The sequence below is a fragment of the Spirillospora sp. NPDC048823 genome (assembly GCF_043198445.1).
Taxonomy (GTDB): Bacteria; Actinomycetota; Actinomycetes; order Streptosporangiales; family Streptosporangiaceae; genus Spirillospora.
In genome coordinates, this window is the sequence record NZ_JBICUT010000007.1 from 352,471 (window position 1) to 403,064 (window position 50,594).

Sequence of the window (50,594 nt, forward strand, 5' to 3'; positions counted from 1 at the left end):
GCCAAGGATCGGCCGGAACCGGGATCGTCCCGTAGCCGGGATCGTCCAGCGGCCGCCCATCGCGGGGGCCGTCCTGCGCCCGGCCCGTAGTGCGGCTCAGCGAGAGGCGAGGAGTCCGCGGAGCAGGTCGATCTGCAGGTGCGCGAGCCGCTGCCCCTCCGCGATATCGGTCTCCTCGAGATGCCGGAGCGCCCACGCGTTGATCGTCCACAGCGTCGCGAGGGTCAGTTCGCCCTGCAGGGACGGGGGCAGGTCGTCGCGGACGGCGCCGGCCGCGCGCCCGGCGGCGAGCGCCCGGCCTAGCCAGTCGTCGATCCCGCGCTTGACCCGGGCGAGGGAGCCGTCGTCGCCGGCCGGCGCGTCCGGGACGTAGAACAGCCGCCAGAAGTCGATGAGCCGGCAGTCCACCGCGGCGGCGCCCATCAGGTCGTCCGACATCCGCGTGACCTCGGCCCAGAAGCCGGGGACGGCGAGCGAGTCCGGATCGGGCACCTTCACGGCGTCGCGCAGTTCGCCCGTGAGGCCGTTCACGACCGCGTCGAACAGCGCTTCTTTCGACTCGTAGTAGTGGTAGAAGGAGCTTTTGCTCATTCCGCAGGATCGAATGATGCGGTTCAGCGACGCGTGGCCGAACCCGTGGCGCACGAACTCCTCCATTGCGAAACCGAGCAGTTCACGGCGCCGTTCGGGCGGCAGCACGGCTTTGGATTTCACGCAGAGGAGCATAGCCCGGGTGACGGAACATCACGCGGCGACGGGTGTGGGTGATCTTGCTAGTTCCGCCGCACCATCGTGCCGACCCACCTAGTCTGTCGGGATGGGTGCTGCTTCGGGTGTTTCCACCTCTGTGTCCCGACTTGGGTGGCTTGATGCACTTCGCGGAGGGGCGGCCCTGGCGGTGGCGCTGCACCACGCGAGCTATGTGTACCTGCCCTCACTGCGGACCCGACTCGCCGACTGGTTCGACCCCGGCACGTACGGGGTACTCGTGTTCTTCCTGGTCAGCGGGTATATCGTGCCGGCGTCGCTGGAGCGTCGGGGAAGCGTGCGAGGTTTCTGGATCGGGCGGTTCTTCCGCATCTACCCGCTGCTGGCCGTCGCCTGCTTCCTGGCGGTGCTCCCGTTCCTGCTGGGCGTGCTCGGGCTGCGGGCCGGCCTGGAGCGCTACTCCCCCGCGACCGCCGTCCTGGCGCACATGACGATGCTGCAGGACCTCCTGAACGTCCCCAACGCGATGAACGTGCTGTGGACGCTGTCGTACGAGATGGCGTTCTACCTGCTGATCGTCGCGCTGTTCGTGGTGGGCGGGCACCGCCGGTCGGCACCGGTCGCCACCGTCCTCACGGTGGTCGCGCTGGTCGCGGTCGCACTGACGGCGAGCGGGCTGCTGACGGGCGTGTACGCGCCGTCCGCCCTGCTGTCGCGGACGGCGGGGACCGGCGCCGTGGTCGCGGTGACCGCGGCGGCCCTGATCGTCGCGATCGCTGCGGCCATGTCGAAGCGTCAAGCGCCGCGCCTGGCCGGCGGGCTCCTCGGCGGGCTGCTCGCCCTCGTGCTGGTGACGGTGAACGGCCGCGTCGGCGCGTGGGAGGGCGCGATCATGCTGGCGATCATGTTCATGGGCACGGCCGTCCACCGCGCCGAGCACGGCCAGATCACCCGGCGCGCGTGCGCCGTGACCGCGGTCGTCGTCCTGGTGGGGGCGGTCGCCGCCGGGACCTGGCATGCCGCGCCCCACGGACGGCCCGCGCAGCTCGTCTGGTGCGGGGCGGTGGTGCTGGCGGCGGCCACGTTCGCGGCGGCGTGGCGGCTCCGGGACCGGCGGTTCCCCCGCTGGGCGACCGGCCTCGGGACGATCAGCTTCTCGGTGTACCTGCTGCATCCGCTGCTGCTGATGGTGGCGGCGCAGTTCCTCGACATCTCCGGGCGCGAGGACGTGGTGGGCCTGGCGTTCTTCCTCCTGGTGCTGCTGGCGGTGAGCTGGGCGTCGCACCGCTGGATCGAGGAGCCCGCGCAACGTCTGGGACGCCGATTCACGCGTCCCGCCCGGCCGGCCACGCGAGCGCAGCCACAAGTGCTCACCCCGTAACCATGCGGGTTTGCTCGATCTGCTCGTGATCATGCCGAATTAACCGTGTGCGTGGGTTCGGGGTGCGCTGCCACCATGGCGCAGTGAACATCTGGCTTGCGGAACTGATCGTCCGGCACACGCACCGCATCCCCGCGCCCGAGGGACCCCTCGGGGACGGGGCGGCGGCGGCGCGGCGTTTCGACGCGGCGCTGATGTCGGCCGGGTTCAAGCTGTCGCGGGACGTCATGGCGGCGCTGTCGGGCCTGTCGGAGGAGACCGTTCTCAAGGTCGCGGGACGGACGCTGCCGGTCGTCCGGGAGATGGCGGGCGACCATGTCCGGCACAACGTGTACTTCCGGGACTTCCCGCGCAACGTGCCCGACACCATGGACTTCTGGGTGGGCCTCCTGCGTGAGACGCTCCTCGACCCGGCGGCCGCGCCCGCGGCGATGGCGTCGCTGCAGGGCGGCACCCTGAACCTGCTCACGCTCGTCGGCTACGGCACCTACCGGCACGACTACGAGGAGATGCTCGAAGCGCACGACGAGCTGATCGCCGGCGCCGGCGACCGGGTGACGGTGCTGCACCTGGGACGCGGCCTCGCCGAGGAGGGCGAGCGGCTGTATCTGCGGCTCGCCGGCAGCGTCACGCCGCTCGACGAGGACGACCTCGGTGCACTGGGCAGGCTGGCCGAGCACTACGCGGACGGCCCGCCCCCGGAGCGGATCCCGGTCCGGGAGAACCGGGCGGTCATCAACCAGGTGCGCCTGGCGGTCGGCGCGGATCTCCTCGTCGACACGATCACCGACGTCCTGCGCCTGGCGTGCGCGCTGTCGGACGGCGACGTGACCCTTCAGGAGCCGACGCGGTTCGTGTCGATGCCGCGTCCGATGCGGCGGTCGCTGCTCGCCGCCCTCGACGCCGTGGTGGGCGCCGACCCCGGCAAGCTCGGGGACGTCGCCGCCCGGCGCGAGGCGTGGAAGCGGCTCGGTGAGCGGCTCCACCCGCACGAGTACCCGAGGTGGGCGCGGGCGGCGGACGTGTTCGCGGTCGCGCGCGGCGAGAAGAACGCGCCGTCGTTCGCGGCGCGGATCGAGGCGCGGCTCGCGTCCGGGGACGTGGCCGGCGCCGCGAACGTGGCGAAGGGCGCGCCCGGGATGCTGTTCCGGTCGCTGGACCGGCTGCTGCGCATGGCGCCGGACGCGCAGGACGCCGTCCTGGATGCGGCGGAATCGGTTGCGGGACGAGTGTCCGGCCGGGTTCTGCTGTCGGTGCGGGAGCATCTGCTCAACCGCGCCGCCACGACCGAGCGGACGCGGGTGCGCCTGTTCGCCAACCGTCTCGGCCGCGGCACGACGGCACCCGACACGCGGGCGCCCCTCGACCCGGAGACCGTGGCGCGGCTCTCGGCGTTCCTGGACGAGGAGATCCGCGGGCGACTCCCGTCCGCCGGGCATCTGGTCGTCGACCCCGACGCGCTCGACGTCGCGCTGCCGCTCAGCGGGAAGGGGGCCGGAAACGGCCTCGGTGTCCTTCCCCGCGGTTCGGTGTCGCCCATCAGCGGTGAGCTGCTGCGGTTCTTCGTGTATTGGCGGCAGCGTAAGCGCAGGACCGACTTCGACCTTTCGGTGCTCCTGCTCGACGAAGACTATGGCGACCCGGAATGGCTGGCGTTCACGAACCTCAAGACCGACGGCGGAGAGCATTCCGGCGACATCACCGATGCCCCGGAGGGCGCATCGGAATTCATCAACCTCTCCCTGGGGCGCATCACCTCGCGGTTCGTCGTTCCGCAGGTGGACATCTATTCCGGTGAGGGGTTCGACGAGGTCGAGGAGTCGTTCTTCGGGTTCATGCTGCGCGACGGCGAGCAGAAGGGCCGTCCGTTCGAGGCACGCACCGTCCGGATGAAGTCCGAGCTGCGCGGGCCCGGCCGGGTCGCGCTGCCGATGGTGTTCATGCGCGGGGACGACGGCCGGTGGCGCGCCAAGTGGCTGCACCTGCACCTCAAGGGCGTGCTGGAGTTCAACCAGGTGGAGGGCAACCATTTGACGACCTCGAACCTGGTGCGCGGCATCGTGGAGCGCCGGTTCATCACCATCGGTCATCTGAAGGACCTCATCGACGCCGAGAAGACGAGCCTCTGGGACGGGAACGCCCCGGACGGTCCCGTCACCTACATCGGCCTGGAGCGTCCCGAGGGCCTCCACGAGGACTCGCGGGTCTTCACTCTGGAAAATCTCGGTGACCTGATCCCGGCCTAGCTGCTACCGTTGTTCCCGCGAGGCCATGAGGGGGCTTCCTTCTCATCATTTTCAGATATCCAGCCCTTTCGCTCTCCTCGCACTTCGCATGACGGGCGCGCCCATCCGGGTGGCGCCCGTTCTGCTGTTGCTCCACTTATTCCTCGGACAGGACCCGGTATCCCGCGACCTCGTTCGGCAGCCGCGGTTCCCGGGCCTGAATCGAGGCGATCATGCCTCTCTGCATCCGTTCATCGCCTCGGGGAAGGCGCTCGCGTCGTCGCCGAGCGCCGGGTCCGCCATGGACGTCTGGACGTTCTCCGGACGCTCTCCGGCCGCTCTCCGGACGCTCTCCGGACGCTCTCCGGACGCTCTCCGGCCGGTCTCCGGACGGTCGCGGGTCGCCACGCCCGCCGCCCTAGCCCGCGGCGCCGCCGCACACCCACCCCAATGCGGGTCACGAGCGGATGTGAACGGGCGGGTTGAAAAACTGCCGTCCTTTCAGTGCGGGCGGGAGAGCGGTAGAAGGTTCGCAGGTGGCGCCCGCTCTCCGCATGGAAAGTCTTCTATTGCGGCGGCGCACCCGGTGTCCGGCAATGGCGATTTTGGCAGTTCTGGTCAATAGTCGGTGGAGCCTCGTGAAAGGACCCCCGCTCATGAAGAAACGCAGACTGCTGGTCGCGATACCGGCCGCCTTCGTGGCGCTGTCCGGTACGTCGATCGCCTACGCCGATCCCACCCCGCCGCCCACCCCGAAGATCGTGGGCGGCGTGCCCGCGTCGCAGGTCTACTCGTTCATGGCGTCGCTGCAGAGCTCGTCCGGACGGCACAGCTGCGGCGGTTCGCTCGTCGGCGCGAGCTGGGTCGTGACCGCCTCGCACTGCGGCACGCCCTACCAGGTCAGGATCGGCACCACCCGGTACAACTCCGGTGGTGAGGTCCGCCGGGTCACGAGCCGGCAGGTGATCGGCGGCGATGTCGCCCTGCTCCGGCTGGCCTCCCCCGCGTCGTCCGCGCCGGTGCCCATCGCCACCAGCGCGCCGGTCGGCTCGTCGACCCGGCTGCTCGGCTGGGGGCAGACCTGCCCGCAGCGGGGTTGCGGCCCCGCGCCCGTCGGCCTGCGCCAGCTCGACACCCGGATCCTCTCGGACTCGCAGTGCTGGGGCATCGAAAGCGCGGAGCTGTGCATCGAGGGCGGCGGCGGCCGTGGCGCCTGCTACGGCGACTCCGGCGGCCCCGCGATCGTCGGCTCTTCGGGCAGGTGGCAGCTGGTCGGCGCGACCAGCCGCGGCACCGCGTCGCAGTGCGCCGTCTCCCCCGCCATCTACGGCGACGTCACCGCCTACCGCTCCCGCATCCTGCAGATCATCGGCGGCGGCGTGCGCGCCTGACCGGCCTGTGGACCGGCCCCGTTGAACGTGCCCTCCGCCGGAGCGCGGTGCCCGGCGGAGGGTGCCCCCACCCCGCTCCCACCACCACGAGGAATCCCATGGTCATCAGAAACCTGCTGAGGGTCTGCGCCGCTCTGCTGCTCGGCCTGGCCTTCCTGGCCGGGACGGGCGCGCCCGCCTCGGCCACGCCCGCCTCCGACGCGTCCAGCGCCGTCCGCACCGTCCGGTACGACGCCAGCCGCGCCGCGGAGTTCCGGGCGGCGGTCGACGAAGGCGCGCGGATATGGAACGAGCGCGTCAGCAATGTCCAGCTCGTCCCCGGGTCCCCGGCCGACGTGATCGTCCTCGCCGACGACGGCTGGCCCCGCGCCCGGGTCACGGGCCTTGGCCGCGGCACCATCTGGATGGGCCGCCAGGCCGTCTGGGACGGCCACTACACGGTCCGGATCGCGTCCCACGAACTGGGCCACATCCTCGGCCTGCCCGACCGGCGCACCGGCCGCTGCACGGACCTGATGTCCGGGGCCAGCGCCGGGACGTCCTGCCGCAACCCCAACCCGAACGCGGCCGAGATCGCCGAGGTCGAGGACAACTTCCGGTACGGCCGCACGCGCGTCGCACCCGGAATCACCCTCACCGAGGCCCCCGCCCCCGCCGCTCGCTGACCCGCCACGCCCCGGGCGCCCGCTCTCTCCGGCGGGCGCCCGGTCGGCGTTTCGCCGGTGCCCGGCCGGGTGGGCACCCGGTTCCTCAGGCCCGGCGTCGCGGCAGGAACGGGACGAGCGCCGTCCCCGCGGCGGTGATGAGCGCGGCGACGAGGAAGGCCGTCGCGTAGCCGTCCACCGGTTCCGGCCCGGACGCGGCCGCCGCCGCGCCGAGGACGGTCAGCCCGATCGCGCCGCCGATCGTGCGGGACGTGTTGACAACGCCCGCCACCGCACCCGCCTCGTCTTTGGACGCACCCGCGGTGGACGCCTCCACCAGCGGCGTCATCAGCAGCCCGAAGCCGAGCGCCATGGTCACGCCCGGCCCGAGAACGGAGCCGAGGAACGTGCCGCCCGCGTCCAGCACGACGCTCTGCCACGCGAACCCGGCCGCCGCCAGCAGCCCGCCGGCGCCCGCCAGGAGCCGCGCGTCCATGCGCTCCATGAGCGTCGGGGCGAGCCTCGACCCGAGGATGATGCCCAGCGTGTGCGGCAGGAACGACAACCCGGTGCGCACCGCGCTGTACTGCAGGACGTTCTGCATGTAAAGCGACAGGAAGTACCAGAGCGCGAACCCGCCCATCATGATGACCAGGGTGGTGAGGTTGCCGACCGCGACGCTGCGCAGCTGGAACAGCCGCAGCCGGACGAGCGGATGCGGCGCCCGCGCCTCGACGGCGACGAACGCCGCCAGCAGCACGAGCCCGCCGGCCAGCGGAACCAGCGACGTCCACCCGTCGGCCTCGATCCGCCCGATGCCGAACGCCAGCAGCCCCACCCCGCCGGTGACGAGCACGGCCCCCGGCAGGTCGAGGCGGGCACGCCGGTCGCCGTCGCGCTCGTCTCGCAGCCACCGCGCCGCGATCACCGCCACGACCGCGCCGACCGGCACGTTGATCAGGAAGACCCAGCGCCAGCTCAGATAATCGGTCAGCAGCCCGCCGACCAGCCCGCCCGTGGCGCCCCCGGCGGTACCGACGGCCGTCCACATGGCGATCGCCTTCGTCCGCGCCGGCCCGGCGGGGAAGGTGGCGGTGACCAGCGAAAGCGTGACGGGCGCGAGGATCGCCGCCCCCAAGCCCTGCACGGCCCGCGCACCGATCAGCATGCTCCCGCCCTGCGCGAACCCACCGGCGAGGCTGGCCACGGTGAACAGGCCGAGCCCTACAAGGAAGACGCGCTTGCGTCCGAACAGATCGGCGGCTCGTCCGCCCAGCAGCAGAAAGCCGGCGAACGTCAGCGAATAGGCGTTGACGACCCATTGCAGGCCGGTGGCGCCGAACCCGAGACCGGTCCGCAGTTCGGGCAATGCGACGTTGACAACCGAAATGTCCAGGACGACAAGGAACTGCCCCACGGACGCCGCCAGCAGCGCGGCCCAGCCGGGGGTGGACGAACGCGCCGGCGCCTTCCCGGCGGCTTTGGGCTCATAGGTCGCTGTCATGATCTCCATACTGGCCCGCACACCCGCTCCCCCACGTCGGCCCCCGGTCCCGATGCCCCAGGTCCGATCGACCTAGGACCATCGGTCATTCGGGCACCCGGTCCTGAACCGTGTGGTGATGGTTTACCGTGAGCACCTGGCTTCGGGTGGTCACCAGCCTCGCCCGAGCATGCGGACCGCAGGAGGAAGGGCCATGAAGCACACCCTGCTGTGGGCTGTCCCCCTGGGCATTCTGCTGGTCGTGCTCGCAGAGTGGGCTTTGCTGGCGAACCCTGGAGGACGGCTCGTCGGGCTGGTCCTGCTTTCTGTACTGCTGGGATTCATCGGCGTGTTCGCGCTGGCGCCGGTCACCCTCGCGGCCGGCGCTACGAGCCGTGCCGCGATCTCTTGCCGTCGGGGCACGGAGGAGGACGACGCCGACCGGCGACGCAGAATCGCCGCGACGATGCGCGCCTACGAAGCCGCCCTGGAGAAGCACGCGAGCACCTGATCCGCCCTCCGGGCTCGACCACGGCGACCTCATAGACACCGCCGACCCGGCGCACCGGCGAAAACCGCCCGCATCCGCCGCCCGCAGACGGAGAGCCCCGCCAAATCACATGGATGACCGGCGACCGAACCTCTGCGCCGCGTTGCTCTGCGGTGGCGGGTCTTCGGAGAAGGGCTCGACCGACAAGAACCACTCATGGTCCTTCTCGGACGCCTCAAGGATCAGGTATCCCGGCCGTGGCAGCCGCATCGCGCGCCGTCCGTCATGTGTGCCCCAACCATCCCCGGATCCCTCCGGCATGCCGGCAGGCCAGCGAGGCGTGCGGCAGCGGCAGTCCCCGCCCCGAAGGCACCCGCACTCGAACTCCACGCTCCAGGCCCCTTCCGATCTGGCCTGCACGGTCAACAACGCCGGGCCGCCGTCGTAGAACAGCACCTCGTCACCGCCCCCGCCGCGCCACTCCGAGCCGAGAAGCGGCGCAGCGGACATCGGCCTGATGCGCACCGACCAGCGCTGCGCCTCTTCGACGCATTCGATCCGCAAATGGGTCGGTTTGGGCCCCAGAATGACACGGCCGTGGTAGGCGCCCTCATAGTTGATCACCAGTTCGGACCCGGTGTCGGTCTCGTCCTCGGTACGGACGACGGGACTGACACACAGGTCACCCCCGCAGGTCACCTCGACGATGGCCGGGCGGCCGGGTTCCGGGCGGTCGATGAGTACTTCGACGGTGCCCCCGCCGGCGCCGAGAGTCAGGAACCGCTCTCCGGTCGCGTTCTCCGGCACACCGGGAGGCTCCGAGCGACTACGGTCGGCCTCCAGCGGCGGGAGCGCATCGATCGGCACCGGACGTTCGGCCCGCCGGGCGGCCAACCTGATCAGTGCCGCGCGACCGTCGCGCAGCGCCACCAGCGCGACCTGCTCGTGCTCCGCGGCCGCAGCGCGGTCATAGGCGAGCAAGGCGGTGCTGTAGTCCTCCGTTGCCCCAGGATCAGCCTCAATCTCCTCCGGGGTGACGGTCAGGGTCTGCAGCTCTTCCCCGAACGCCGTGACCGATTCCTGCAGCGGAGCGGGGAGCACCGCGCGAGCGGTGGCAGCCGGGGGCCTTCGACGCCTGACGAGCCCGAACGCGGCGACACCGCAGCCCGCGACGAAGGCGACCACGGCCACCAGCACATTATTCAACATGATCGACATCGTCACAGATGAACCGGTCCACACCAACACGAGCCTTCTGTGGCTGCACCATCGCGGATGCCGTTATCCAGGTTGCCGTGTCCTGGCCCTGGCCCACCGCTATCTGGCACGACCAACGCACCGGCCGACCGCTCCGCAGTGATGCGGCAGGACGCCGGACCGAGGGTGAGGGTGAGGCCGGACGGGACGGTCAGCGGGTCGAGTGCCGCCTGACCTGCTCGATCAAACCCGCGAACTGCGCAACGGACAAGGTGAGGTGCCCCCCGTCCGGGTCCTTGCTGTCCCGCACCCCAATCCCGGCCCCTGGCGCAAGTCGTCCCAGCTCAACGCAGTGCTCGTCGTCCGCTCCGCCGCTGTGCGTGCTCTTGCGCCATTGCACGATCATTCGTAGCTCTCCAAGTACCGCTTGATGATCTCGCGAGAAGCCTCCAAGGAGGCCGCCTTCGCGCCGATACGATCGAACTTAACCGACAATTCGCGTACCTCGCCAGGCGTTTCGATCAAGCGGCCACCGTTCTGGGCACCCGAATAGGCGATGTCGCGGCTCTCCAGGCTGAGGATCTGGAGCGACCCGTCAACGCCCAAGTGAGCGCCCGATTTGAACGGGACGATACGTAGGCTGACCTGCGGGAGGTCAGCCATGGCGAGCAGGTGCTCCAACTGCTCCTTGTGCACCTCCGGGCGGCCGACCTCACGCGCCAGCACGCTCTCATCGAGCGTTGCCCACATCTCGACCTCAGTTCCCCGCTCGAAGAAGGACTTCTTCCGAGCAACACGCCTCTCCATCGCAGCCTCGAAATCCTTTGGGGTACCGGACTGGACGTAGGACCAGGTGTATTCGTCGGTCTGGAGGGCGAGCGGGATGACCTGACCGTGGTAGGTCTTGATCAGGGTTGCCTCCCGCTCGTACTTGACGAGCTGCTTTCCCCAGTTGGGGTCGTGCGCCATCCGGGCAAACCAGAGCAAGAGCTGAAATAGCAGACCCGTCTCGAAGTGTCGGTCGAGCGCCCGAACATGGTCGTCCTGCAGGCGCCGCCGTCCCGCTTCGAAGTTGGATACAGTCCCCCGTGTTACTCCCATGATCTCCCCGCACTGGGTCAGCGATAGACCCATCTTCTCCCGCCAAAACCGCAGGTAGAAGGCCAAGAAGTACCACATAGAGATCTTGGGGTCGAGTGGATCCCGGACGATCGGCATTCGCGTCCTCCCTGTATTCATCTTCGGCGGCTACAGGCAAAACATAGAACGTTCAGGTGATCCTTGCCGCAGGAAATCGGAATCTCGGGCAAGGACAGGACGATGACGATGACGGCGACCGAAGAGTCGACCATGTCCCTTATGGGCACGCCTGCCGCAGTAGGACTCGCACGCACTTATGTGGATACGCGAATCCGCAAATGGGACTATTTCCACATTCTCGACAGCGCGCTTCTCGTCGTCTCAGAACTCGTGACCAACGCGGCCCGCCAGACGCCGCGCGAGGAGATCCGGCTCCAGCTCAGCCGGGACGCCTACGGGATCATCATCGCCGTCTGGGACAAGGACCACGAGTTGCCCAAGGCCAAGCCGCTGACCGAACTCACCCTCGAAGACCTCGACCTCTCCGAGGAGGCGTTCGACGACAACGGCGGCTGGGGTCTCCATATCGTCCAAGCCCTGTCCGCCAAGTGCGGAGTCACCGCTGACCCGGCCGGCGGCAAGTGGATCTGGGCGCGAATACACCCGTAGCGGCCTTCGCGCCCGCTGCCACGAGCCGAGGTCAGCGGAGTTGCTCGTAGGCGGCGTAGGCGGCGGCGCCGTAGACCAGGTGCGGGACGATGTCGGAGACCCAGCTTGAGGCGGACCACTCGCGTGGATCCGTGATGCCCAACGCGGTCATCGGGACGTTCGACCCGAGCAGGGCGAGCGTCCCGAGGGCGAGGACGCCGACCGGCCAGGAGGTGCGGCGGCGGGTCGCCGCCCCGTAGCAGAGGGCCGCCGCGATGCCCGTCCCGTAGCCCATCAGGGCGCCCAGGCCCTGCCTGCGGTTCTCCGCCTGCTCTTCCTCGCCAAGGCTGATGTGCGCTTCGTCCGCCAGCTTCTGGATGGTGTCCTCCGGTGTGCTGCTGCCCCCGCGCGCCCGGACGGCCATGTCGAGATAGGTGGTCGCGTTGAGCGCGGTGGTCCCCGCGGCTCCGGCGATCAGTCCCTTGATGAGAGTGCCCATGTGGCCACCGCTACCCCGATTCGGGGTCACCACCTCTCGGGGCACGCATGTTCATGAGGCGGCCGTGCAGTCGGTGCCGTTCAGGGTGAAGGCGGTCGGTTCGCCGGTATTGCCGGTGTGGGTGGCTTGCAGGCCGATCCCGACGGAGCCGCCGGCCGGGATGGAGGCGTTGTAGGACACGTTGGTCGCCTCGACCGTCCCGCTGGTGGGCCGGTAGGTCGCGCCCCAGCCCGAGGTGATCGTCTGGCCGGCGGGCAGGGTGAAGGCGAGCGTCCAGCCGTTGACCGGGGTGGTGCCCGCGTTGGTGATGGTGATGCTCGCGACCAGGCCCGTGTTCCAGGCGTTGACCGTGTAGGCGACGCGGCAGGGCGAATCGCCGGGCGTCGGGGTCGTGCCGCCTTCATCGAGTCCGAAGAACTCGATGGTGTGCTGCGCCATGCCCGTCGTCATGAGGTTGTGGCCGACGCCCTGGAGGGAATACGCCTCGACCTTGTCGCCGTAGCGGGTGCGGGTCCAGCCCTGCTGCGGCTGGTCGGTGGAGGTCGGTGTCGTGGACAGGCCGTGGACGTTGGTCCACTGGTCGATCTCTTCCCCGAAGTTCGGGTAGCGCAGGGTGTCGTCCGCGGTGCCGTGCCACAACTGCACCCGTGGCCGGGGGCCGGTGTAACCGGGGTAGGCGGAGCGGGCGATGTCGCCCCACTCCTGCGGCGTCTTCAGGACGGTGCCGTTGGCGCAGGCGCTGTTCCATCCGGAGCCGTCGGTGGTGGCGAAGCAACCGTCGGGAACACCCGCGAACGCGGCGCCGGCGGCGAACACGTCGGGGTAGTCGGCGAGCATCACGTTGGTCATCATCGCGCCGGACGAGACACCGGTGACGAACACCTTGGACGTGTCGCCGCCGTACCGCTGGAGGACGTGGTCGACCATCGACTTCAGACCGACCGGATCGCTGCCGCCCCCGCGCCTGAGCGCCTGCGGGGAGGAGACGTCGAAGCAGTTGCCGCTGCGGGTGGCGGACGGGTAGATCACGATGAACCCGTGCCGGTCGGCGAGCCGCGCGAACTCCGTCCCCGAGTACATCGCCGGCCCCGATCCCGTGCACCAGTGCACCGCCAGCAGAACCGGCGGCGTCTCCTGGACCTGGTCGGGGACGTACAGGTGCATCCGGAGACCGCTCGGGTTGTCACCGAAATCGGTGACCTCGGTCAGCGCCGCCGCGGACGCCCCGGGGCCGACCAGCACGGCGAGCATTGTGACGGCGGCGGCCACCAGTGCACCCAGCGTCCTCACGAGATCACACCCTCCTCGTTGCGAGCCGCGCTCACCCGTGCGAGTCGCCGCAGCTGTGAAGATCACTCTGCGGTGGATCGCGCACGCCGGACAAGGAGCCTTTCACCCGTTTCACACACCCGTGGGCGGCCGGGCCGGGCGGGGGCCGAGGTCAGCGGTGGCCCAGCACGTTGACCACCCGGCCGTTGGGGTCGCGGACGAAGAACCGGCGCACTCCCCACTCCTCGTCCTGCAGGGGATGCACGATCTCCGCACCGCTGTCCCGGATGGCCGCATGGGCCGCGTCCACATCGTCCACCTCGACGCTCATGTCGGGGACGACCGGTGCGGTCATGTCGTCGGTGAAGAAGCTGACCTGCGCCGTCGGGTTGGACGGGGAAGCGAGCGTCATGACCCAGCCGAGGTTCATGACCTCCTCGAAGCCCAGCAGCTCATAGAATTCCCGGCTCTCCTGCACGGCCTTCGACTGGACGTTGGGCACGACACGACGAACGGTCATCGACGACTCCAATGGAAATAGACGTGTCGGTGAGCCTCGCTCACCTCAGCGGCCCAGCATCGTCCAGGGCCGCGTCCACGTCTTGTACGGATGGGAACTCCGCGCGGCGTTGCGTCGCGGCGAGGTCACTCAGAGGGCCAGGTGGTCGGCTATCGCCCGGGCTCGCTCGGCCAGTTGGGAGTTCGGGATGTCGCGGGACAGGGCGGCGATTCCGGCGACGGTCTCTTCGCCCAGGCGGGCGTGGAGGATCTTCTCCAGGGCGGCGTACCGGGCGACGTCGGTTCCCGCGGCCGGTGGGGCGGTGTCCGCCGCGTCGGCACCGGTCAGGAGCAGGGCCGCCTCGTGCGGGCGGTCGCGGGCCGCGAGGAGCTCGGCGAAGATGCGCATGGTCGTCCACAGCTGGGGCCATGCGCCGGCGCGGCGTGTGCCGTCCAGCAGCGGGGCGACGAGTTCGAGCGCCTCGCCGTGGCGGCCCCTTCGCACCAGGGCGGCCAGCCGCGCGACCCGGGCCACCTGGCCGACGTGGGCCGCGCCGACCAGGTCGGCCTTCCCGGCCGCGGCGGCGAGCAACTCGGTCTTGCGGTCGCCCGTCTCGGCCTCGCCGAGTGCGTACAGCGCGAACGCGTGGACGGCCGTGGACCCGGCGGTCTCGGCACCCAGCACCCCTAGTTCCGCCTCCCGGCGCGCCTCCGGGAGGTCACCGCGGTAGCAGGCCGTGAGGGACAGCGAGGCGTGCGCCGACGCCCTGTATGCGGGGGCGATGTCGACCATGTCCGTGATCGTCCGCCACCAGCGGGCGGACTCGTCGTGGTCCCCGCGGTACATGGCGGCGATGCCCAGTGCGAGGTGGGCGAGATAGCGCTCGCGGGGGGTCGTCGCCCATGTGAGCGCCGTCGTCGCCAGTTCCCGTCCGCGGACGGTATCGCCCGCGTTGGTCACTGCGCAGGCGCCCGCCGCGACGCCCAGTGCCGAATCCGGGCCCGGGTCCGCTGCGCACCGCTCCGCCAGCTCGGCCGTCAGGTCGACGGTCTCCGTGCCGGGCTGCCAGTGCTGGCACAGTTGGACGGCCGCGGCGAGCCGCGCCGCGTCGGGCGTCTCCCCCGACTCGACGGCCCAGCGCAGTGCCTGCTCGATGTCGGCGCGGCGGCGCCGGAGCCGGGCGAACGCCTCGACGCTGCCCGGCCCGGCGCAGTCGGCGGCCGCCTGTTCCGTCCACCGGCACACCCAGCGCAGGTAGGCGCGCCTGGCGGCCGCCTCCTCGCCGGTGTCGCGGAGCCGGGCGGCGGCGAACGCGCGGACGACGGCGAGCATCCGGTAGTGCACGGCCTGCCCCGCCGGGTGGGTGGCGAGCAGGGAGGACTCGACGAGCGCGCTAAGGGGCCCGGCCACCGGCCGGTCCCGGGGCCACCTCGGGCAGGCGGCGGTGAGGCCCTCGACCGCCTCGGGGTCGAAGTCGGCGGGGAAGACCGCCAGGAGCGCGAGCAGTTCGCGCTGGGCCGGCGGGAGCAGGCGGTAGGACCAGTCGATCACGGCGTGCAGGTTTCCGGGACCGTGGTCGTCGAGGAGGGTGAGGTCCTCGGCGAGGCGGTCCCGGACCGGTTCGAGACCGAGGACGGCGATGCGGGACGCGGCGAGTTCCAGCGCGAGCGGCAACCCGTCCAGGCGGCGGCAGATCTCGGCGACCACGGCCACGTTGTCGCCCGTCACGCCGAAGGACGACCGCAGCCGCCTGATCCGGTCGGTGAGGACGCGGACGCTCGCCGCCAGGTCCATGCGGTCCGGGCCGGTGCGGGCGTCGGGGGTCGGCAGCGGTTCGAGGGCCAGCAGCCGTTCGGACGGCGTGCCCAGCCGGTGCCGGCTCGTCGCCAGCACCCGCGCGGACGGGCACCGCGTCACCACGGCCCCCGCCAGCGCCGCCGCCTCGGCCAGAACGTGCTCGCAGTTGTCGAGGACGAGCACGCCGGGCGAGACGCGCAGATGCTCGACGATGGCCGCGCGGGCCGATCCGGCGGGACGGTCCAGCCCCAGCGCCTCCGCCGCCGCGGCATCGACCCTGTCACCGGGCAGGGGGGCGAGCTGGACGACGGTGACCGGTGTCCCGAGGCGCTCGGCGAGGGCCGGTAGGGCCTCGGCGACCGTCCTGGTCTTGCCGACCCCGCCGGCGCCCGTGACGGTGACCAGGCGGCAGGCCGCGACGGCGTCCACCAGCTCCGCCATCGTGGCGTCCCTGCCCACGAACGCCGTCGAGGTGTCCACCCACGCGGGCGTGTCCGGGGCCGCCGCGTGCCGCCGGGACGGGCGGGCGAGGTCGTGGGCGAGGATCCGCGACTCCAGCTCGCGCAACGCCGGGGACGGGTCGAGGCCCAGCTCACCGGTCAGCCGGGCCCGGTACTCGCGGAACCGGGCGAGCGCGCCGGTGTGGTCGCCCATGTCGTAGAGCGCGGTGAGCAGCAGCTCCACGGCCTGCTCCCGGAACGGCTGCTCGGCGAGGAGGCTTTCGAGGCGGGTGGCGGCGGCGCGCGGATCGCCACCGGCCAGGGCGGCGGACGCCCTCGCCTCCATCGCGTCCCAGCGCATCCGGTCGAGGGACTGCGCCTCGAACTCGGCGAAACCGCGGTCCGCGAACTCCGCGTAGGCGGGGCCGCGCCAGAGCGCGAGCGCATCGTCCAAGAGGCGGGCCGCGTCCTGCGGGGTCTGCTCGGCGTGGCGCGACAGGGACTCGAACCGGTGGGCGTCGACCGCCGCCGGCGGGACGGCGAGGGTGTACCCGGCCGCGCCGGCGCGGATCACGCCCTCCCCGAGGACGGTGCGCAGCCGCGACAGGACGGTGCGCAGCGCGGACCTGGGGTCGGCGGGCAGCTCGTCCGCCCAGGCGGCCTCCACCAGCGCGTCGGCGGCGACCGGCCGTCCCACCTGGACCAGGAGGCGGGCCAGGACCGCACGGCGGCGCCCGGACGGCACGTCCACCGGCGTGCCGTCCCGCCGGACCTCCAGCGGCCCGAGGACGCCGAAGCGCAGGTCGACCATGTGATCCATCTTCGTTGAAGCGGTCGTGAATGTCCCGTGAAACGGGCGGCTGTGACGGTCGGAGACACGAACCCACGAGAAGGAGGGTCAAGATGACCATCGGCACCGAACTCGACATGAACACGGTCGGCGCGTTCGCCGAGAAGATCGCCGGGTTGCTGACCGGCGGCGCCACCGCGGCCCTGATGGTGGTTGGCGACCGGCTCGGCCTCTACCGGACGCTCGCGGAAGCGGGCCCGGTGACCCCGGCCCGGCTCGCCCACCTGACCGGCACGTCCGACCGGTACATCCGGGAATGGCTGGCCCAGCAGGCCGCCGTCGGCATCGTGACGCACGATGCGGCGGACGGCACGTTCACCCTGCCCGCCGAGCACGCCGCCGTCATCGCCACCGACGACTCACCGGCGTCCATGATCGGAGCCGCACCGATGATCACCGGGCTGCACCGGCGCGTCGACGAGATGGCGGACGCGTTCCGCACCGGGCAGGGCATCGCCTGGGCCGCCCAGGACCCGATGATCTTCGAGTCGACCGAGCGGTTCTTCCGGGTCGGCTACCGCAACAGCCTGGTCGGCGAGTGGATCACCGCGCTGGACGGCGTCCGCGAACGGCTGGAGGCCGGCGCGCGCGTCGCCGACATCGGGTGCGGGCACGGGGCGCCGCTCCTGCTGCTGGCGGACGCCTTCCCGAACTCCCGGTTCGTCGGGTTCGACGCCCACGAGCCGTCCATCGAGACCGCGCGGGCCCGCGCCGCCGAGGCCGGGGTGTCCGACCGGGTCACCTTCGAGGTGCACCACTGCCACGGCTACCCGCAGGACGGGTACGACCTGGTGACCTTCTTCGACTCCTTCCACGACCTCGGCGACCCCGTCGGCGCTGCCGCCTACGCCCGCGCCGCGCTGGCTCCGGGCGGGACGCTGATGCTGGTGGAGCCCGTTGCGGGCGACGACCTGGCCTCGACCCTGGCCCGGGTGCCGACCGCCGGCCTCAACTACGCCGCCTCGACGTTCCTGTGCACGGCCAACTCGCTGTCGCAGCCGGTCGGGTTGGCCCTGGGCGCGCTCGCCGGCGAGGCGCGGCTGCGGCAGGTCCTCCACGAGGCCGGCTACGGGTCCGTCCGGCGCGCGGCGGAGAACATGTTCAACATGGTGCTGGAGGCCAAACCCGGAGAGTGACATCAGAGGGGTCCGGCCGGGCGGCGGCCGGGCCCCGACGTGTGCCGCACGTCCTGTGTGGCCTCTAGTAGTGCCTGGTCGGGTTGAGCTTGGCGGCGATCGCGTAATCGATGTGGACGTCGCGGTAGGTGACGTTCTCGCGCACCTCGTCCGGGAGATTGGTCCGGTCGCTGCCGGACGCGGACTCGTCCGCGGCGTCTCCGGTGAATTTCACCGAACTTTCGGGTGCGACCTCGAAGCGCAGTTCGTCGGCCTTCACCGTGGCCGTGAAGAGAATGTCCGCCGTCCGCCGGGCTTCGGTTCCTGGGCGCTGGTCATCGCGACTCACGGTCACTCGTCTCCACGGTCGGGCGAACGCGGCTGGGCGGACACCATCCGGAACAGCGCCCGGCCCAGTTCGCGCACGGACTGCTCTGTCTCGTGAAGCGCGGACTGGAGCGCGGTGATCTCCTGTTCGCCGTTGGTCGGCTCCGCACCGTTGGTGGGCTCTGCGTCGTTGGTGGGCTCTGCGTCGTTGGTCGGCTCTTCGCCGCTGGTCGGCTCTGCGCCGTCGTCGGTCTCGTGATCGGGTTTCCGGTCGGTCTCCGGCTTGGTCTCGGGCTCGTCCTTCCGGCCGTTCCCGTTCCCGTTCTCGGCGGAGTCGTCGGGCTCCTTCGGCTCCGTGCCGATGGCGCCTTCGGTGGCCTTACCGGCTTCTTCGGTGACGCCCGCAACGCCCTCGGCGGCCCGGCCGGCGCCCTCGCCGACGCCCTCCACCGCGCCACCCGCGCCCTTGCCGACGTCACGGACGCCCTCGCCCACGCCCTTGACGGCTCCTCCGGCGCCTTCGCCCACATCCTCGACCACGGCACCGGCACCCCGGCCAACGTCCTTAACGGCTCCACCGGCGCCTTCGCCCACATCCTCGACCGCGGCACCGGCGCCCCGGCCCACGTCCTGTACCGCGCCTCCGGCCCCCCGGCCCACGTCTTCCACGGCTCCCCTGGCGCCCTTGCCGACCTCGCCCACCGCGGTACCGGTTCCGGCGCCGATGTCGCGGGCCGCCGCCTCCACGCCGCGTCCGATGTGCTGGAGGATCTCCGGGTTGCGGTCGAGCGTGGTCAGCACGCGGTCGACGATGATGGCCACGTTGTCGAGCCGGACGTCCAGTTGCGCCTGGGCCTCGACGCCCTTGATCTCCAACTTGACCCTGCCGAGGAAGACGTCCGCGCCGACGTTCAGCCGGAGCAGATCGAGGACCTGGGCGACGAGCGAGACGTGCGCCTCCAGGTTCTCCACCTCAAGGGATATCTCGTCCACCTTGAGCAGCGGTACGTCGAGATACACGTCCGGGCCCTCGCCCGAGCGCAGCCGCCTGTCCGGCGTGATGGCCTCGTCGCCGGCGCCCTCAGGCTCACCGCCGGAACCGTTTCGGCCCCGGCCGGGCTCTGGTCGGCCGGGCTCTGGTCTGTCAGACGCGGTGTTGCTCATCGCTCCCCCTCGCGGCCCGCTACCCCGGCTCGACCAGCGAAAACATGCGGGCGCAGTGAGTGTCAGGCGGAGCTTCCGGCCTTCTCCTTGGGGCGTTCCCCGGACTCCGCCTTCTCCCCGCCTTCCTCACGCTCCTCGGCGCGCTCCCCGGTTTCCTCGCCCTCCTGGTCCTCCTGGTCCTTGGGCTCGGCTTCCTGGTCCTTGGGCTCGCGCTCCTGGTCGTCCTTGGACTCGGCGTCGTCCTTGGACTCGGCGGCCTCCTGCTCCTCCTTGAGCGCGTCCTCGTGGGACTTGACCACCTCGCCGTCGCGGATCTCGCCGCGCCAGCCCTCGACCTCGTCCTGTTCCAGGAGCGTGTGCATCATCATGTGGCGTTTGATGTGCTTGAAGTCCAGGCGGAGGCGGCGTCCCTGCGCCCGCCAGAGGTTCGCGGTCTTCTCGAAGAAGCCGTCCGGGTGGTACTCGGCCACCAGCATGATCCGCGTCATGGTCGGCGCCAGTTCGTGGAAGGTCACGGCGCCGTCGACGAACCCCTTGGAGCCCTTGGACTTCCAGACGATCCGCTCGTCGGGCACCTGCTCGATGATCGTGGACTCCCAGGTCCGGTGGGACAGGAAGATCTGGGCCCGCCAGTTGAGCTTCTCGTCGGACTCCTGCTCGACGCTCTCCACCTTCTTGGTGAAGCTCGGGTAGTCGGCGAACTGCGTCCACTGGTCGTAGGCGACGCGGCGTGGAATGCCCACATCGAACTGTTCGACGATGTTGATGACCTTCATCTTGCCGCCGCCACCGCCGCCGTCCTTGCCGCCGCCGCCAATGGATTTCACGGCCTCCTTCACCTTCTCCTTCGCGCCGGTGGTGCCCGCACTGAGGCCCGCCTTGAGCGGGGACTCACCTTCGGCGAGCTTCTTGGCGCCGGCCGCGACGGCCTTCGTGCCGACGCCTCCACCGTTGTCCGTGGCGTCGGTCAGCCGCTGCGTCATGCTTTGGAGCCTTCCGCTGGCCCCGGTGAGCGCCTGCACCATGAGCGCCTGGACGAATTCCCGTCCTGCCTCCTTGAGCTGTTCGACGGGCAGCTCGGCGGGGCCGCCCTGGCCGGGGCCCTCGGTGTCCTTATCCGTCATGGTCATCACTTTCGCTTCATCGACGATGTCGTTCTGGCCATAGCCACACAAAGCGATACAAAACGACCTCTAAGGCCACTAACCGGCAGAAATTAAAGATCTACGACCCATTGCCCCCGAGGGGACGTTGATCAAGGTCAGAGGGATGAGTCACACATGGGTAACGATCCGGGCGGGTGAGTCAAATGGGCGAGGTGTCTCACGAGGATGGAGTAGCGTTCCGGCCTGCCTGGTGAGCTGGATCACAGTAGCGCGGAGGTCGTCATGAGCGTTGGCCGCCCGATGTGCGCGGAGGCGTAATGGCCCGGCGGACGGTGCCGGCCGGGCGGGGGCGGCGCGGGGTGCTCAGGGGCAGGGCCAGGTCCGTCAGGTCCCGGATCGTGCTGCTGCTGGTTCCGCCGATCACGGCGCTGGTGGTGCTGTGGGGCGTCGCCGCGACCACGTCGCTGCAGGACGGCCTGCGGCAGGCCAGGGCGCGCACGTTCACCCAGAAGGTGCTGGAGCCCACCGACCGGGTCGTCGCCGCGTTGCAGGACGAGCGGCGGATGTCGCTGTCGGCGCTGGGTGACGACGCGACCATCGGCCGCGCCGGGTTCGAGGCGCAGCGGGCCGTCACCGACCAGGCCCGGGCGCGGTTCCGCGCCTCGGCCGCCGACGGCGACATCGCGGGCGCGACCCGTCCCGAGACGCGGCGGCGGATGGTGCGGCTCGCGAGCATGCTCGGTGGGCTGGAGCCGCTGCGCGCCACGGTCGACGACCGCAGCCTGGGACGCGCCGAGGCGATGGCGCGCTACACCGAGTACATCGAGCAGGCCGCCGAGATCTACGACGAGGTCCATTCGATGGACCCGGAACTCGTGCGGCGGAGCCGGATCCTGCGCACGCTCGAACGCGCCCGGGAGAACCTGTCCCGGGAGGACGCGCTGGTCACCGGCGCGCTGGCGGCGGGACGGCTGAGCGAGGACGAGCACCTGCAGCTGGTGCAGTTCGCCGGGACGCACCGGTTCCTGTACGCCGACGCGGCGCGCAACCTGCCGGAGGAGCACCGGATCCGGTACGCGCGGATCGTGTCGGGGACGGAGTTCCGCCGGTTCGAGGAGCTGCAGAACCGGCTGATGCGCGGCGGCCCGGCCGACGGGCGGCCCGCCGTGGACATCGGCGCGTGGCACACCGCCACCGAGGCGGTGGACGCGGAGCTGGCCGCCTTGTCGTCCGGCATCCGCACGGAGAACACGCGGCGGGCCGGTGACGAGGCGGGCGGCGTGCTGCTGCGGCTCGGGCTGACCGGCGGGCTCGGGCTCCTCGCGGTGATCGCGTCCATCCTGATCGCGGTCCGGGCGGGCCGCCGGCTGATCGTGGAGAGCCGTGAGATGGCCGCGACCGTCAACGAGTTCGCCCAGCGGCGGCTGCCGCAGATCACCGAGCGGGCGCGGCGCGGCCAGGAACCGCCGGCCGACGACGGTCCGGGCGGCGGGCCCGCGGGACGGTTCCGCGTGACGGAGGTCGAGCAGATCGACCGGGCGTTCGCGCAGACCCGGCGGGCGGTCGTGCGCGCCGCCGAGGGCGAGGCCCGCGCGCACCGGCGGCTGAACGAGGTGTTCGTGACGCTGGCCCGCCGCAACCAGTCCCTTCTGCAGCGGCTGCTGCGGATGCTGGAGACCATGGAACGCGGCACCGAGGACCCCGACGAGCTGGAGCGGTTGTTCGAACTGGACGCGCTCGCGACCCGGATGCGGCGGCACGCCGAGGGCCTGGTGATCCTTTCGGGCCGTCCCTCCGGGCGGACCTGGCGCGACCCCGTCCGGATGGTGGACGTGGCGCGCGCGGCGGCGGCGGAGGTCGAGGACTACGCCCGCGTCGAGGTGGTGCCGATGGGCCGGACGGCGCTGCTCGGGCCCGCGGTCGCCGACACCATCCACCTGATGGCCGAGCTGATCGAGAACGCGGCCGCGTTCTCCCCGCCCAGCACCCCGATCCGGGTGACCGGGCAGGAGGTCGCACACGGGTTCGCGATGGAGGTGGAGGACCGCGGGCTCGGCCTGACCCCCGAAGCGCTGGCGGAGCTCAACCGGCTGCTGGCCACCGATCCCGAGCTCGACCTGGACGACAGCGCCCGGCTCGGCCTGTTCGTCGTCGCCCGCCTTTCGGCGCGGCACGGCATCACGGTGACGCTGCGTCCGTCCCCGTACGGGGGGATCGTCGCCATCGCGCTGATCCCGAAGGAACTGGTGGTGGAACGGCCCTCCGGGTACGCGGTCACGGACAGCGGCGACTGGGCCCTGCCCGCGTCCGCCGACTCGCCGCAGGAGCGTCTCGCGCTGGTCGCTCCCCCCGGGCCGCCGGCGTTCGACGAGCTGGCCGACCGGGGTCGGGGCGAGTCGGAACGTTCCGGAAACGGCGGCGGGACGGCGGACTCCGACGAGTGGGCGCGGCTGCCCGTGCGGCGCCGCCAGGCCCATCTCGCGCCGCAGCTGAAACGCGCGGCCGGAGCCGCGGAGGAACCGGCCGGGCCGGGCCCGGAGGAGCGGTCGCCGGAGGCGGCCCGCGACCTCGTGTCGATGATGCAGCGCGGCTGGGAGCGGGGCCGCGCCGCCGCGGCCGAGGACGGGGCCGCCGAGTCGGCTTCGTCCCGCAGCCCCGACTGGTTCGGGATGCCGGTCGTCCCGCCCCGTGCGGACGCGGCCAGGGACCCGGAGGCCGGCGAGGCGGACGGCGGGCGCGCCTCGGACGGCCCGTCCGGGACGGGCCGCGCGCCCGGGGCCGGCGGTGTGTGATGTCCCGCGATCTGCCGGGCGGGCGACCCGATCCCGGCCGGCACGGCCGGCCGCGGCGGGACGACGATCTGTGGGTGGACGAGGAGGCCGGTCCCGTCGTCCGTCCCTTCGCGCTGACCCGGGGCCGCACCCGGTCCCGGCGGCGCGGCGGCGACCTCGACCTGATCGCGGTCGTGGTGACCGCCGAGGTGCCGATGCCCGATCCGTTCACGCTCGGCCCCGAGGACGAGCGGATCCTGGAGTTCTGCCTCAACCCGGTGTCGGTGGCCGAGCTGGCCTCCCATCTGCGGCTGCCGGTGGGCGTGGTCCGGGTGCTGGTGAGCGATCTGCTGGACCGCGGGCTGATGGACGTGCATAGCCGTGCCGCGCCGGCCGGACGCCCCGATAGGCGCATTCTCAAGGAAGTGATCGATGGTCTCCGTGCGCTTTGACAGTCCCAAGGTCAGGTCCCTGGTCGCCGGGGCCGCGCTGCTGGCGGCGCTGGCGGGCTGCGCCTCCGGAGCGGACGGCGGCGACGCGTCCGGACCGGGAGTCACCGGCGAGCCCTGCCCCAAGGCCGTGAACCCCGAACACGGCTGCATCTACCTGGGCGTCATCTCCGACCTGACCACGGGGCCGTTCAAGGGCCTGGGCGTGCCGATGGTGGCGGCGCAGAAGGCGTTCTGGGACCGGGTCAACCAGCAGGGCGGCATCGGCGGCTACGACATCGACGTCCACACCTACGTCCGGGACAACAAGTACGACCCGGCGACGCACCGCCGCGCGTACCTGGAGATCAAGGACAAGGTGCTGGCGCTGGCGCAGAGCCTGGGGTCGCCGACCACCGAGGCGATCCTGGACGACCTGCGCACGTCCCGGATGATCGCGGTGCCCGGCTCCTACCCGTCCAAATGGGAGTTCGAGGACGTCATCCTGGAGTCGGGCGCCTCGTACTGCTTCGAGGCGATGAACGCGGTCGACCACGCCGCCGGCGCGTTCGAGGCCGAGAGCGTGATGGCCGTCCACTTCGCGGGCGACTACGGCGGCGACGGAGCGGCGGGCGCCCGGATCGCCGCGTCGGCGCGCGGCATGGAGTTCTCGGAAATGGAGACCCCGCAGGGCGCCGGCGAGCAGGACGAGGCCGTCCGGGCCATCCTCGACCGCAGGCCCGACATGGTCATGCTCACGGTCGGCCCGGCCGAGGCCGCGGCCATCGTCGGCGGGACCGTGGCGGCGGGCTTCGAGGGCCGCTTCATGGGCAACAACCCGACCTGGGTGCGGGCTCTCCTGGAGACCCCGGCGGGCGCCCCGATGAAGGCCCGCTACATGGTGGTGGCGCCGTGGAAGCCGTTCGCCTCCGACTCGCCCGGCCACACCGCGATGCGGCTGGCGCTGGGCCGGGTGCAGCCGGACGACGCGTACACCTCGGGCTGGGTCCTGTCGTATCCGCTGAAGGCGGTGCTGGAGAAGGCCGCGGCGAACGGGAGCATGACCCGCGAGGGCGTGTACAAGGCGCTCGGGCAGGTCACCACCGTGGACTACGAGGGGATTCTGCCCAGGAAGGCGGGCGACTTCTCGGGCACACCGAACGCGGCGGCGTACCGCGAGTCGGTGATCGCCCGTCCCGACGAGACGGAGTTCACCGGCGCCAAGGTGGTCACGGACTTCACCGCGGGCTCGACCGCCACCGCCCACCGCCTCGGCGCGCCCTGCTACAACCCGCGCTGACGCGCGGCGGGGGCGGGCCCGCAGCAGTCCGGCCGTCCGCGGGTTCAATCGGTGACGTGCAGGATTCCGTGGGCGCCGGATTCGCCGTGCCGCATGTCGTGGTCGACGAACGGATAGTGACCGGCTTCGGGGACGACCGCCTCCGCGAAACCGCCCTGGCCGGGCGACAGGTCGAGGATCTGGGCGCCGCCGTCGTCGCCCTTCCGGAGGAGGTAGGCGCCTTCCTTGTAGACGGTGTCGAACTGGGCTCCGACGATATGGAACGCCGTGTCGGAGGTCGGGCCGGCGTCGACCACCCAGACGCGGACGCGGTCGCCCGTGCGGGCCGTCAGCGGCGCGTGGTCGTAGCCGGCGGCCGTGCCGTTGAACGCCCAGGCGTCGGGGCGGCCGTCACGCATCTTCGCCACCTGGCCGGCGGATCCCGGCTGCCCCAGGTACAGCTCGCCCTGGACGAGGACGTACTCGCGGTCCACGCGGGGCAGGTCGGGCGGGTCGATGATGACGGCGCCGTACATGCCGTTGCCCATGTGCTGGAGCATCGGCATCGTCGAGCAGTGGTACAGCCAGGCGCCGGCGTGCTCGGCCTTGAAGGTGTAGGTGAGGCTCTCACCGGGCTGGATGGTGCGCATCGGGACGTCCGGTGCGAGGGACCCGGCGTGGAAGTCGATGCCGTGCCCCATGGTTCCGTCATTGACGAGGGTGATCGTGAAGACGTCGCCGACCTTGCCGCGCAGGACGGGCCCTGGAACGGTTCCGTTGAACGTCCACATCTGCTGGCGGACGCCTGGGGCGACCTCTAGTTCCTGCTCGGTGGCGCGGATCTCGACGCGGTGCTCCTTGGCGCCGGGGGCGGGTTCGAGGGCCGCGTCGTAGGGGCGCCACTGCGGCGACATCGGGGCCGCCAGGTCGAGCTGCCCCGGCTCGGTGGCGTGGTGGTGGTTCGCCGGGGGCGGCGTCCCGGACCCGGTCGTCTCGATCTTCATGGTCATGCCGGCGGCGCGGTGGCCGGGCACGGTGCACCAGCCGTCGATCGGCTTCTCCAGGGGCGGGAGGGTCAGCGTGGCGGACTCGCCCTGGTCGAGCATCGGGGTGGCCTCACCGGTGGCGAGGCGCAGGTCGTGGCGCATGGCGTCCTTGTTGGTGACGCGCAGGACGAGGCGGGTCCCGGGCTCGGCTTCGATCGTCCCCGGGCGGATGCGCATGTCGGCGAGGGTGACGTCCACGGTGCGGGTGCCCGAGGCGGCGACGGTGGACGGTGACGTCTCGCCGCCGACCGCGACACCGGCGGCCAGCGCGGTGAGCAGGACGCCGGCGGTGATGCCCGCGACGACCGGGGACGGGCGGTGGGTGCGGGTGACGGTCGCCACGGCCAGCAGGACGAACGCGCCCAGGGCGGCGATGACGGCGATCCAGGCGGCGCGGGTCAGCCATTCGGGGACGGGCAGGACGAGCAGCGGCACCGCGGCGTTCACGGCGACCACGCGGGGTGTCCACACGCGTTCGATCACGGCGGCGTTGGCCTTGAGCGCGGCGGGTCCGCCGCCCAGCACGACGGGGAGCAGGAACGTCAGGGCGCCGAGGAGCGTCTGCCCCACGAAGCCCACGAGGACGAGCGGGAGGAGGCCGTCGACGCTCTGGCGGGCCGCGTCCGCGACGAGCGTCACGGCGAACCAGGTCGTCCCGGCGGCGAGCATCCAGGACGCCGGGGTGTGCGGGCGCCGCTGCTTGAGCGTCCGGACGAACGGGACGAGGGCGAGCGCGGCGGCGGCCGCGTAGAGGAGCAGCCCGGCGGCGGCGAGCCAGCGCAGGTCCGCGAGGAGGCCGCCGACGGTGGCGGCCAGGCCGGGCACGGCGGCGCGCAGCGACCAGCGGGCGATCCTGCCGGTGCCGTCCACCATCCGGGTGCGCAGGACGGTCGGCCACAGGGTGAACAGCGTGCCGAGGACGGCCAGGCCGACCCAGCCGAGGATGTTGACGTGGGCGTGCGCGGCCTCCATCGGCTCATGCCAGCCGGACGGTGTGCGGCCCGACGCCATCAGCCCGCCGAGCGTCCCGCCCGCGACGAGGGCGGCACCGGACCACACGTACCAGCCGACGACGTGCGCGAACCGTCCGCCGAGGGCCGTGCGGCCGCGCACGGCGAGGACGGTGACGTGCGCGGCGACGACGGTCACGACGGTCGCGGCGCCGCCGACGGCCAGGAGAGGGAAACCTTCGGCGACGCCGCACAGCACGGCGGCGATCCCTGCGTTCAGGACCCCCAGCCGCGTCATCGGCCACCAGCGCGGGGGCTGCTGGATGCGCAGCAGCGCGGCGGCGAAGTGTTCCGTCCAGGTGACGATCGCGTTGGTGACCGCGCCGAGGAGGAACAGGTGGATGAGCAGCCAGCGCGGCGCGGGCAGCTCGTGGTGGACGAGGGCGGCGACCGCGGTCAGCGCCAGCCAGGCGAGCACGACGCCGTTGGCGATGGCGTGCCAGGCGGAGCGCTGCGGCCGGCGCGGAGCGGAGCCGGAGCCGGGGTCGGAGCCGGAGCCGGCGGCCTTCGTCCTGAGCCCGATGGAGGTCATGTCGGTTCCCTTCGCAGCAGGCGCGACGCGGCGACGGCGCAGCCGCCGAAGAGCAGGAGGGACACCTCGCCGAGGATGCCGCCGGCCGTGCGGGCGTCGGTGATTCCGCCGAGGTCGCCGGCGACGCGGACGAGGAGGGAGACGTGCAGCAGGGCGAGCGGCGCGTACAGGATCGGGTGGTACGGCAGCCGGACGCGCAGGACGGCCGGCAGGATCACCGGGGCGTGCCCGAACACCATCGACATGACGAAGCCGAGGAACACCGCGTGCAGGGCTGCGTCGTTGAGCCCGCCGTCGGCGGGGCGTCCGGCGATGAGCCAGATCGTCCCGGCGACGGTCAGCCAGGCGTAGCCGGTGAGCAGGCAGGCGGCGGCGAAGCGGGGCAGGCCCGTCCCGCGGATGGTGCGGCGCGCGACGTCGAGGAAGGCGAGGCATCCGGCGAGGGCGACCATGCCGAGGCCGGTGAGGCGCCAGCCCGGGTCCGGCCATACGGCGGAGACGGCGACGCCCGCGCCGAGGACGGCCACCGCGACCAGGAGGCCGTCGGACGCGCGACGGCCCAGGAACGCGACGCGGGCGAGTTCGAGGCGTTCGCCGGCGATCGTGAGGATCAGGAACGCGGCGAGCCAGGGGACGATCTCGGAGACGGACCGGCCGGCCAACCACAGCAGCGCGCCGGCGTACCAGGCGACGGCGCCGGCTATCTGGATGGTGAGGTCGCGTCCGGTGCGGCGGCCGAGAACTGTGATGTAAATCGCGATGAGCCAGCCGCCGGCGGCGGTCAGGAGGAGCTTCCCGGGGACGGTCAGGCCGATGGCGGTGGCGATGCCGCCGAGCCCGGCGAGGGCGGGGGCGGCGTAGCCCCAGGTGCGGCCGAGGGCGACGGAGCGTTCGAGGGAGATCAGCGTGCCGAGGAAGCCCAGCGCCATCAGCGCGCCGTGGTTCTGCGCGAACGACGTGCGCGGCAGCGGAACGTCCAGGTCGAGGAGGCCCAGGGCGCCCCAGAGCCCCGCGATGAGGGCGAGCAGCGCGCCGGCGAGCAGCGGGAGCCGGCGCGCCGCGATCCGGGGGCGGGGGCGGGGCCCGGGGCTCGCCCTGGTCTCCAGTTTCTCCATAGCCGCTATTATAAATACAAGTAGGGTTGTAAAAAATCCGTCCGGCACGAGGAGTGCTCATGACCACATCGACCGCGAGCCCGCAGCAGGAGACCGTGCGGGCCATCCTCGACCACCACGAGCGGCTCGGCCGGACCATGGCCGACCACGTCCTCACCATCACGCGCGCCGCCGACCAGCTCGCCGCACCCCACGAGCGGCGCGACCGGCTCGTCGCGTTCTGCGTCAAGGAGGTCGTCCCGCACGCCGCGGCCGAGGAGACGACGCTCTACAAGGCGGCCGAGGAGGTGCCCGAGGCCCGGCTCCTGCTCCGCGCGATGCTGCGGGAGCACGTCGTCCTGCGGAACGCGATCACCGAACTGGAGGCGGCGCGGACGCCCGGCGAGACGGTCGCCGCGGCGTCGGCGGTCAACGCCCTCTTCCAGTCGCACCTGGAGAAGGAGAACGACCTGATCCTCCCCGCCCTCGTCGACCACGGCGTCGACCTCGGGGCGCTGCTGGCCGGGATGCACGAGATCCTCGGCGAGGACGAGCACGGGCACGGGCACGGGCATGGGCACGGGCACGAGGGCGAGGCCGAGGCCGAGGCCGCCGAGGCGGGCGGGCACCACTGCACGTGCGGCGGGCACGACGACCCGGGCACGCCCGGCGCGACCGCCGAGCTCACGGGCGGGGAACTGGACGTGCGCGTCCTCGTCCCGGCGCAGCGGCACGAGCAGATCTTCGCCGCGTTCGGCGCGCTGTCGGCGGGGACGGCGTTCGTGCTGGTCAACGACCACGACCCGAAGCCGCTGTACTACCAGTTCGCCGCCCAGCACCCCGGCGAGTTCACCTGGGACTACGAGGAGACCGGGCCCGAGGTGTGGCGCGTCCGCATCGGGCGCCCGTAACCCCCGGTCCCCGAAGAACACGCCTGACGGCCGCGGCGCGGCGGCCGTCAGGCGTTTCGCCGTCCGGCGACCCTACGAAGGGTCGTACGACAGGTTGGGGGCCAGCCAGCGCTCGACCTCCGCCAGCGGCAGGTCGCAGCGGCGGGCGTAGTCCTCGACCTGGTCCTTGCCGACGCGTCCGACCGTGAAGTAGCGGGACGACGGGTGCGCGAAGATCAGCCCGCTGACGCTCGAGCCCGGGAACATCGCGTACGACTCGGTGAGCTTCATGCCGAGCCGCCCCGCGTCCAGCAGGTTGAACAGCGTCTGCTTCAGGCTGTGGTCGGGGCTCGCCGGGTAGCCGAGGGCGGGCCGGATGCCGCGGAACCGCTCGGCGTGCAGGTCCGCCAGGAGGGGGTCGGCGTCCGGCTCGAACCAGGCGCGGCGGGCCTCCAGGTGGATGTACTCGGCGAACGCCTCCGCGAGCCGGTCCGCGAGCGCCTTCACCATGATCGCCTTGTAGTCGTCCTGCTGCTCCTCGTACTTGGCGGCGAGGTCCTCGGCGCCGAGGATCGTCACGGCGAAGCCGCCGAGGTGGTCGCCGGACGGCGCGATGTAGTCGGCGAGGCACCGGTTCGGGCGTCCCTCCGGCTTGGACGTCTGCTGCCGCAGCATCGGGAACCGGGCCTCGGGCAGGACGATGTCGTCGCCGTCGGAGTGCGCGGGCCAGAACCCGTAGGCGCCCTGGGCCTCGAACGAGCCGTCCGCGATGATCTGGTCGAGCAGCTCGTTGCCCTCGTCGAAGAGCTCCCGCGCGACCGGCTGGTCCAGGATCGCCGGGTACTTGCCCTTCAGCTCCCAGGCCAGGAAGAAGAACTGCCAGTCGATCATCTCGCGGATCGCGGTCAGGTCGGGCTGGACGACCCGGACGCCCGTGAACGCCGGGGCCGGCAGGTCGCCGAAGTCGACCTGCTCGCGGTTCGCCCTCGCCTTCTCATAGGTGAGCATCGGGCGGCGCTGCTTGGTCTCGTGCTGCTTGCGGAGCCTGGCCTGCTCCTCGCGGTTCGCGGCGTCCAGCGTCTCGGCGCGGCCCTCGTCCAGGAGGTCGGAGACGACGCCGACGACCCGGGACGCGTCCAGGACGTGCACGGTCGTCGACTCGTACACGGGCGCGATCTTCACGGCGGTGTGCTGCCGGGACGTGGTGGCGCCGCCGATCAGCAGCGGCAGCCGCATCCCGCGGCGCTCCATCTCGGCGGCGACGGAGACCATCTCGTCCAGCGACGGGGTGATCAGCCCGGACAGGCCGACGGCGTCGGCGTTCTCCGCGATCGCGGTGTCGAGGATCTTCGCGGCCGGGACCATCACGCCGAGGTCCACGACGTCGTAGTTGTTGCAGCCGAGGACGACGCCGACGATGTTCTTGCCGATGTCGTGCACGTCGCCCTTCACGGTCGCAAGGACGATCTTGCCCTGGCCGCGGTCCTCGTGGACGCGGCCGGCGCGCAGGGCCTCCGCCTTCTCCTCCTCCATGAACGGTTCGAGGTAGGCGACCGACTTCTTCATCGCGCGGGCGCTCTTGACCACCTGCGGCAGGAACATCTTGCCGGACCCGAACAGGTCGCCGACGATCTTCATGCCGTCCATCAGCGGGCCCTCGATGACGTCGAGGGGGCGCTCGGCCTGCTGCCGGGCCTCCTCGGTGTCCTCCTCGATGAAGTCGACGATGCCGTGCACGAGGGCGTGCGACAGGCGATCGGCGACGGGCGCGTCCCGCCACGACAGGTCGACCTCGCGCTTGGTGCCCTCGCCCTTGACGTTCTCGGCGAACGACACGAGCCGGTCGGTGGCGTCCGGGCGGCGGTCGAACAGGACGTCCTCGACCAGTTCGAGAAGGTCGGCGGGGATGTCCTCGTAGACGGCGAGCTGCCCGGCGTTGACGATGCCCATGTCGAGCCCGGCGCGGACGGCGTGGAACAGGAACGCCGAGTGCATCGCCTCGCGGACGATCTCGTTGCCGCGGAACGAGAACGACAGGTTGGAGATGCCGCCGCTGGTCCGGACGCCGGGGCAGCGCTCCTTGATGCGCGGCAGGGCGTCGATGAACGCCTTCGCGTACCCGTTGTGCTCGGAGATGCCGGTCGCGACGGCGAGGACGTTCGGGTCGAACACGATGTCCTCGGCGGGGAACCCGGCCTTCTGCGTGAGCAGGTCGTAGGCGCGCCCGCAGATCTCCACCTTGCGGTCGGCCGTGTCGGCCTGGCCCGTCTCGTCGAACGCCATCACGACGACGCCGGCGCCGAAGTCGCGGACGCGGCGGGCCTGCTCCAGGAACTGCTCCTCGCCCTCCTTGAGGCTGATGGAGTTGACGACGCCCTTGCCCTGGACGGTCTTCAGCCCCGCCTCCAGGACGCTCCACCGCGAGCTGTCCACCATGATCGGGATGCGGGCCACCTCGGGCTCGGTCGCGATCAGGTTCAGGAACGTCGTCATCTCCTGCTCGCTTTCGAGCAGGTCGGCGTCCATGTTGACGTCGAGGAGGTTCGCGCCGCCGCGCACCTGGTCCAGCGCCACGGCCACCGCGCCCTGGTGGTCGCCGGCCTCGATGAGCCTGCGGAACCGCTTGGAGCCGGTGACGTTCGTCCGCTCGCCGATCATGACGAAGCCGGTGTCCGGGCCGATCTCGAACGGCTCCAGGCCGCTGAAGCGGGACGCCTTGGCGGGCTTCGCGACGTCGCGGGGAGCCGCGTCGCGGACGGCGCCGGCGATGCGGGCGATGTGGGCGGGGCCCGTCCCGCAGCAGCCGCCGACCGCGTTGACCATGCCGGACGCGGCGAAGTCGCCGAGGTGGGCGCCCGTCTCGTCCGGCGTCTCGTCGTAGCCGCCGAACGCGTTCGGCAGGCCGGCGTTCGGGTGGCAGGCGGTGTAGGTGCCGGCGACCCGGGCCAGGTCCTCCACGTGCGGGCGCATCTGCTCGGCGCCCAGCGAGCAGTTCACGCCGACGACCAGGGGCTCGGCGTGCTCGATGGACCGCCAGAACGCCTCGACGGTCTGGCCGGACAGCGTCCGCCCGCTCAGGTCGACGATCGTCACCGAGATCCACAGCGGCAGTTCGGGGGCGACCTCGCGGGCGGCGGCGATCGCGGCCTTCGCGTTCAGCGTGTCGAAGATCGTCTCGATGAGGAGGAGGTCGACGCCGCCCTCGGCCAGCCCGGCGATCTGCGCGGCGTAGGAGTCCTTGACCTGGTCGAACGTGAACGCGCGGTAGGCCGGGTCCTCTACCCGCGGCGACAGGGAGAGCGTGACGTTCAGGGGGCCGACGGAGCCGGCGACGAACCGCCCGCCGAACTCGTCGGCGGCCCGGCGGGCGAGGCGGGCGCCCTCGACGTTCATCTCGTGGACCAGGCCCTCAAGGCCGTAGTCGGCCTGGCCGATGCCGGTCGCCGTGAACGTGTTGGTCGTCGTGATGTCGGCGCCGGCCTCAAGGTACTGCCGGTGGACGTCCAGGATGACGTCGGGGCGGGTCAGGTTCAGCAGGTCGGGGTCGCCGGTGACGTCCTTCGGATGGTCGGCGGCGATGCGGTCGCCGCGGTAGTCCTCCGGGGACAGGCCCGCGCCCTGGAGCATCGTGCCCCAGGCTCCGTCGAGGACGGCGATCCGCTGGTCAAGAAGCTCGCGAAGTTTTGTGTCGTTGATTTCGAGCACCTCCCGTTGCAGTGGGAGGCGCCCTTGTCGTCACGAACCCGGGCCGAGCGTGGCGGGCTCTCGCCCGTTGCAGCGCCTCTCGGCCTCTCATCGAGATTACATAACCGAGCGCGGCATGTCCTGTCAGGGGCGCCAATCATCTCGGTATGCGGGATGGGACGCGTACGGGAGTGCGAGGCAGCGCAGGACGGTCTCCCGAACGGCCTGCGCGGCCTCGAGTCCGGGCGTTCGGTGGCCCTGGTCCAGGATCCACGCCTGTTTCTCGTAGTCGTCGACGATCCGGCGCCTGGCCGCTACCTCGGCGAGCGCACGCGACGGGTCGTGGCGGGCGATGTGCTCGGCGTACGCCTCGTTCTCCGCCGACGCGACGAACCCCGGTTCGCCTTCCGCGTCGGTGTGGACCGTGCCGGAGGGCGTGGCCTTCCAGGGGGTGCCGGAGCAGGCTCGGGCGATCTGCTCGTCCCTCGCCAGCCGCGCTCGGAGGAACTCCACCAAATCCATGGGGCCATCCTGCCCCGTGCGTGGGACAGGACGACCCCGCGGATTCAAAGCGAACCCGTCACGCGGCACCGTGCGTGGTCAGGCGGCGCAGTTGCCCTCGGTGGGCTTGCCGGCGAAGCGGTCGGTGAGGAACGCCATCGCGTCCGGCCAGCTCCAGATCATGCCGGTGGCGTGCTCGGCGAGCGTGTAGGTCTTCCACGTCACGTTCGCGCCCTTGGCGCACCACGCCTTGTGGAGCGTGTCGGCCTGCTCGAACGGGATGATCTGGTCGTAGACGGCCTGCGTCTGGAGCACCGGGACGCCCGGGGCCGTCCCGCCGAGCTTGTTGGCGTCCAGCGCCGCCTGCCACTCCGGCGTGTTCAGCGGGTCGCTGGTCGAGTAGTCGCCGATCTTCTTGAACGCGGTGTCGATCAGCGTGGAGGCGCCGTCGACGCTGGCGAGGCACATGTCCTGGGCCTTCTGCAGCAGCTCGCGGCCCCTGTCGTTGAGGTACTTCTCCAGGTCCAGCTCCGGGTAGGCGGCGTCGTAGCCGACCGCCGACATGAACATCAGCGCGACGAACAGCGACCCGTCCAGGTTCGCGGCGACCGCGCGGAGATCGGACGGGACTCCCCCGGCGAAGACGCCCTTGAGGTCGAGTTCCGGCGCGTAGGACTGTGCCAGCTGCGCCGCCCAGCCCGTCGACGTCCCGCCCTGCGAGTAGCCCCAGAGCCCGACCGGTGCGCCGCCGAGACCGGCTTCGGGGAGCTGCTGCGCGGCCCGCACCATGTTCAGGACGGCCTTGCCCTGCGAGCGGCCGACCTCGTAGGTGTGCTGGCCGGGGGTGCCGAGGCCTTCCATGTCGGTGACGGCGACCGCCCATCCGTGGCTGAGCGCGTCGGTGATCATCAGCGCCTCGTAGTCCAGGCCCTGGGTGAGGGTGTAGGACGGGGCGCACGAGTCGCCGAGGCCGCGCGTGCCGACGGCGTAGGACACGAGGGGCCTCTCGCCCTCGCCCGTCCACGCCTTGGTCGGGACGAGCACGATGCCCGACACGGCGGTCGGCGTGCCGTGCACCGTCTCCGACCGGTACAGGACCTGCCATGACTTGACGCCCTCGTACGGCGACTTGCCGAACGGGTCGACCGTGAATACCGCCGGCCGCGACCGGATGATGTCGCCCGGCTCGCCCTGCGGGAGGGGCGAGGGCGGCTTGTAGAACGGATCCTCGGCGGGAGGCTTGGCGTCCTGGGGAGCCGCGCTGGCCGGGCCCTGGAGGGCGGTCGCCGTCAGGGCCACCCCGATACAGGACACCAGCACGGTGCGCAGGACACGGCGGACTTTGGTGGACATGGCCCGTAACCCTTCGTCGTCCCCCTTGCCGTCCTGGTGACGGTGAGCCGACGTTAACGCAATTGGACACTTACTCCAATGAAGGTGGGGACGAGACCGGCGGCGCCGGATGTGTGCCGGCGTGACAAGATCCGGGCATCAGCGCAGCGAAGGAAACGCGGCGTGGACCTGGCGTCCGGGGCCAAGGCCGCACGGTCCCGGACGCCGGGGGTTCCGGCGCGACGCGGTTCAGGCGACGCGGTTCAGGCGACGCGGTTCTTGGCGGCCATGCAGATCCGGGCCAGGTCGTTGAGGGCGTCGGCGCGGCGCTCGTCCAGGGAGCGGCGGTCGCCCGGGGCCGCTTCGGCGAGGGTGTCGATGACCAGGGAGAAGACGGGCCATTCGGCGGGGCCGATGGCGCCCTGGAAGTCGACGCCGTCCTCAAGGTCGTCCAGGTCGAGGTTGCGGGCGAAGGTGGCGAGTGCGGCCTCGGCCGCGACGACGCCGATGCGCATCGCCATCGCGGCCGGCTCGCGATCGAGGGAGCGCGCGCTGCTAGAACCCATGTTCGATAATCTAGAACATGCGAGCGACTCGCGTCGAACGTCTGGTCGAAACCGTTATCCGACGATCGCCTGCTGGAAGAGGTAGGTGTGCGTGAAGTGCAGGACGCCGTCGGTCTCGCTCGGACGCATTCCCGTCGCGGGGCCGCCGTCCAGTTCGTCCTGCAGTTCCCGCCTGATCTGCGCGGCGACGTCGTCGGGGGTCTCGGAGAACTCGAGCCAGGGGTCGAGCGGGCGGGTGTACTCGAACCGGTCGGCGCGCTTCACCTCCGCGCCGGAGGACGTGACGAGTTCCGTGATCTGCGATTCGGTGAGCGCGGTGCCGTGTGAGGGGTCGCGGAGGCGTTCGATGCGGTCGGGGTCGCCGTCGAGTCCGTCCGGGCGGACGAGGTCGGCGATGATCAGCGCGGCGCCGGGGCGGCTGACCCGGGCCATCTCCTTCACGACGGCCTCCGGGTCGGCGACCTGGTGCAGGGAGAAGCGGGTGACGACGAGCGTGAACGACCGGTCGAGGTAGGGCAGGGCGGTGGCGTCGCCGTGCGTGAAGGTGACGTTCATGAGCCCGGCGTGGTCGGCGTCGCGTTTGCCTTCGGTGAGCATCGCCGGTGTGAGGTCGAGGGCCGTCACATGGCGGACGCGGCGGGCGATCGCGCGGGACACGAGCGCGGTGCCGGCCGCGACTTCGAGGACGACGTCCTCAAGGTCGAGTTCGGGCTCCATGAAGTGGACGAGCCGGTCCAAATGACGGGTGAACGCGGCGTTCCGCGCCGGGTCGGCGAACCCGGCCGCCTGCTTGGAGAACTCCCGTACGACCTTCTCGTCATGAGTAACCGTCACGCCGCCTCCCTCGAATTGATGCCCGGATCATCCCCGAAAGCACGCACGGTGAACAGAGGGAGGTGAGACTCATCACTCCACATTCTTGGACAGATCAGGCGGCGGGTACGCCGTCCAGGAGCGCGGCGAGGCCGTCCGCGTCGAGCAGGTCGGCCGGACGGACGGTGACGTTCGCGCTGACGTAGTGGAACGCCGCGCTGACCTCCCCGACGTCCACGCCGGCCAGCTCCGCCCATGCCAGCCGGTACGCGGCGAGCTGCACCGACACGAAGCGGGCCTCGTCACCGGACGGGGGCGAGCCGGTCTTCCAGTCGACGACCTCGTACACGCCGTCCGCGGAGCGGAACACGGCGTCCATGCGGCCCCGGATCAGGCGGTCGCCGATGATGGTCTCGAACGGGACCTCGATGTCGAGCGGCTCGCGCGACGCCCACTCCGACTGCTCGAAGCGGGAGCGCAGCCGCTCCAGATGCGTGTCGTCGGCGGCGCCCTCGTCGGCGGCGCCGGGCAGCTCGTCGGGGTCGAGGAGGCGCTGCTGCCCCCAGCGGCTCTCCAGCCAGGCGTGGAACGCGGTGCCGCGCCGCGCGTACGGGGCGGGCTGCCGCGGCATCGGGCGGCGGATCTGCCGGGCGAGGGCCGCCGGGTCGCGGGCGAGCGACACCAGCGACGACACCGACAGGTGCGCGGGCAGGTCGACGAGCAGGCCGTCGCCGCCGCGTCCGCGGTCGCGTTCGGCGAGCAGCAGCTCGACGTCGCGCGCCCACGCGGACATGCGGGCGCGGTCGGCGTCGGCCAGGCCGGAGTCGCCGGCCCAGTGCCGCGTCCGCCCGGCCATCTCGTCCTCGACCATGCGGGCGGCCTCGACGACCGCCTCGTACCGTTCGCGGGCGGAGATGTCGGAGTGGCCGCGCCCGCCCGGCGCCACCGGCCACTGCGCCTCGTCGGGGTCGGTGAGCAGCGGGTTGGCGGCGCCCTCCTCCGGCGGGTCGGCCCATGTCACCACGGATCCGGCGCCGGCCAGGCAGACCGCCCGTACCTCGTCGAGGAACGGGGACGGGCCGAGCGGGCGGCCGGACGACCCCCACCGGTAGCCGGTGGTGATCAGGAGGCTGGACGCGCGGGTGACCGCGACATAGGCCAGCCGCCTCTCCTCCCGCAGGTCGCGTTCGAGGCACGCCTGGTCGAACGCGGCGAGGTCGTCCTTGTCCAGGCCGGTCAGCGGGGGCAGGTCGGCGCGGTCGCCGCGCAGCATGAACGGCAGGACGCGCGGGTTCGCGGTCCAGCGGGTGGCGTTCTGCGGCGGCGACGGGAAGATCGAGCCCTTGGCGGGGGCGCCGTTCTTCTGCGGGACGTACGACAGGCCGGGCACGACGACCACCGGCCATTCGAGCCCCTTCGACGCGTGGACGGTGAGGAGCTTGACGCTGTCGGTCTCCCCGACCCGGCCCGCCTCCAGCCCGAACTCCTCCGTCTCGGCGGCCTTCAGGTAGGCGAGGAACGCGCCGAGCGTCGGGTCCTCGGCGTCGCCGGCGAACGTGGCGGCGGCGTCGATGAACGCGTCCAGGTCGGCGCGGGCGGTGACGGGGTCGAGCCCGGAACGCGCGGCGACCTCGATGTCGAGCCCGAGGGCGCGTTCCACCTCGTTGACGAGGTCGGGCAGCGGCAGCCCGACCTGGCCGCGCAGCATGCGCAGCTCGTCGCGGAGCCGGCGCAGCCGCCCGTGGCCCTCCGGGGAGTAGAGCTCCGGCGGGCCGAGGTCGTCGAGCGCGTCGACGAGGCTGCCGGTCTCCTGGTTCAGCTCGCTGACGAGCTGGCGCAGCGGGTCTTCGCCGTCCTCCGGCGGTGCGGGCTCGGGTCCCTCCGGCTCGTCCTCCTGTGTCTCCGGTGTCTCCGGTGTCTCCGGCGGTGTGATGTCCCGTGCCGCCTCCTGGGCGAGGGTTCGGGCGCGCCGGCCGAGGGCGACGAGGTCGCGCGGGCCCAGGCGCCAGCGCGGGCCGGTGAGGAGCCGGGCCAGGGACGCGCCCGCCGTCGGGTCGTGCATGGCGCGGAGCGTGGCGACGACGTCCTGTACCTCGGGGACGGTGAGGAGCCCGCCGAGGCCGACCACCTCGACCGGGATGCCGCGCGCCTCCAGGGCCCGCCGGATGAGCGGGAACTGCGACCGTTTCCGGGCGAGGACGGCGACGTCGGAGTACCGGAGCGGCTCCGCCTGCGGGCCGCCGTCGGGTGCCGTCTCCGGGTCGGCTGCCATGAGCCCCGCGATGCGGGCGGCGATGCGGTCGGCCTCGTCCTCGACGGTGGGGAACAGCGCGCACTCGACACGCCCGCGGTTCTCGCGCCCCGCGCCGGGGACGAGCCGGGGCACTGCCTTCGTGTCGGCCCGCAGCTCCTCCTGGACCTTGGCCGCCGCCTCCAGGATCTGCTCGCCGTTGCGGAACGACCGGCTCAGCTGGACGACGGGCGCCGGAACCGGACGCCCGCCGGCCACGCCCGGCTGCGACGGGAAGTCGTACGCGAACCGCAGCAGGTTCCCGGCGCTGGCGCCGCGCCAGCCGTAGATCGACTGGCACGGGTCGCCCACCGCCGTCACCGGGTGCCCGCCGGCGAACAGCGACGTGAGCAGGACGAGCTGCGCCTGGCTCGTGTCCTGGTACTCGTCGAGCAGGACGACGGAGAACCGCGACCGTTCGATCATCCCGACCTCGGGATGCTTGTGGGCGATCCGCGCGGCGAGGGCCATCTGGTCGCCGTGGTCGATGACCTCCCGGCCGGCCTTGGCCCGCCCGTACGCCTCGATGAGCGGCATCATCTGCTCGCGGACGGCGTGCTTGGCGAGGATGTCGCGCTGGGCCTTGAGCGGTTTCCGCACCGCGGCGAAGCGTTCGTCCAGCCATGTCCCGACCCTGCGGACGTCCTCGGCCGTCCGCAGATGCTCCGAGAGGTCTCCGGCCAGCTCCATGACGGCCTTGGTGACGGTGTCGGGCTGCCATTCGATGCGGTCCATCGGGCCGTTGTAGGCGTCGACGACCCGTGAGCAGATCTGCCAGGCCACCGCCGGTGAGATCAGCCGCATCGTCGGTTCGAGGGCCTCGCGCAGCGCGTGGTCGCCGAACAGCCGCGCGGCGTACGCGTGGTACGTCGACACCATCGGCTCGCCGTCGAACAGGGACTCGCCGCCGAGCCGCTCCAGCTCGTCGCCCGGCAAAACCTCGCGCAGCTTGTCGAGCCGTTTGCGCACGCGCACGCCCAGCTCCGCGGCGGCCTTACGGGTGAAGGTGAGGCCGAGGACGCGTTCCGGCCGGACGAAGCCGTTCGCGACCAGCCACACCACCCGTGCGGCCATCGTCTCGCTCTTACCGGACCCGGCGCCCGCGATCACCGCCATCGGCGCCATCGGCGCCTCGATCACCCGGGCCTGCTCCTCGGTCGGCTCCGGGATCTCCAGCAGCCGGGCCAGCTCTCCCGGCGTGATCACCCCACTCCCCCCGAGCCAGTCCCCGACAGCTAATCCGCTACTTGGCCGCCCTCGTCATGAACAGGGCAGCAAGAGCGTACGGGACAGGTGCGACACTTGTCGTTCGCCCGCGCCTGGAAGACATCGCTGGCCATGCCGGTCGCGACGACCTCGATGAGCTTCTTCGGCCACTCGGGGTCCTCGTCGTCGGCGGGCGGCGGCTGCTCCTGCTCGCGCGCCTTGGCGGTGAACGCCGCCTTGCCGACCTGGACGAGCTTCGCACCGCCGGGCTCGATCAGCCCGTGCCGCTCGAACGCGCCCAGCATCACCGCGTACTGGTAGACGCCGAGCTGCGGGTGGCGGGCCAGGTCGTCCTTGGGGACGGCGGTGGAGGACGTCTTGACGTCGATGATGACCGCGCGGCCCTGCTCGTCGCGTTCGGCGCGGTCGATGCGGCCCTTGATGACGACGCGGCCCAGGTCGACCTTGAACGACTCCTCCAGCGCGACGACCTCGTTGGGGTTGTCGTGGTGCCAGGTGAGGAACTTGTCGACCATCCGCGTGGCCTGCTCGCGCTGCTTCTCCGAGTACCACGAGCTGCGAAACTCCAGATCGTTCCAGATCTCGTCGAGCCGCTCGGCGACGTGGACCTCGCTGATGCCGTCGTCCGCGCCGGCCATCTCGGCGACCGCGTGGATGACCTTGCCCATCGTGCTGTACTCGTTGGGCCCGCCGTCCTGCGCGCCGACCGCGGAGGCGAGCAGCCAGCGCAGCCCGCACGTGGTGAACGCCTCGACCTGGGACGGCGAGATGGTGATCTGCTCGTCCTCGTCGAACGCGGGCCCCGGATCGGACAACGCGGTGATGGCGTACCAGTTCTCCGGTTTCGCGCCCCGCACGCCCGCGCGGGCGAGGCGCGCCAGGTGCCCGGCGGCGGCGCGTCTCAGCGGCTCCGGGCGGGACGGGTCGGCGACGGCGGACCGCAGGTCCGCGACCAGCGCGGACAGCGAAAGCCACCGGGTCTTCTCGTCGAGCTGCGACTGCTCGATCGCGCCTGGGAGCAGTTCGTTGAGGAACCGGGACGGCCGCTCCTCGGTGTCGTCGCCGCCGACCGCCGTGACGACCAGCCGTCTCCGGGCGCGGGTGACGGCCACGTAGAACAGGCGGCGTTCCTCGTCCAGCATCTTCGCCGCCATGGACGCACCGGCCGCGGCCTCGCCGTCCGGCTCGGACCCGGCGGCGTGCTCGACCATCTCCTCGACGCCCAGCAGCGACCCGCGCAGCCGCACGTCGGGCCAGACGCCCTCCTGGACGCCGGCGACGACGACCACGTCCCATTCCAGGCCCTTCGAGCGGTGCGCGGTGAGGATCCGGACGGCCTCGCCCTGGGGCGCCTGCTCGGCGAGCGTGTCACCGGCGATCTCCTGGGACGCGATGTTGTCGACGAACAGTTCGGGCCCCGCCTGGGGCAGCCGGTCGACGAACCGTGCGGCATGGTCGAACAGCGCCACGACGGCGTCGAGGTCGCGGTCGGCCGCCGCGCCGCGCGTCCCGCCCTTGACGCTCTGCCCGAGCAGCACGTCGGCCTGGCCGCTCTCCTGCCACACGGCCCACAGCACGTCCTCGGCGGTGCCGCCTTCGTGGACGCTGCGCCGCGCCACATCGATGAGGTGCGCGATCCGTTCGGCCGGGGCGCGGACCTTCTCGTGGACGAGTATCAGCTCACGCGGGTCGTCGACCGCCGCGATCAGCAGCTCACCGAGCGGACGCTGACCGCCCGACAGCTCCTCCAGGTCGCGCAGGGCGCGCTTCAGGCGGCGCATGGCGAGGGCGTCGGCTCCGCCCAGCGGGCCCGTCAGGAGGTCTTCCGCGACGACCTCGTCCAGATATCCCTTCTTCAGCGCCGCGCGCAGCAGGATCAGGAACGGCCGGACGGCGGGTTCGCTGATCAGGGGGACCTCGTCGCCCGCGACGACCACCGGCACACCGGCCTGGGCGAGCGCACGCCGCAGCACCGGGACCTGCCGCACGGCGCTGCGCACCAGGACCGCCATCCGCGACCACGGGACGCCGTCCAGCAGGTGGGCGCGGCGCAGTTCGTCCGCGACCAGGGCCGACTCCTGGCTTTCGGAGTCGGCGATCACGGCGCGTACTTCATCGGGGGGTCCAGGGGGGTCGCCCCCCCTGAAAGACGCAGCGCGTACTTCATCGGGGGGTCCAGGGGGGTCGCCCCCCCTGAACGACGCAGCGCGTACTTCGCCGTCGTCCAGTTCCTCTACGGGATGCAGCGCGCGGTGTTCGGCGGCGCCGGCGGTGCCCGCGGGGAGGCGGCGTGCGATGCGGCGGGACGCGGTGAGGATCTCGGGGCCCATCCGGCGGCACGTCCGCAGCGCCACGACGGGCGCGGGGTCGCCGTCCAGCGTGGGGAAGCGGTTGGGGAACTCCTGGATGCCGCGCACGTCTGCGCCCCGGAACCCGTAGATGGACTGGTCGGGGTCGCCGACGACGACGAGGTCGCGGCCGTCTCCGGCGAGGTAGTGCAGGAGGGCTTCCTGCGCGGGGTCGGTGTCCTGGTACTCGTCGACGAACACGACGTCGTAGGCGTCCTGCTCCCGGATCCGGACTTCCTCGTCCGCGAGCATGCCGGCGGCCATGTGGATCAGCTCGCCGTAGTCGTAGGTGGGGACGGGGTCCAGCGCGAACCGGTCGGCGTACCGGTCCATGAACGCGCCGATGGCGGGCCAGTCGTCGCGTCCGCGCATGCGTCCGAGCGCGATGAGGTCTTCGGCGATGTACTGCCGCTCGACGGCCCGCAAGGTGAAGTCGCGCAGTTCCTCGGCGAACCCGCGCGTCGCCAGCGCGGCCCGCAGCCGGTCCGGCCAGTCGCGCGCCCCGTCCGCCAGCTCCCCCTCCAGCAGGCGCCGCACTTCCAGGAGCTGCTCCGGCCCGGACAGCAGCCGCGGGGCCGGCTCTTCGTTCACCACGGCGTCGCGCCTGAGCAGCGCGTAGGCGTAGCTGTGGAAGGTGAGGGCCAGCGGCGTCCGCGTCGTGCGGTGCAGCCGCCCCGTGATCCGCTCCCGCAGCTCCCCCGCCGCCTTACGGCTGAACGTCAGGACGAGCACGCGCTCCGGGTCGGCGCCGCGGTTCTCGATGCGGTCGACGACCGCCTCGACGATCGTCGTGGTCTTCCCGGTGCCGGGACCGGCCAGCACCAGCATCGGCCCGCCGGCATGCTCCACCACCCGCCGCTGCTGCTCGTCGAGCACGGGCGGGACGGCCCGCGCGGGGCCCGCGCGGCGCACGAGACGGTAGGAGGCAGACGGCACAACAGTTCATTGGAACAGATCACCGTGACTGTTCTGGCCAGAACACACGCATGTGGCGAAGCTGGCCGGGCCCGCTGGCCGCGTCAGGACGGCCCCGGCCAGCGGGCTTGGGTCATGTCGACACGGCGGCCGTCGGGGCGCAGGGGCGTTCCCTCTGCGCGGTAGTGCTCGTGGGCGCGTCCCTCATGGCATTGCGGCGGACTCCCGTCCGCCCGGATGACCCGCCACCACGGGACCCCGCCCCCGTACAGGGACATCACCCGCCCGACCTGCCGGGGCCCGCCCCGCCCGACCAGCTCGGCGACATCGCCATAGGACAGGACGCGGCCCGGCGGGATCAGCTCGACCGCGTCCAGGACCGCCTCGGCGTACTCGTCAGGATCTCCATGCACCCGCCAATTCTGCCCCTCGCGCTCCGGTAGGCCGATCACGCGTGCTGTGGAGGACCGCCCGCCGGGCCGGGTGGCCTGGGCGGCGGCGGCCCCGGCGGGTTGAACTGCGGACGGCCCTGCGGCCGCTGCTGCCCGGAAGGCGGGCGCTGCTGCTGCCCGAAAGGCGGGCCGTACGGGTCACCGCGCGCCGGGAGGGGCCGCGGGCCTCCGCGCGGCGGGCCCCCCATGGGCCACGGGCCCCCAGCCGGGACGGGCTGCGGGCCCGCCGGAGGGCCTACCGCCGTCCGGGGGTGGCGGCGCCGGAACGTCACCGAGATCGCGACCGCGGCGATCGTCCCGCCGATCCCGGCCACCACGATCCCTATGATCAGCGGGCTGACCCAGGCGGGCCGCTCGATCACCTCGACGGGCCCGGGGGCGTCCTTCCCGAACCGCTGCCCGTCGGGCTTGCTCTTCGCCCCGCCGGCACCGGCGGAGGCCAGCTCCCCCGCCGCCGCCAGGGCACGGGACGCGTGCACCTCGCCGAACCCGACCTCGGCGTTGTAGCCGCCCGACGGGCCGTGCTTCGTGCTCTGGATCAGCGCCTGGGCGATCAGCGCCGGCGTCAGCTTGGGGTACTTCGCACGGATCAGCGCGACGATCCCGGAGACGATCGCGCTGGAGTCGCTGGTGCCGCTGCTCAGGAAGTACTGGCCGCCGGGCCCGGCGACCGGCAGGCCCTTCCCCGGCGCGGACAGCAGCACCGAGAAGTTGCGGTTGGAGAACGGCGCGCGGGAGTGGTCCCCCTCGGTCGCGGCGACCGCGATGACTCCCGGGTAGGACGCCGGGTAGGAGTACGGCGCGAACCCGTCGCCGTCGAGGGCGCGCTCCTCGTCGCCCTCGTTGCCGACCGCGGAGACCACCACGATGCCCTTGCCCATGGCGTAGCCGATGGCGGCGCGCTCCTCGCCGACCTCGTTGTCCTTGCCGAGCGAGAGGTTGATCACGTCGGCGCCGTGGTCGGCGGCGTAGCGGATGCCGCGGGCCACCGAGTCGTCGGCGCCGTCGGACGTCCGGTAGCGGAGGAAATTCGGGTCCTCCGGCTCGCTGATCACCCGGACGGACAGGACGCGGGCCTCCGGCGCCATGCCGATGACCCCGTCGCGGCGGCCGGGGCCGTGGCCGTGCCCGGCGATCAGCGACGCCATCGCGGTGCCGTGCTCCCGCGTCGGGGTCGTCCCGCCGTCGATCTCTTCGAGCATGTTGGGGCCGGTGGTGACCGACCCGGCCAGGTCGGCATGGCCGGCGTTGACGCCGGAGTCGACGACGGCGACCGTCACGCCCTTACCCTTGGTGATCTTCCACGCGGCGTCCATGCCGAGGGTCTCGAAGAAGGGCCGCTGCCGGTCGCGGACCAGGTCGGCGTGCGCGGGGACGGGCATGAGCCACGTCCCGCCCAGCGCCACCGCGAAGACGGCGGCCACGGCGCGCCGGGGCCTCGGCACTCGGGTCAGCATCACCCTCCTGTCAGCACTCCCACTCGGGTTTGGAGCAGTCGGGCAGGGCCTTGGCGGCCAACGCCCGTGTGACCACATGGGCGATCTGCGGCGCCAGGAGGAACGGCTCACCCGGCCGCTCCTTCTTCACCGCGGCCGCGGGACGGCCGTCGGTCTGGCCCGACGTCGTCAGCACGACGTACGGCCCGCCGCGGTCGATGGTCCGGTCTTGCCGGGCCTCGTCGGTGAACCGGGCGGACGCCGTCCCCGGGAACGGCGCCGCGTGCAGCGCGGGACGCACCGAGCCGGAACCGTCCGGGCCCTTCGAGCCGGGCAGTTCCTTGTACGCCTTGTCGGCCTTCCACGGATCAGGGAACGCCACCACGCCGATCGTGACGACGACGCCCAAAAGCTGGTCGACGTAGGTGGCGCGCAGAACGGCCTTGCAGCCGTGCCTGCGGATGGTCTTCGCGATCTGGGCGTCCACGGCCTGCGCACACCCGGTGTCCGGGACGATGCCCGTCCGGGCCGCGTACTCGCTGTGCCCCGTCTGCGGCCTGTAGGGGAGCCGCTCGGGGAAGATGCGCTGCGCGGGCCACGCCTGCCAGCGGCGCGCCACCTCCTTGTTCGCGGCCAACTGCAGTTCCGCGTTGGTGGGCTCGCGGTTGAGGGTCGCCCAGGCGCCGGTGAAGGAGATCCCGGTGGTGACCAGGTAGCAGCATCCGACGACGAGGGCCACGACCATCCACTGCCGTCCGCGCAGGCCGAGCACCGTCACGGGCCGGCCGGGCGGAGGACCCGGGGGACCCGCGTACGGGCCCGCGCGATGACCGTACGGCGGCCCGCCGGGCATGCCGGGAGGGTACGGGGGCCGCGGCGGGGGCGGCTGCTGGGAGGGGGGCAGGAATGCCACAACAGTCAAGATTAACTGTGCTTCGCGACATTCCGCCCTGACATTCGGGTGAGGGGCCCGTCCGGGGCGTCCGCCGCCCGGGAATGCGGCGGCACATGGCAAGGTTGTGCGGGGTGAGGACGATGACGTCCCGCCCCCTAACACAGCCGAGCGTCAGCACAGGAGCACCCACCGTGTCGTTGCCACCTCTGGTCGAGCCCGCAGCGGAGCTCACCCGCGACGAGGTCAACCGCTACTCGCGACACCTGATCATCCCCGACGTGGGCATGTCCGGGCAGAAGCGACTGAAGAACTCCAAGGTCCTGATCGTGGGCGCCGGCGGCCTCGGCTCCCCCGCGCTGCTCTATCTCGCCGCCGCCGGGGTGGGCACCCTCGGCGTCATCGACTTCGACGTCGTGGACGAGTCCAACCTGCAGCGGCAGATCATCCACAAGCAGTCGTCCCTCGGCAAGCCGAAGGTCGAGTCCGCCGCCGAAGCCGTCCGTGAGATCAACCCGCTGATCAACGTGGTGCCGCACAACACCGCGCTCGATCGCGACAACATCATGGACATCTTCGCCGACTACGACCTGATCCTCGACGGCACCGACAACTTCGCGACCCGCTACATGGTGAACGACGCGGCCGTCCTGCTCGGCAAGCCGTACGTGTGGGGCTCGATCTACCGCTTCGACGGCCAGGCTTCCGTCTTCTGGGCCGAGCACGGCCCCTGCTACCGCTGCCTCTACCCCGAGCCCCCGCCGCCCGGCATGGTCCCGTCCTGCGCGGAGGGCGGCGTCCTCGGCGTGCTGTGCTCCTCGATCGGCTCCATCCAGGTGAACGAGGGCATCAAGCTCCTCACCGGCATCGGCGAGCCCCTCGTCGGCCGCCTGATGATCTACGACGCGCTGGAGATGACGTACCGGTCGGTCAAGGTTCGCAAGGACCCCGAGTGCCCGCTGTGCGGCAAGAACCCGACGCAGACCGACCTCCTTGAGGACTACGAGGCGTTCTGCGGCGCGGTCTCCGAAGAGGCCACCGAGGCCGTGAAGGACGCCACGATCACCGTCCTCGACCTCAAGGCCATGCAGGACAACGGCGACGACATCTTCCTGGTGGACGTCCGCGAGCCCAACGAGTACGAGATCGTCTCGATCCCGGGCGCGACGCTGATCCCGAAGGGCGAGTTCCTCAACGGCTCCGCCCTCGAACGACTGCCCCAGGACAAGAAGATCGTCCTGCACTGCAAGTCGGGCGTCCGCTCCGCCGAGGCCCTCGCCGTGGTCAAGAACGCCGGCTTCGCCGACGCCGTCCACGTGGGCGGCGGCGTCCTGGCCTGGGTCAACCAGATCGACCCCAGCCAGCCGTCCTACTGAGGCACCCAAAGGCCCCCGGACTCTTCGAGAGTTCCGGGGGCCTCGCTATGTCAGGCTCATGGCACCGGCGAGAGCCAGACCAGATCCGAGACCATCCGCCGCGACGCGCTCTCCGGAGTGAGCCACCGCCCGAACCCCCGCCCGCTCAACGGCACCGTGGCAGCCGACCCATCCGGCAGGACGATCCCGTAAGCCACAACCTCCTCCAAGACGGCATCGTCCTCGCCGAGGACCTCCCGCACGAGAGCGAACAGCCTCGGCGCCACACCTCCACCAAGCGCCACGGCCCACTCCGCCACGTCCGCGTGGTAGACAGTCGGTAGTTCGGATTCGTGGACGTCATCCATCCGGGTGCTCCCTTCCGAGCGACCGGGCCGGGACGGACGTAGCCGCCAAGCGTTGATCCGTCCCGGCTCACCCTCATTTGCGGAACTCACTGCATCCATCTGGACACTGTCGGTATAGTCGCATCGCATACAACACAGGGCAAGTTGCTTTGAGTAATTCGCTCCAGGACTTCCGAGCGATCATGGAAGGCTGAAAGATGGCGGCTACATCCAGGCCGGGGACCCTCCGTTCGCAGTGGCTGGGACAGCAACTCCGCGAACTTCGCGACAGCAAGGGAATCCTCCTCAAGGAGGCCGCCGAGTACCTGCAGCGCGACACCGCGACGCTCAGCCGGTACGAGACGGGCTTCTACCCGATCCGACGTCCCGACCTGCTCGCGCTCCTCGACCTGTACGGAGTCTCCAACCCGGCACTTCGCGAGAAGCTGCTCAACCTCAGCAAGGACGTCTGGCAGAAGGGCTGGTGGGACGGGTACGCCGACGACGTCGCAGGTTCCCTGATCGACTACGTCTGGCTGGAGTCCCGCGCCACCCACATCCGGTCATATGCGGCAATGGTCGTGCCCGGCCTCCTTCAGTCTCCTGCGTACGCCGACCGTGTAATCCAGGCAGACGAGTACGAGGCCACGGACGAGCAGATCAAACGTTGGTACGAACTCCGCATGACGCGCCAGCAGGTCTTGCACAAGACTGACCCGCCGCATGTGACCGCCATCCTGGACGAGGCCGTGCTGCGTCGCAGGGTCGGGGCACCGCATGTCACCAAGGATCAACTTCGCCACCTGATCAAGCTCTCGGCGTCGCCGACAGTGGACATCCGAGTGCTCCCACTGGGGGCCGGAAAGCTGGCGAGCGTTTACGGAAGCTTCGAGATCTTCCGGATGCCGAGCCCCTTCCCCGAGGTCGGCTACACAGAGACGCTGGCGGGTGCGATCTACACCGAGGCACCCGACATTTCGCGATTCGTCCATGCCTACGATGGCCACATGGCCATGGCCCTCGGGTCGGCCGAATCCGTTGCGATGATCGCGGCGATAGCGGAGGAGGAGCGTTGAGCACGACAGAACCACGCGACACCCTTAACGCCGAAGAACGCACCCACGTCGCCTGGCACATCAGCAGCTACAGCCCCAACGGCGGCGGCAACTGCGTCGAAGCCGGCCCCCTCACGGACGGCACCGACCGCGTCGCCGTCCGCCACAGCCACCGCCCCGACGCCGAAGTCATCCTCTACACCCGCGCCGAATGGCAAGCCTTCCTCGCCGGCGTCCACAACGGAGAATTCGACTTCTTCACCTGAAATGAAACTTCCAGCGCCGCACTCATCAACCGCGAAGCACACGTTCGACGATATTCGCCTCAAGCGTTACGAGGCCCCGTCACCACGTCCTAATCGTTGTTCTCGTAGCCCCTTTGCAGGGCCTGCGCCATGATCTGCGGGAACGGCTCCTCAGCATCGAAAGCCGCCTGGAACAGCGCCCGAAGCATGTCAATGTGCGCCTGCATGGGGCAACGGGGCGAGCGGATTCGCCGACAACGGCGCCGACCCCGGATCGGACGGATTCACCACCGTCACCGGCCCTCCGAGATCCCGGATGCGGCCCCGCCATCGCCGCATACTCCGACTTCGCCGACTCACCAGACCCTGATTGCCACCCGACCCAGCCCCGGCCGGCCTGAGCACGACCCATCCAGCGTTGCGGTCACGCAACGCTATCTCACCTTGCCTCAAGCACCCGAGCTGAATACTTCAACCACAGGCTCTTTTAATCACCGACGCGGCGCGCGATCAACCTGTGACCAGCAAGATTAGGATGAAATCAGCTCAACATTGCTTCAAAACCCGACTCCTCATCATAAGGAATCCCATCAAAGAATTCAACGAAGGTCGACCAGATCAAATTGACTAGCCCCGAGTCGGGCGATCCAGAAAGGACCAACTCACCTAGCGCATTACTTTGACCGACCGCACCATCGGTTGATTCCCGCGAAACACGCGACAACTCGGAGGCTACGACATCGTCGTACAAGCGAAACGTGACGCGACACGCATCGGACGGCGGATCGACCAAAAAATCGACAGCCACCCAAGAAGGCCCTGAAGCAACTGACGCCTCCATAAGAGAAGGAATCCCTTGCCTGAGATAGGAGGAAAATTCACCTCTGAAATCCTCCGCATGGCTTTGAGTGCACCTACAAAAGAACAGGACCTCATATGCCACGATCAACCTCCCCCGCTTACTACATCGATCGTCAGACCCCGATTTTGACGTAGCCAGTTATCAGCCAACTCCTGCTTTGATCCAGCATAACGAGCTCCGGCGCCACCCCACTTGGTCTCTACATACCCTAGCAGATTACCTTTTTTGTCGTGAACCATCAAGTCCAAAGTTCGAGTGCCGTAGGGAGTTACAAAAGTCAAGGCACCCTTGTTCTCTCCGTCTGTCGTTACAATTCTTCCTTGAGACCTCAAAAACGCTGCTACATCATTACGGAAGCCGTCGCCCGCCTTTTTGTTGAGCAGTACGCCGGCCGGTCCACGCGGATCGACCACTTCACAGCCTGCATTGTGAACCAGAACCGGCACCGCATCAACTTCCACATAGTACGTGTGAAAGTTGGCGATGGTGAGGTTGTGGACGCGTTGGTTGTGGGTGGTCCAGTGTTTCGTGGTGGTGACCTGGACGTAAGCGCCAGCGCTAGTACGGAGCCACATCCCGGGCTTGACGTCTACGGCCTCGACCCACGCGTTGATGTCACCAGCGACCCAGAAAGGGTGGTTATCGGTGGCGATGACCACGCCGCTCTTCGGACGCTTGAGGCTAGGCAGGTTAGTAGCGCCAGACTTGGGCTCGTCACCGGTCACTCGCAATCGGAGCGGCGTGTCGGTGTCGATGGTGATCTGGACGAGATTCTTGTCGCCCTTGCTGGTGATGGTGCCGAGTACAGGTTCGGTTGTAAGCATTCAGCTCGGGTGCTTTGAGGCATGGCGAATTAGCGTTGCGTGACCGCAACGCTGGATGGGGCGTGCTCAGGCCGGGGCCGGGTCGGG

41 protein-coding genes and 1 riboswitch are annotated in these 50,594 nt (G+C 71.1%); of the genes, 14 read left to right on the forward strand and 27 right to left on the reverse strand.

Features of this window, described 5'->3' with window-relative positions; genetic code table 11:
- Nucleotides 1-96: 96 nt before the first annotated feature.
- Nucleotides 97-714, reverse strand: a complete 618-nt coding sequence (locus ACGFK0_RS19345) for a TetR/AcrR family transcriptional regulator (protein ID WP_392906446.1) — start codon at nucleotides 712-714, stop codon at nucleotides 97-99.
- A gap of 103 nt (nucleotides 715-817) precedes the next feature.
- On the opposite strand from ACGFK0_RS19345, the gene ACGFK0_RS19350 reads away from it, so the two are divergent.
- The 4 genes from ACGFK0_RS19350 to ACGFK0_RS19365 all read left to right on the forward strand — a co-directional run bounded on the left by ACGFK0_RS19350 (nucleotide 818) and on the right by ACGFK0_RS19365 (nucleotide 6,370).
- Nucleotides 818-2,089: an acyltransferase family protein gene (locus ACGFK0_RS19350; RefSeq protein ID WP_392906448.1), complete on the forward strand. Its 1,272-nt coding sequence runs from the start codon at nucleotides 818-820 to the stop codon at nucleotides 2,087-2,089.
- An 83-nt stretch (nucleotides 2,090-2,172) separates the two neighbouring features.
- Nucleotides 2,173-4,335, forward strand: a complete 2,163-nt coding sequence (locus tag ACGFK0_RS19355) for a hypothetical protein (RefSeq protein ID WP_392906450.1) — start codon at nucleotides 2,173-2,175, stop codon at nucleotides 4,333-4,335.
- Between the two features lie 635 nt (nucleotides 4,336-4,970).
- On the forward strand, nucleotides 4,971-5,705 hold the full coding sequence (locus tag ACGFK0_RS19360) for a S1 family peptidase (RefSeq protein WP_392906451.1): 735 nt from the start codon (nucleotides 4,971-4,973) through the stop codon (nucleotides 5,703-5,705).
- Between the two features lie 98 nt (nucleotides 5,706-5,803).
- Entirely contained in the window at nucleotides 5,804-6,370 is a 567-nt protein-coding gene (locus tag ACGFK0_RS19365) for a snapalysin family zinc-dependent metalloprotease (RefSeq protein WP_392906452.1), read from the forward strand.
- A gap of 85 nt (nucleotides 6,371-6,455) precedes the next feature.
- On the opposite strand, the gene ACGFK0_RS19370 is transcribed toward ACGFK0_RS19365, so the two are convergent.
- Nucleotides 6,456-7,853: an MFS transporter gene (locus tag ACGFK0_RS19370; RefSeq protein ID WP_392906454.1), complete on the reverse strand. Its 1,398-nt coding sequence runs from the start codon at nucleotides 7,851-7,853 to the stop codon at nucleotides 6,456-6,458.
- Between the two features lie 193 nt (nucleotides 7,854-8,046).
- On the opposite strand from ACGFK0_RS19370, the gene ACGFK0_RS19375 reads away from it, so the two are divergent.
- Entirely contained in the window at nucleotides 8,047-8,343 is a 297-nt protein-coding gene (locus ACGFK0_RS19375; protein ID WP_392906455.1) for a hypothetical protein, read from the forward strand.
- Between the two features lie 105 nt (nucleotides 8,344-8,448).
- Here ACGFK0_RS19375 and ACGFK0_RS19380 read toward each other — a convergent pair whose 3' ends face one another.
- The 3 genes from ACGFK0_RS19380 to ACGFK0_RS19390 form a co-directional block, all read right to left on the reverse strand.
- Complete coding sequence (locus tag ACGFK0_RS19380; RefSeq protein WP_392906456.1) at nucleotides 8,449-9,540, reverse strand: hypothetical protein; 1,092 nt, start codon at nucleotides 9,538-9,540, stop codon at nucleotides 8,449-8,451.
- Between the two features lie 190 nt (nucleotides 9,541-9,730).
- Complete coding sequence (locus ACGFK0_RS19385; RefSeq protein WP_392906458.1) at nucleotides 9,731-9,925, reverse strand: DUF397 domain-containing protein; 195 nt, start codon at nucleotides 9,923-9,925, stop codon at nucleotides 9,731-9,733.
- Nucleotides 9,922-10,737, reverse strand: a complete 816-nt coding sequence (locus ACGFK0_RS19390; RefSeq protein ID WP_392906460.1) for a helix-turn-helix domain-containing protein — start codon at nucleotides 10,735-10,737, stop codon at nucleotides 9,922-9,924. The genes ACGFK0_RS19385 and ACGFK0_RS19390 overlap by 4 nt, the downstream gene beginning before the upstream one ends.
- 180 nt (nucleotides 10,738-10,917) lie before the next feature.
- Here ACGFK0_RS19390 and ACGFK0_RS19395 point away from each other — a divergent pair, with 180 nt between their 5' ends.
- The gene (locus ACGFK0_RS19395) at nucleotides 10,918-11,268 is read left to right on the forward strand and encodes an ATP-binding protein (protein WP_392906461.1); all 351 of its coding nucleotides are present in this window, start codon (nucleotides 10,918-10,920) and stop codon (nucleotides 11,266-11,268) included.
- A 31-nt stretch (nucleotides 11,269-11,299) separates the two neighbouring features.
- Here the strand turns inward: ACGFK0_RS19395 and ACGFK0_RS19400 are convergent, their stop codons facing one another.
- The 4 genes from ACGFK0_RS19400 to ACGFK0_RS19415 form a co-directional block, all read right to left on the reverse strand.
- Entirely contained in the window at nucleotides 11,300-11,746 is a 447-nt protein-coding gene (locus ACGFK0_RS19400; RefSeq protein ID WP_392906463.1) for a hypothetical protein, read from the reverse strand.
- A gap of 51 nt (nucleotides 11,747-11,797) precedes the next feature.
- On the reverse strand, nucleotides 11,798-13,036 hold the full coding sequence (locus tag ACGFK0_RS19405) for a PHB depolymerase family esterase (RefSeq protein WP_392906464.1): 1,239 nt from the start codon (nucleotides 13,034-13,036) through the stop codon (nucleotides 11,798-11,800).
- A gap of 151 nt (nucleotides 13,037-13,187) precedes the next feature.
- Complete coding sequence (locus tag ACGFK0_RS19410) at nucleotides 13,188-13,535, reverse strand: VOC family protein (RefSeq protein ID WP_392906466.1); 348 nt, start codon at nucleotides 13,533-13,535, stop codon at nucleotides 13,188-13,190.
- A 129-nt stretch (nucleotides 13,536-13,664) separates the two neighbouring features.
- Nucleotides 13,665-16,562 carry an ATP-binding protein gene (locus ACGFK0_RS19415; RefSeq protein WP_392906467.1) on the reverse strand — a complete coding sequence of 966 codons (2,898 nt, stop codon included), beginning with the start codon at nucleotides 16,560-16,562 and terminating at the stop codon, nucleotides 13,665-13,667.
- A gap of 92 nt (nucleotides 16,563-16,654) precedes the next feature.
- Here ACGFK0_RS19415 and ACGFK0_RS19420 point away from each other — a divergent pair, with 92 nt between their 5' ends.
- Complete coding sequence (locus ACGFK0_RS19420; RefSeq protein ID WP_392906468.1) at nucleotides 16,655-17,737, forward strand: class I SAM-dependent methyltransferase; 1,083 nt, start codon at nucleotides 16,655-16,657, stop codon at nucleotides 17,735-17,737.
- 64 nt (nucleotides 17,738-17,801) lie between these two features.
- Here the strand turns inward: ACGFK0_RS19420 and ACGFK0_RS19425 are convergent, their stop codons facing one another.
- The 3 genes from ACGFK0_RS19425 to ACGFK0_RS19435 form a co-directional block, all read right to left on the reverse strand.
- Nucleotides 17,802-18,065 carry a hypothetical protein gene (locus ACGFK0_RS19425; RefSeq protein WP_392906469.1) on the reverse strand — a complete coding sequence of 88 codons (264 nt, stop codon included), beginning with the start codon at nucleotides 18,063-18,065 and terminating at the stop codon, nucleotides 17,802-17,804.
- Between the two features lie 2 nt (nucleotides 18,066-18,067).
- Nucleotides 18,068-19,207, reverse strand: coding sequence for a hypothetical protein (locus ACGFK0_RS19430; protein WP_392906470.1), 1,140 nt, complete (start codon nucleotides 19,205-19,207; stop codon nucleotides 18,068-18,070).
- A gap of 62 nt (nucleotides 19,208-19,269) precedes the next feature.
- Complete coding sequence (locus tag ACGFK0_RS19435) at nucleotides 19,270-20,331, reverse strand: SRPBCC family protein (RefSeq protein WP_392906471.1); 1,062 nt, start codon at nucleotides 20,329-20,331, stop codon at nucleotides 19,270-19,272.
- A gap of 299 nt (nucleotides 20,332-20,630) precedes the next feature.
- Between ACGFK0_RS19435 and ACGFK0_RS19440 the strand changes: the two genes are divergently transcribed.
- Genes ACGFK0_RS19440 through ACGFK0_RS19450 form a run of 3 tightly spaced genes read left to right on the forward strand, consistent with a single transcriptional unit; the run spans nucleotide 20,631 to nucleotide 24,812 of the window.
- A complete protein-coding gene (locus tag ACGFK0_RS19440; RefSeq protein WP_392906473.1) occupies nucleotides 20,631-23,105 on the forward strand; it encodes a nitrate- and nitrite sensing domain-containing protein in 2,475 nt (824 codons plus the stop codon).
- A complete protein-coding gene (locus tag ACGFK0_RS19445; RefSeq protein WP_392906475.1) occupies nucleotides 23,105-23,536 on the forward strand; it encodes a DUF742 domain-containing protein in 432 nt (143 codons plus the stop codon). The genes ACGFK0_RS19440 and ACGFK0_RS19445 overlap by 1 nt, the downstream gene beginning before the upstream one ends.
- Nucleotides 23,517-24,812, forward strand: a complete 1,296-nt coding sequence (locus ACGFK0_RS19450) for an ABC transporter substrate-binding protein (protein ID WP_392906476.1) — start codon at nucleotides 23,517-23,519, stop codon at nucleotides 24,810-24,812. Before ACGFK0_RS19445 ends, ACGFK0_RS19450 begins: the two co-directional genes overlap by 20 nt.
- 44 nt (nucleotides 24,813-24,856) lie before the next feature.
- Here the strand turns inward: ACGFK0_RS19450 and ACGFK0_RS19455 are convergent, their stop codons facing one another.
- Together ACGFK0_RS19455 and ACGFK0_RS19460 are read right to left on the reverse strand one after the other, a co-directional pair.
- Entirely contained in the window at nucleotides 24,857-27,379 is a 2,523-nt protein-coding gene (locus ACGFK0_RS19455) for a multicopper oxidase domain-containing protein (RefSeq protein WP_392906478.1), read from the reverse strand.
- A complete protein-coding gene (locus ACGFK0_RS19460; protein ID WP_392906480.1) occupies nucleotides 27,376-28,494 on the reverse strand; it encodes a hypothetical protein in 1,119 nt (372 codons plus the stop codon). Before ACGFK0_RS19460 ends, ACGFK0_RS19455 begins: the two co-directional genes overlap by 4 nt.
- Before the next feature lie 59 nt (nucleotides 28,495-28,553).
- Here ACGFK0_RS19460 and ACGFK0_RS19465 point away from each other — a divergent pair, with 59 nt between their 5' ends.
- Nucleotides 28,554-29,384, forward strand: a complete 831-nt coding sequence (locus tag ACGFK0_RS19465) for a DUF2249 domain-containing protein (protein WP_392906482.1) — start codon at nucleotides 28,554-28,556, stop codon at nucleotides 29,382-29,384.
- A 72-nt stretch (nucleotides 29,385-29,456) separates the two neighbouring features.
- Here ACGFK0_RS19465 and metH read toward each other — a convergent pair whose 3' ends face one another.
- The 10 genes from metH to ACGFK0_RS19515 form a co-directional block, all read right to left on the reverse strand.
- A complete protein-coding gene (gene metH / locus ACGFK0_RS19470) occupies nucleotides 29,457-33,068 on the reverse strand; it encodes a methionine synthase (protein WP_392906484.1) in 3,612 nt (1,203 codons plus the stop codon).
- A 10-nt stretch (nucleotides 33,069-33,078) separates the two neighbouring features.
- Nucleotides 33,079-33,155, reverse strand: a riboswitch (S-adenosyl-L-homocysteine riboswitch).
- Nucleotides 33,156-33,191: 36 nt separating this feature from the next.
- Nucleotides 33,192-33,569, reverse strand: a complete 378-nt coding sequence (locus ACGFK0_RS19475; protein WP_392906485.1) for a DUF6221 family protein — start codon at nucleotides 33,567-33,569, stop codon at nucleotides 33,192-33,194.
- Between the two features lie 78 nt (nucleotides 33,570-33,647).
- Nucleotides 33,648-34,901 (reverse strand): lipase family protein, encoded by a 1,254-nt coding sequence (locus ACGFK0_RS19480; protein ID WP_392906486.1) that lies wholly within the window; start codon nucleotides 34,899-34,901, stop codon nucleotides 33,648-33,650.
- Nucleotides 34,902-35,143: 242 nt separating this feature from the next.
- Nucleotides 35,144-35,446, reverse strand: a complete 303-nt coding sequence (locus ACGFK0_RS19485) for a hypothetical protein (RefSeq protein ID WP_392906488.1) — start codon at nucleotides 35,444-35,446, stop codon at nucleotides 35,144-35,146.
- Between the two features lie 54 nt (nucleotides 35,447-35,500).
- Nucleotides 35,501-36,280: a class I SAM-dependent methyltransferase gene (locus tag ACGFK0_RS19490; RefSeq protein WP_392906490.1), complete on the reverse strand. Its 780-nt coding sequence runs from the start codon at nucleotides 36,278-36,280 to the stop codon at nucleotides 35,501-35,503.
- Nucleotides 36,281-36,374: 94 nt separating this feature from the next.
- Nucleotides 36,375-39,755, reverse strand: a complete 3,381-nt coding sequence (locus tag ACGFK0_RS19495; protein ID WP_392906491.1) for an ATP-dependent helicase — start codon at nucleotides 39,753-39,755, stop codon at nucleotides 36,375-36,377.
- A 29-nt stretch (nucleotides 39,756-39,784) separates the two neighbouring features.
- Complete coding sequence (locus ACGFK0_RS19500) at nucleotides 39,785-43,060, reverse strand: ATP-dependent helicase (RefSeq protein WP_392906493.1); 3,276 nt, start codon at nucleotides 43,058-43,060, stop codon at nucleotides 39,785-39,787.
- Between the two features lie 83 nt (nucleotides 43,061-43,143).
- Nucleotides 43,144-43,452 carry an MGMT family protein gene (locus ACGFK0_RS19505; protein ID WP_392906494.1) on the reverse strand — a complete coding sequence of 103 codons (309 nt, stop codon included), beginning with the start codon at nucleotides 43,450-43,452 and terminating at the stop codon, nucleotides 43,144-43,146.
- A 35-nt stretch (nucleotides 43,453-43,487) separates the two neighbouring features.
- A complete protein-coding gene (locus ACGFK0_RS19510) occupies nucleotides 43,488-44,948 on the reverse strand; it encodes a S8 family serine peptidase (protein WP_392906496.1) in 1,461 nt (486 codons plus the stop codon).
- A 10-nt stretch (nucleotides 44,949-44,958) separates the two neighbouring features.
- The gene (locus tag ACGFK0_RS19515; RefSeq protein ID WP_392906497.1) at nucleotides 44,959-45,780 is read right to left on the reverse strand and encodes a hypothetical protein; all 822 of its coding nucleotides are present in this window, start codon (nucleotides 45,778-45,780) and stop codon (nucleotides 44,959-44,961) included.
- Between the two features lie 233 nt (nucleotides 45,781-46,013).
- Here ACGFK0_RS19515 and moeZ point away from each other — a divergent pair, with 233 nt between their 5' ends.
- Nucleotides 46,014-47,195: an adenylyltransferase/sulfurtransferase MoeZ gene (moeZ, locus tag ACGFK0_RS19520; RefSeq protein WP_392906498.1), complete on the forward strand. Its 1,182-nt coding sequence runs from the start codon at nucleotides 46,014-46,016 to the stop codon at nucleotides 47,193-47,195.
- Nucleotides 47,196-47,251: 56 nt separating this feature from the next.
- Here the strand turns inward: moeZ and ACGFK0_RS19525 are convergent, their stop codons facing one another.
- A complete protein-coding gene (locus ACGFK0_RS19525; RefSeq protein WP_392906499.1) occupies nucleotides 47,252-47,542 on the reverse strand; it encodes a hypothetical protein in 291 nt (96 codons plus the stop codon).
- A gap of 197 nt (nucleotides 47,543-47,739) precedes the next feature.
- On the opposite strand from ACGFK0_RS19525, the gene ACGFK0_RS19530 reads away from it, so the two are divergent.
- Nucleotides 47,740-48,597, forward strand: coding sequence for a helix-turn-helix domain-containing protein (locus tag ACGFK0_RS19530; protein ID WP_392906501.1), 858 nt, complete (start codon nucleotides 47,740-47,742; stop codon nucleotides 48,595-48,597).
- Complete coding sequence (locus tag ACGFK0_RS19535; protein ID WP_392906502.1) at nucleotides 48,594-48,842, forward strand: DUF397 domain-containing protein; 249 nt, start codon at nucleotides 48,594-48,596, stop codon at nucleotides 48,840-48,842. Before ACGFK0_RS19530 ends, ACGFK0_RS19535 begins: the two co-directional genes overlap by 4 nt.
- A gap of 520 nt (nucleotides 48,843-49,362) precedes the next feature.
- Here ACGFK0_RS19535 and ACGFK0_RS19540 read toward each other — a convergent pair.
- Together ACGFK0_RS19540 and ACGFK0_RS19545 are read right to left on the reverse strand one after the other, a co-directional pair.
- Complete coding sequence (locus ACGFK0_RS19540) at nucleotides 49,363-49,764, reverse strand: hypothetical protein (RefSeq protein ID WP_392906504.1); 402 nt, start codon at nucleotides 49,762-49,764, stop codon at nucleotides 49,363-49,365.
- Between the two features lie 2 nt (nucleotides 49,765-49,766).
- Complete coding sequence (locus ACGFK0_RS19545; RefSeq protein ID WP_392906505.1) at nucleotides 49,767-50,507, reverse strand: polymorphic toxin-type HINT domain-containing protein; 741 nt, start codon at nucleotides 50,505-50,507, stop codon at nucleotides 49,767-49,769.
- Between the last annotated feature and the right edge of the window lie 87 nt (nucleotides 50,508-50,594).

Bases quoted from the DNA above. Each gene is read 5' to 3' on its own strand.
- ACGFK0_RS19350 (WP_392906448.1), top strand. From the start codon at position 818: ATGGGTGCTGCTTCGGGTGTTTCCACCTCTGTGTCCCGACTTGGGTGG.
- ACGFK0_RS19360 (WP_392906451.1), top strand. From the start codon at position 4,971: ATGAAGAAACGCAGACTGCTGGTCGCGATACCGGCCGCCTTCGTGGCG.
- ACGFK0_RS19365 (WP_392906452.1), top strand. From the start codon at position 5,804: ATGGTCATCAGAAACCTGCTGAGGGTCTGCGCCGCTCTGCTGCTCGGC.
- ACGFK0_RS19370 (WP_392906454.1), bottom strand. From the start codon at position 7,853: ATGACAGCGACCTATGAGCCCAAAGCCGCCGGGAAGGCGCCGGCGCGT.
- ACGFK0_RS19375 (WP_392906455.1), top strand. From the start codon at position 8,047: ATGAAGCACACCCTGCTGTGGGCTGTCCCCCTGGGCATTCTGCTGGTC.
- ACGFK0_RS19380 (WP_392906456.1), bottom strand. From the start codon at position 9,540: ATGTCGATCATGTTGAATAATGTGCTGGTGGCCGTGGTCGCCTTCGTC.
- ACGFK0_RS19385 (WP_392906458.1), bottom strand. From the start codon at position 9,925: ATGATCGTGCAATGGCGCAAGAGCACGCACAGCGGCGGAGCGGACGAC.
- ACGFK0_RS19390 (WP_392906460.1), bottom strand. From the start codon at position 10,737: ATGCCGATCGTCCGGGATCCACTCGACCCCAAGATCTCTATGTGGTAC.
- ACGFK0_RS19400 (WP_392906463.1), bottom strand. From the start codon at position 11,746: ATGGGCACTCTCATCAAGGGACTGATCGCCGGAGCCGCGGGGACCACC.
- ACGFK0_RS19410 (WP_392906466.1), bottom strand. From the start codon at position 13,535: ATGACCGTTCGTCGTGTCGTGCCCAACGTCCAGTCGAAGGCCGTGCAG.
- ACGFK0_RS19415 (WP_392906467.1), bottom strand. From the start codon at position 16,562: ATGGTCGACCTGCGCTTCGGCGTCCTCGGGCCGCTGGAGGTCCGGCGG.
- ACGFK0_RS19420 (WP_392906468.1), top strand. From the start codon at position 16,655: ATGACCATCGGCACCGAACTCGACATGAACACGGTCGGCGCGTTCGCC.
- ACGFK0_RS19430 (WP_392906470.1), bottom strand. From the start codon at position 19,207: ATGAGCAACACCGCGTCTGACAGACCAGAGCCCGGCCGACCAGAGCCC.
- ACGFK0_RS19435 (WP_392906471.1), bottom strand. From the start codon at position 20,331: ATGACGGATAAGGACACCGAGGGCCCCGGCCAGGGCGGCCCCGCCGAG.
- ACGFK0_RS19440 (WP_392906473.1), top strand. From the start codon at position 20,631: ATGGCCCGGCGGACGGTGCCGGCCGGGCGGGGGCGGCGCGGGGTGCTC.
- ACGFK0_RS19445 (WP_392906475.1), top strand. From the start codon at position 23,105: ATGTCCCGCGATCTGCCGGGCGGGCGACCCGATCCCGGCCGGCACGGC.
- ACGFK0_RS19450 (WP_392906476.1), top strand. From the start codon at position 23,517: ATGGTCTCCGTGCGCTTTGACAGTCCCAAGGTCAGGTCCCTGGTCGCC.
- ACGFK0_RS19455 (WP_392906478.1), bottom strand. From the start codon at position 27,379: ATGACCTCCATCGGGCTCAGGACGAAGGCCGCCGGCTCCGGCTCCGAC.
- ACGFK0_RS19460 (WP_392906480.1), bottom strand. From the start codon at position 28,494: ATGGAGAAACTGGAGACCAGGGCGAGCCCCGGGCCCCGCCCCCGCCCC.
- ACGFK0_RS19465 (WP_392906482.1), top strand. From the start codon at position 28,554: ATGACCACATCGACCGCGAGCCCGCAGCAGGAGACCGTGCGGGCCATC.
- ACGFK0_RS19475 (WP_392906485.1), bottom strand. From the start codon at position 33,569: ATGGATTTGGTGGAGTTCCTCCGAGCGCGGCTGGCGAGGGACGAGCAG.
- ACGFK0_RS19480 (WP_392906486.1), bottom strand. From the start codon at position 34,901: ATGTCCACCAAAGTCCGCCGTGTCCTGCGCACCGTGCTGGTGTCCTGT.
- ACGFK0_RS19485 (WP_392906488.1), bottom strand. From the start codon at position 35,446: ATGGGTTCTAGCAGCGCGCGCTCCCTCGATCGCGAGCCGGCCGCGATG.
- ACGFK0_RS19510 (WP_392906496.1), bottom strand. From the start codon at position 44,948: ATGCTGACCCGAGTGCCGAGGCCCCGGCGCGCCGTGGCCGCCGTCTTC.
- ACGFK0_RS19515 (WP_392906497.1), bottom strand. From the start codon at position 45,780: ATGCCCGGCGGGCCGCCGTACGGTCATCGCGCGGGCCCGTACGCGGGT.
- ACGFK0_RS19525 (WP_392906499.1), bottom strand. From the start codon at position 47,542: ATGGATGACGTCCACGAATCCGAACTACCGACTGTCTACCACGCGGAC.
- ACGFK0_RS19530 (WP_392906501.1), top strand. From the start codon at position 47,740: ATGGCGGCTACATCCAGGCCGGGGACCCTCCGTTCGCAGTGGCTGGGA.
- ACGFK0_RS19545 (WP_392906505.1), bottom strand. From the start codon at position 50,507: ATGCTTACAACCGAACCTGTACTCGGCACCATCACCAGCAAGGGCGAC.